At 55.4% G+C, this 49785-nt stretch carries 28 protein-coding genes, 1 tRNA gene and 1 pseudogene; 26 read left to right on the plus strand and 4 right to left on the minus strand.

Annotated features, from left to right (window positions below):
- Positions 1-2003, minus strand: a 2003-nt coding sequence (locus ROO76_02715; protein ID MDT8067058.1) for a heme lyase CcmF/NrfE family subunit, incomplete at its 3' end; no start/stop codon positions are given.
- Between the two features lie 284 nt (positions 2004-2287).
- On the opposite strand from ROO76_02715, the gene ROO76_02720 reads away from it, so the two are divergent.
- The 23 genes from ROO76_02720 to ROO76_02830 all read left to right on the plus strand — a co-directional run bounded on the left by ROO76_02720 (position 2288) and on the right by ROO76_02830 (position 44334).
- Entirely contained in the window at positions 2288-3220 is a 933-nt protein-coding gene (locus tag ROO76_02720; protein ID MDT8067059.1) for a hypothetical protein, read from the plus strand.
- 12 nt (positions 3221-3232) lie between these two features.
- Entirely contained in the window at positions 3233-5428 is a 2196-nt protein-coding gene (locus ROO76_02725; GenBank protein MDT8067060.1) for a hypothetical protein, read from the plus strand.
- A gap of 94 nt (positions 5429-5522) precedes the next feature.
- Positions 5523-9002: an error-prone DNA polymerase gene (locus ROO76_02730; protein ID MDT8067061.1), complete on the plus strand. Its 3480-nt coding sequence runs from the start codon at positions 5523-5525 to the stop codon at positions 9000-9002.
- A gap of 194 nt (positions 9003-9196) precedes the next feature.
- Positions 9197-9466, plus strand: coding sequence for a DUF2934 domain-containing protein (locus tag ROO76_02735; protein ID MDT8067062.1), 270 nt, complete (start codon positions 9197-9199; stop codon positions 9464-9466).
- The gene (locus ROO76_02740; GenBank protein ID MDT8067063.1) at positions 9450-9839 is read left to right on the plus strand and encodes a response regulator; all 390 of its coding nucleotides are present in this window, start codon (positions 9450-9452) and stop codon (positions 9837-9839) included. Before ROO76_02735 ends, ROO76_02740 begins: the two co-directional genes overlap by 17 nt.
- A gap of 126 nt (positions 9840-9965) precedes the next feature.
- Positions 9966-10040, plus strand: a tRNA-Glu gene (locus tag ROO76_02745).
- 478 nt (positions 10041-10518) lie between these two features.
- Complete coding sequence (locus tag ROO76_02750; GenBank protein MDT8067064.1) at positions 10519-12384, plus strand: hypothetical protein; 1866 nt, start codon at positions 10519-10521, stop codon at positions 12382-12384.
- Between the two features lie 271 nt (positions 12385-12655).
- On the plus strand, positions 12656-14614 hold the full coding sequence (locus ROO76_02755; GenBank protein MDT8067065.1) for a LamG domain-containing protein: 1959 nt from the start codon (positions 12656-12658) through the stop codon (positions 14612-14614).
- Between the two features lie 92 nt (positions 14615-14706).
- Entirely contained in the window at positions 14707-15378 is a 672-nt protein-coding gene (locus ROO76_02760; protein ID MDT8067066.1) for a hypothetical protein, read from the plus strand.
- Positions 15379-15469: 91 nt separating this feature from the next.
- Complete coding sequence (locus ROO76_02765) at positions 15470-17314, plus strand: sialidase family protein (protein MDT8067067.1); 1845 nt, start codon at positions 15470-15472, stop codon at positions 17312-17314.
- An 18-nt stretch (positions 17315-17332) separates the two neighbouring features.
- Complete coding sequence (locus ROO76_02770; protein ID MDT8067068.1) at positions 17333-19246, plus strand: sialidase family protein; 1914 nt, start codon at positions 17333-17335, stop codon at positions 19244-19246.
- A 45-nt stretch (positions 19247-19291) separates the two neighbouring features.
- Positions 19292-22567 carry a S8 family serine peptidase gene (locus ROO76_02775; protein ID MDT8067069.1) on the plus strand — a complete coding sequence of 1092 codons (3276 nt, stop codon included), beginning with the start codon at positions 19292-19294 and terminating at the stop codon, positions 22565-22567.
- 83 nt (positions 22568-22650) lie between these two features.
- Positions 22651-24921: a prolyl oligopeptidase family serine peptidase gene (locus tag ROO76_02780; GenBank protein ID MDT8067070.1), complete on the plus strand. Its 2271-nt coding sequence runs from the start codon at positions 22651-22653 to the stop codon at positions 24919-24921.
- 415 nt (positions 24922-25336) lie between these two features.
- Positions 25337-27709, plus strand: coding sequence for a prolyl oligopeptidase family serine peptidase (locus tag ROO76_02785; protein ID MDT8067071.1), 2373 nt, complete (start codon positions 25337-25339; stop codon positions 27707-27709).
- Positions 27706-30186 carry a prolyl oligopeptidase family serine peptidase gene (locus tag ROO76_02790; protein ID MDT8067072.1) on the plus strand — a complete coding sequence of 827 codons (2481 nt, stop codon included), beginning with the start codon at positions 27706-27708 and terminating at the stop codon, positions 30184-30186. The genes ROO76_02785 and ROO76_02790 overlap by 4 nt, the downstream gene beginning before the upstream one ends.
- A gap of 223 nt (positions 30187-30409) precedes the next feature.
- Complete coding sequence (locus ROO76_02795) at positions 30410-31093, plus strand: sigma-70 family RNA polymerase sigma factor (GenBank protein ID MDT8067073.1); 684 nt, start codon at positions 30410-30412, stop codon at positions 31091-31093.
- On the plus strand, positions 31093-32334 hold the full coding sequence (locus ROO76_02800) for a hypothetical protein (protein ID MDT8067074.1): 1242 nt from the start codon (positions 31093-31095) through the stop codon (positions 32332-32334). The genes ROO76_02795 and ROO76_02800 overlap by 1 nt, the downstream gene beginning before the upstream one ends.
- Before the next feature lie 237 nt (positions 32335-32571).
- Positions 32572-35871, plus strand: coding sequence for a TonB-dependent receptor (locus ROO76_02805; GenBank protein MDT8067075.1), 3300 nt, complete (start codon positions 32572-32574; stop codon positions 35869-35871).
- A 147-nt stretch (positions 35872-36018) separates the two neighbouring features.
- Positions 36019-37977, plus strand: a complete 1959-nt coding sequence (locus ROO76_02810; protein MDT8067076.1) for a hypothetical protein — start codon at positions 36019-36021, stop codon at positions 37975-37977.
- 561 nt (positions 37978-38538) lie between these two features.
- Positions 38539-39354, plus strand: coding sequence for a formate dehydrogenase accessory protein FdhE (locus ROO76_02815; GenBank protein MDT8067077.1), 816 nt, complete (start codon positions 38539-38541; stop codon positions 39352-39354).
- Positions 39355-39495: 141 nt separating this feature from the next.
- Positions 39496-42666 (plus strand): formate dehydrogenase-N subunit alpha, encoded by a 3171-nt coding sequence (fdnG, locus tag ROO76_02820; GenBank protein MDT8067078.1) that lies wholly within the window; start codon positions 39496-39498, stop codon positions 42664-42666.
- 12 nt (positions 42667-42678) lie between these two features.
- On the plus strand, positions 42679-43593 hold the full coding sequence (gene fdxH, locus ROO76_02825; GenBank protein MDT8067079.1) for a formate dehydrogenase subunit beta: 915 nt from the start codon (positions 42679-42681) through the stop codon (positions 43591-43593).
- The gene (locus ROO76_02830) at positions 43594-44334 is read left to right on the plus strand and encodes a formate dehydrogenase subunit gamma (protein ID MDT8067080.1); all 741 of its coding nucleotides are present in this window, start codon (positions 43594-43596) and stop codon (positions 44332-44334) included.
- Between the two features lie 78 nt (positions 44335-44412).
- Here the strand turns inward: ROO76_02830 and ROO76_02835 are convergent, their stop codons facing one another.
- From ROO76_02835 to ROO76_02845, 3 genes and pseudogenes are all read right to left on the minus strand, one after another.
- Positions 44413-44712, minus strand: a complete 300-nt coding sequence (locus ROO76_02835; protein MDT8067081.1) for a hypothetical protein — start codon at positions 44710-44712, stop codon at positions 44413-44415.
- 38 nt (positions 44713-44750) lie between these two features.
- Positions 44751-46541, minus strand: coding sequence for a tetratricopeptide repeat protein (locus ROO76_02840; protein MDT8067082.1), 1791 nt, complete (start codon positions 46539-46541; stop codon positions 44751-44753).
- Positions 46542-46802: 261 nt separating this feature from the next.
- Positions 46803-47123 (minus strand): annotated as a pseudogene (locus tag ROO76_02845) (winged helix-turn-helix domain-containing protein).
- A 358-nt stretch (positions 47124-47481) separates the two neighbouring features.
- On the opposite strand from ROO76_02845, the gene ROO76_02850 reads away from it, so the two are divergent.
- The 3 genes from ROO76_02850 to ROO76_02860 all read left to right on the plus strand — a co-directional run.
- Positions 47482-47838 (plus strand): hypothetical protein, encoded by a 357-nt coding sequence (locus ROO76_02850; GenBank protein ID MDT8067083.1) that lies wholly within the window; start codon positions 47482-47484, stop codon positions 47836-47838.
- Between the two features lie 64 nt (positions 47839-47902).
- Positions 47903-48865 (plus strand): amidohydrolase family protein, encoded by a 963-nt coding sequence (locus ROO76_02855; GenBank protein MDT8067084.1) that lies wholly within the window; start codon positions 47903-47905, stop codon positions 48863-48865.
- The coding region (locus tag ROO76_02860; GenBank protein MDT8067085.1) for a CocE/NonD family hydrolase at positions 48862-49785 on the plus strand (924 nt) is incomplete at its 3' end. The genes ROO76_02855 and ROO76_02860, both read left to right, overlap by 4 nt.

Consider the following 49785-nt stretch of genomic DNA (forward strand, 5'->3'; position numbering starts at 1 on the left):
GCTTCGGCGGCAGCTGTGGCGCGCTCCTTCGCGGTGATCGGGGCCTTGGTCGCCTGCATATTCGGGAACAGCGCGATGATGGTTCCGATGAGCAGGATGTGCGCGCCCAGCCAAACCCAGTACACCAGCGGATTCAGGTGCGCCTTGATGATTGGCCGCCCAGTGTCGGGATTCGTACCCGCGAAGACCAGGTAGAGATCTTCTTTCGGAGTCGAGTGGTTTGCGACGATGGTCGACATCTGCTGGCTGGCCTTGTAGAAACGCTGCTCGGGATACATGGTCTCGAGCTTCTTGTTTCCCTCGTAGACGTCGATCATCGCGATGTCGGACGAATAGTTGGGATTGTCTTCCTGCGTGTAGGACTTGTTGACCAGCGTGTAAGGGCCGATCTGCATCCGGTCGTTGTAGCCGAGTTCCTTTTCGTTGGTCTGATTGAAGGCAAGCCCGGCGAAACCGATGATGGCAAAGACGACGCCCACGTGCACGATATATCCGCCGTAGCGGCGCGTGTTGCGGCGCGTGAGTTGCACCATGCCGGCGAAAACGTTCGAGTTGTTGTGACGGGCAATGACCCGTCCGCCACGCCAGAACTCGGACATGACCGTCGCGACGACCAGGGCAGAGAGAGAAATGGCCATCAGCGAGTAGAGATACGACACGTCCTGCCATGGCTTGAGGCCGCCAATCATCAACGCGACTGCCACGGCGATCGCGACGAGAGTGGGAATAAGGAAGTTACGCTTCAAGCTTTCGAGGGAGGTTTTGCGCCACGCCAGCAGCGGGCCGACAGCAGTCAGCAGCAAAAGGAACATCGCAATCGGTACGTTGACCTTATTGAAGAATGGCGGACCGACCGTGATCTTGGTGCCCTCCACCCATTCGGAGAGGACCGGGAACAGAGTTCCCCAGAGCACAGCGAATGCGGAAACGAGGAGCAGGACGTTGTTGAAAAGGAAACTGGATTCGCGCGAGACCAGCGATTCGAGGCGATGTTCGCTCTTCAGGTGATCGCGATTGCGGATGAAGAAGAACACGCACGTCGCGAAAATGATCGCGAGGAATGTTACGAACCACGGTCCGATACCCGACTGTGCAAATGCGTGTACCGATTGGACAACTCCGGAGCGCGTCAGGAATGTTCCGAAGATGCAGAGCAGGAACGTGCTGAAGATGAGCCACATGTTCCACATCTTCATCATGCCGCGTTTTTCCTGCATCATGACCGAGTGCAGGAAGGCGGTGCCGGTGAGCCAGGGAAGCAGGGAGGCGTTTTCTACCGGATCCCATCCCCAGTAGCCGCCCCAGCCGAGAACGGAGTAGGCCCAGTGCGCCCCAAGAAAGATGCCACAGGTCAGGAACAGCCACGCGACCATCGTCCACCGACGAGTAATGTGGATCCATTTTTCGCCGGGGTATTTCGTGATCAAGGCGGCGAGGCCGAAGGCGAAGGGCACGGTCATTCCAACGTAGCCGAGATATAGCATGGGCGGGTGAATGACCATTTCCGGATACTGCAGCAGAGGGTTTAGGCCGTTGCCGTCCGGCGGGATTGTGCCGCTGACGAGCGCGAACGGATGCGCGGCAAAGTTCACCAGCGAGAGGAAAAAGATCTGGACGCCGGTGACGATGACCGAGGCGTGAGCGACCAGCCAGGGATCTATCTTATGGCGAACGCGCAAAACCATGCCGTAGATCGAGAGCAGCCAAGTCCAGAAGAGCAGGGAGCCTTCCTGTCCGGACCAGAGCGCGGCGAACTTGTAGGCGATAGGCAGATTGCGATTGCTGTGGTGGAGGATGTACGCCAGTCCGAAATCATTGCGGAAGGCAGCAATGACCAATGCCAGCGCGGCTGCTGTGGTGGTGACAAAAATGGCGATTCCGGCGCGGCGGGCGGTTTCGCCCAGACGCTCGTCTTTGCGAACAATGGCGACGATTCCGGCAACGAAGGCGTAGACGCTAAGCGCCAGGGCTAGAAGAAGAGTAAAGCTGCCAATTTGGGGCATGGGTTAAAAAGGGGAGTGCCACCCTCGGGACATTATTCTTTCAGAAATGAACCGGAGCTACAACCACACCCAAGATGTAGATGCCGAGATTCTGCTTTTGGTGGAAAACTTTACGCAGATTATTGCGAATTAAGGTTTTCGTGCACATCTTGACAACCGACGGGCGGGGGCGCAGAATCCTATCCTTAGGCGAATAAAAAGCGAATATCAGACCGGCCCCAAGTACCTCCTCCTCGGCTGCTTCTGATCGCGCTCCTCGCCCCACTTCCTTCTCGAGGTGCCCCGTGTCGTCCATACCTTTATATATACCCGTCTCTTCGAGCGCCGAATCTTTAGCGGAGCGGCTTAAGGCGATTCGCACCAGCCTTGGGGGACTTGGCGGACGCATGCTACCGGCTTCGGAACTTCCGGAGCGGGTTGCGCAATCGACGGTCTCGACAGGGATCGCTTCCGTCGATGCATTGGCGGGAGGACTGCCGTGCGGGGCGCTGACGGAAATCTTCGGACCGCCGTCTTCGGGAAGAACCTCTTTGCTGTTTTCCGCGCTGGCCGGGCTCACGCAACAGGGACATGCGTGCGCGCTGGTGGACGTCAGCGATAGCTTCGATCCGCTCTCGGCAGAAAAAGCCGGGATCGAATTGCGACAACTGCTATGGGTGCGATGCAACGGTGTTTTCGCGCGAAAAGAACCGACGCACGTTACGCGATATGTCGAAAACGATTTTGGAGTGCATGAGGCGGTGGAGATTCGGACGGATGCGGCAGAGTCTCCGGCACGTGCGGCGAGGAAACTGGCGTTCCGGCGCTTGGAGCAGGGGCTGCGTACGGCAGATCTCTTGCTACAGAGCGGTGGGTTCAGCATGGTTGCCCTCGATGCGGCAGATGTCAAGGCGGAGATTGCGCGAAAGGTGCCAATGACGACGTGGTATCGCTTTCGACGCGGCGTGGAAAATACGCCGACCGCATTCGTATTGCTCACGCGTGGCGCCGTCGCGACCGGCTGCGCGTCGCTGAGCCTGCGCCTTGAACGAACATCGACGCGAAAAAAAATGGTGCAGAACGCGGTAGAGCGGGCATCGCATGCGGCGGTGCTCGATGGAATGAATGTGGCGGTAGAAATGGTTCGAGGCGGGTCGGGGGAGAGCAGCCGCAAAAAAACTGTGCAGAGGGCGGAGTTTATCAGTACCCAGGATTCAGCAGCCAGCATTCAGTCATAGAGCGCGGGAACTATGTTCGCTTGCATTTTCATTCCGGATTTCACGGTTGAGGCGGTGCTTCGCGCCGAACCGATGCTGCGCGGGCGGCCGGTTGCGGTGCTTGAAGGCAAGCCTCCGCTGAGCTACGTGGTGGGTGCGACGGAAGCGGCACGGCGGCTTGGTGTCGAGATCGGGATGACGAAGCTGCTGGCAGAAACGTTGAAGTCAACCGAAGAACCGAAGATCGGGAGAACCGAAGGACAACTGAAGAACCGAAGATCGGGAGAGCCGAAGAATAAAACCGCAGAAAATAATAACGAAGGGCAGAACTTCACCCCGAATTGTTTTCCGCATGATAACGAACGCGAAGAGCGGACGCGGCGGCCGCATGCGCAGGGGACGTACGAGGCGACGTATGGGCGGATGAATACGCGCTTTGGGCTGTATCGAACGAAGATCGACGCGGACGAGTTGAATGAGAATTGTGAAGAGGTCGAGAGTCGCGAAGAAGAAGTAGTAACGAAGAACGAAGGACGAAGGACGAAGGACGGAGAGCTTATTCTGCGCAACCGTTCCGCTGCCGCAGAAAGCTCCGCGCATGCTGCGCTTCTCGACGCGGCACATGCGGTTTCGCCGCGCGTGGAGGATTCGGCTGTGGATACGGTGGTTCTTGATATCAGCGGACTCGATCGGCTGTTCGGGACCTCGCAGCAGGTGGCGCAGGAACTGGTGCGGCGAGTAACAGATGTCGGCTTGGTTGCGAACGTTGCGGTTGCAGAAAATCCCGATGCCGCGGAGCATGCAGCACGTGGTTATCCCGGAGTAACGATTATTCCTGCGGGACAGGAAGCGCAACGGCTCGGGACCCTGCCGCTGCAGGTTCTTTTTTCGGCGGAACGAAGCTCTTTGACGCGCTCGGCTCGACGGTGCGAGGAACAGCGCAAGGCGAGCGAGCGTTTTGCGGCGATGCAGGCGACGCTCGATCGCTGGGGAATACGCAAGTTTCGCGCGCTCGCGGCATTGCCTGCAGTTTCTCTTTCCGAGCGGCTTGGGACCGATGGCGTACGACTTCAAAAGCTGGCGTCCGGTGTGGCGGCGAGAGAACTTGTGCTCAGCGAACCGGTCCAGAGGTTCGAAGAGACGATCGAGTTGGAATATCCGGTAGATGTTTTGGAACCACTCGCATTTCTTTTGGCGCGGATGCTGGACGGTTTATGTGCGCGGCTTGCAGCACGGGCGCTTGCGACAAATGAGTTGCAATTGCGTATGAAGCTCGAATACCGAACGGCGGATGAAGTTGCGAAATCGGAAGCGGAGTTGGCAGGGGAGCCTGTCGTCGAGCGGAAACTCGCGCTGCCTGTACCGATGAACGATGCGCGACTGTTTTTGAAACTGCTGCAACTGGAACTCTCGGCTTCGCCGCCGGGAGCGCCGGTCACGCAGTTGTGGCTTATTGCGGAGCCAGCGAGGCCTCGCACTGGACAGGCCGGATTGTTTCAGCCACTCGCGCCGGAGGCGGAGAAACTGGAACTTACGCTGGCACGGCTGCACAAACTCCTCGGCGTAAGAGAGCAGATACGGGCAGGGTGCGCCGAGATCGTGGATACACATCAGGCGGATCAGTTTGTGGTGAAGAGATTTCAGCCGGAGAAACAGTGTTCTCCGTTCTTCGTTCCTCGTTCTTCGTTGAATAGTTCCCGGTTCCCAGTTTCCAATTCCGAGTTCTCAGCAAAACGATTCGCTGGGGAAGCGGAGGCGTCCGCATGTTTTTCATTGCGACGATTTCGTCCGCCCCTTGCCGCTGAGGTTGAAGTGCGCGACGGCGAACCGGTTCGCGTGAGTTGCGTGGAACTGGGTGCGCGGGATCCGTTGCACGAGAACGTAGTTTGGGCGGCGGGGCCGTGGAGAAGTTCGGGGAACTGGTGGGAAAAAGCAACCGAAAAACCGAAGATCGGGAAAACCGAGGAACAACCGAAGAACCGAAGATCGAGTGAACCGAGTAACAACAACGACGAACGACGAACGACGAACGACGAACCAACTGGGAACCGGGAACTGGGAACTGAGACCCGTAGTGTCGTGAAATGGGATTCGGAAGAGTGGGATATTGCGCTGGCGCTGACTCGGCGCGGTGCTTCGCGGCGTGAACGAGCGACAGAGATCGGGCTGTATCGCTTGGTGCGCGATCGTACAGCGGAGCGCTGGAGCGTGGACGGGGTCTATGACTGAGTGCACGAGTGAAGAAGAACAAAAGGTGCTTCGACTCCGCCGCGCAACAAACGCGCGGCGCCGCTCAGGATGACACGGCAATTCGTAACGGACCATGTATACGGAACTTCATGCGCGTTCGGCATTCAGCTTTCTGGAAGGCGCTTGCTTGCCGGAAGAACTTGCGGCAGTTGCGGCCGAGTATGGAATGGGAGCTGTCGCAATTGTGGATCGCGATGGTGTGTATGGTGCTCCGCGATTTCATGCGGAGGCACAGAAAAGAAAGATCAAGGCGCATATAGGGGCGGAGATAACGCTCAGAGGTAATTCACCAGATAAAACCAATTCACCACAGAGACACAGAGACACAGAGAAGAAGAGTTCAAAAAGCAAAGATATAGAGAACTCTGTGCCTCGTTGTCTCGGTGGCGAATCGCGTCTTCCGGTAATCGTGGCATCGCGGGACGGGTACCAGAACCTTTGCCGGCTGGTTACGCAGATGAAGTTGCGCGTGCCGAAGAATGATCCGTGCTTCACATGGGAAGAGGAGGTCGCGAAATACGCGAAGGGGCTCATCTGCCTCACGGGGGATGACGATGGGCTATTGGCGCGTGCTCTGGAAGATGGCGGAGTCGCCGAAGGGCGCCGCACGGTCGAGCATCTGACGGAGATCTTTGGTCGCGAAAATGTTTATGTCGAATTGCAACGGCATTATGTGCGCGAAGAAGAGGCGCGCAACCAGGCCACGGTCGAGATCGCACGCTCGCTGAAACTCCCCCTTGTGGCCACGAATGGCGTGCGTTATGCATACCCCAGGCAGCGCGAGGTGCTCGATTTCTTCACTGCTATTCACAATCACCGCACCCTTGCGAATGCCGGGAGACTGCTTTCACGAAATTCGGAGCGCTACATGAAATCGCCGGCAGAGATGGCGCGACTGTTCGCCGACCTGCCGGAGGCGATTGCGAACACGCAGGAGGTTTCATCTCGCCTGGAGTTCACGCTAAGAGATCTTGGCTACGAGTTTCCGAGGTACCCGGTGCCGGATGGCGAGACGATGGCCTCGTTTCTGCGCAAGCGCACGGCGGAGGGAGAACGCGAACGCTACGGCAGGCGCGACCGTGAGTTTCGGGAACGCGCGCACCGGCAGATCGAACGCGAACTCGCGCTGATCGAGAGGCTCAGGCTAGAAGGCTACTTCCTGATCGTGTGGGACATTGTGCGCTACTGCCGCGAGCAGGGGTTCCTGGTGCAGGGGCGAGGTTCGGCGGCGAACAGCGCTGTCTGCTACTCGCTCGGAATTACGGCAGTTGATCCGGTGGGGATGGATCTGCTCTTCGAGCGTTTTCTTTCGGAAGAGCGAGGCGAGTGGCCCGACATCGATCTCGATCTTCCCAGCGGCGACGAACGCGAGAGCGTGATTCAGCATGTCTATGAGCAATATGGAAGGCTTGGGGCCGCGATGACAGCCAATGTCATTACGTATCGCGGGCGGTCGGCGGCGCGCGAGGTTGGCAAGGCGCTGGAGTTCGACGAAGACACGCTGCAGCGCGTTTCGAGGCTGGTGGGTACGTGGGAGTACAAGGCGCCGGAGGATACATTGCAGGCACAGTTCCGGCAGGCGGGTTGCGATCTCGAGCATCCGCGCATGCGCAAGTATTTGGAACTGTGCATGGCAATCCAGGATATGCCGCGACACCTGGGACAGCATTCGGGGGGAATGGTGATTTGCCAGGGGCAACTCGATTCCGTCGTGCCGCTGGAGCCGGCGTCTATGCCGGGACGCGTGGTGGTGCAGTGGGACAAGGAAGATTGCGCGGACATGGGCATCGTGAAGGTCGACCTGCTCGGGCTTGGCATGATGGCAGTGCTGAAAGATTGCCTCGGGCTGATTCGCGATCACTATGGAGAAAATGTTGAACTTGCGCATATCCCGGCTGACGATCGCAAGACCTATGCGGCCATTCAGAAGGCGGATACCGTTGGCATGTTCCAGATTGAGAGCCGAGCGCAGATGGCTTCACTGCCGAGACTGCGGCCGGAGCGTTTTTACGATGTCGTGATCCAGGTCGCGTTGATCCGCCCGGGGCCAATCGTCGGTGAGATGGTGAATCCATACATCAAGCGCCGGCAGGGGCGTGCGCCGGTCGAGTATCCGCATCCCTCGCTGGAGCCGATTTTGGAACGAACGCTGGGCGTGCCGTTGTTCCAGGAGCAACTGCTGCGAATGGCGATGGTTGCGGCTAATTTTACGGGTGGAGAGGCGGAGGAGTTGCGGCGCGCGCTGGGGAAGACACGCTCGTACATGGATCGGCGGATGCAAGAGATCGAGGTGAAACTGCGCGCGGGAATGACCGCGAATGGTCTGGCGAAAAAAGCGCAGGACGAGATCATTCAGTCGATTGTTTCGTTTGCGCTGTATGGCTTTCCGGAATCGCACGCCGCGAGTTTCGCGCTGATTGCATATGCCAGTGCTTATTTGAAGACGCATTATCTTGCCGCGTTCACCGCTGCCATCCTCAACAATCAGCCTATGGGTTTCTACCACTCGTCTACGCTCATCAAGGATGCACAGCGACACGGGTTGCGAGTGCTTCCGGTGGACGTGGTGAAGTCGGAGTGGCAGTGTACGCTGGAGAAGTTCCCAGTTCCCGGTTCTCAGTTCTCGGTTGGTTCCTCGTTCTTCGTTCCTCGTTCTGCGGAAATCGAAAAGCGTGAATCGTGGATTGTGGATCGTGGATCGGAAGTCAACGACCGGGCGATGCCACACTACAACGAAGAACGAGGGACGAATAACGAAGGACTCTGTCTCCGTCTTGGTTTTCGTTATGTTCGCGGCATGCGGGAAGAGGCGGCGCGGGCAGTGGTGCGCGAGCGAGAGCGTGCTCCGTTCGCGTCGATTGCTGACCTTGCGCAGCGTGTGCCCGAGCTTCGCAAGAATGAACTGGTCACGTTGGCGGATATAGGTGCACTCAATTCTCTAGGCAAAATCACGCAAGAGGGATTGCCAGGAGTCATGACTGCGCCCCAAACGAAGATTCCGGTTGGGAAGCGGGGAAGGAGAGTTCCGCAATTCCATCGGCGGGACGCGTTATGGCAGGCCGAGGCTGCCGCACAAGCGGTCGGCCCGTTGCTCGAAAATGTTCCGAAGCCGGATCATGCGTCGCCGCTGGCGGCAATGACGCCTACGGAACGCATGGTGGCCGATTTTCGCGGAACGGGAGTAACCGTTGGGGCGCACCCCATGACATACCATCGCACGCGACTGAGAAAGCTAGGGGCACTCACCGCAGTTGAGTTGACAGAGGTCCCGAACGGGCGTCGCGTGCGGGTTGGCGGGACTGTCATTGTGCGTCAGCGGCCGGGAACGGCGCGTGGATTCGTATTTCTGAGCCTCGAAGACGAGAGCGGGATTGCGAACGTAATTATTACCCCGGACTTGTTTCAGAAGAACCGTTTGCTCCTGGTGAGCGAGCGGTTTCTGCTGGTTGAAGGTTTGTTGCAGAATGTGGATCGAGTGGTATCGGTGAAGGCGGACAAGGTATTGCCGCTGCGGGGCACAGAAGTCGCGCTGGAATCCCACGATTTCCACTAGCGTGAAAAGATTTGCACTACCCAAAAAGTGAATGCTTCGCAAGTTCCTGCAACGAAAGCGCCATCTGCTACCCCGGATTTTGACCTTACTCCGCTCAATTCACAGGCGATTGGAGTTACTATTGAAGAGGGAGCCGGCACGGCGGATTTCATTTGGCTCCCGGCATTCTTAAGAAATCGAGGAGTTTTAGGGCAATGGCGAAAGAGAAGAAAGCGACCGGCGAAGTACCCAGGAAGCGCACATCGCGCAAGACTCCGGTTGCAGTTGCGCAGGAAACGGCGCAGCAGGTTCCGGAGAATGGAAACGTCCAGGCGATGCAGGCGTCCGGCAGCCAGCGCAACGGTTCTGACGAACTGATTCGCCAGCGGGCATATGAGCTTTGGGAACAGCGTGGGCGTCAGCATGGGCGAGACGCCGACGACTGGTACCGGGCGGAGTCGGAACTCCGTGGCAAGTCAGCCTAAGCTGGAACTCATCGCTGTGAGTCAGGTCCTCCTGATTGACGACAACCCGCTACAACTGCGCGTTCGCGAGACAATACTGCGTGGCGCAGGGTTCCAGGTATCGATAGCGACTACCGCGGAGAGCGCGTTATCGCTGTTGCGGGTTGCGACAAATAAATTCGGCGTCATCGTTACAGACCACGTACTTCCGGGTGCCAGTGGCGCCGAATTCGTACGCGAACTGCGCAGAGTAGACGCCACTACGCCTGTTGTGGTCGTTAGCGGCATGCCGGATGTCGCCGAGGAATACGACGGACTCAATGCGGTTGTACGCCAAAAACCCTTACCGCCGCAGGAACTGATTCAACTGGTTCGCGAGCGAATGCCCGACTAGCGCTCCTGCAGAGTTGGCGCGGCATCAAGGGTTTGTTATAGTTTTAGAGTACCCGCACGACTCTCCTGCGCGGGCTGCCGGGTAGCCCGGCGCTGCGCGAGTTGCCGGGCCGGTCGGCACGAGAGTGGCGCTATCGTCTAGGGGTTAGGACGGAAGATTCTCAATCTTCAAACCCGGGTTCGATTCCCGGTAGCGCTACCAAGACTTTCCGAAGTTGTTGATTCCAAAAAGATACTTGGTTCTCTCTGGTCCATGTGCCTATTCGTGTGCCTATTTTTGAGCTCATAAATAATGTCAGCAATGCTCAAAAAGCTAGCTGCGAGACGGTATTACATGGGGGAGTAATCCCAGCTGCTGGCGCAGAGCGAAGGTGTCGCGGTAGTGACGGCCTGCCGGGGAAAGTCATTGGCGGAAAGGGAACTCCCCGGAAGTTTTCAACCTGCAGCAACGGTCGAATCGTCAGATGGTCAGCGTATCTGTTGGTACAAAAATGAGATCGGAGGGGCACTCCTACTCAGGAACAACTCAACATTTGGGTGCACAGATGGATGGAAACACCTTCTACTCTCACACGATCGATTCGAAATCACCCCTTGCTTCAATAGGTTTGTGGATCTGTTTACTTGTTCTCCCCGGGTGGTCTCAGAACAATGCGATTCAAATTGGTTCGGCCGTCCAGGTGAGCAAAGCGCAGGAGAAGTACCTGATGCGGGAGGTGCTCGTTTCGGCGGACCCACAAAATCCAAACCATCTTCTCGGATGCGGGATTGCCTACGACGAGTCGCGAAATCGCGAGTGGACGGTAGTCTACGTTTCCAAAGATGGAGGCAATAGCTGGAAGCCCACGTTGTCGACGGACAACTTTGAAATGTCGGGAGACCCGGCCTGCGCGTTGGGAAGGGGCGGGCTCGCAACCCATATGGCTATGGCATTTGAGAAGTTTCCACCGGAGAACAACAAGTACGTTCTTCGAGTTTATCGTTCGACCGATGGCGGCGAGACTTGGCCCTCGTACACCGATTTGCCGATGAAATTTCAGGGTATCGATCGAGAGTCTGTGACGATCGATACGAGCGAGAGTAAGTACAAGAATCAGATTTATGTTTCCGGAACGACTCACGTGCGCGATTTTGACGGCGGAACGAAGGGTGGCTTGGCAGTATGGACCTCCGCCGATGGTGGCAAGAGCTTCCTCGGCCCAGCTAAGCGTGCAGACTCCGGCGAACACTACGTCCTTGATACAGGGAACAGTGCGGTGTTGTCGGACGGCACGCTCGTGACCGTTTTTGGGGACCTGAAGAAATCAGACGGACTATCGGTAGCCGAAAGCAAGCCGGGAGAGCCAAACGCAACTTTGCTCGCGGTTCGGACAACCGACGGTGGGGAGTCTTTATCGCAAGCCGTCAAAGTGGACGACTTCTATATGATCAATATCTGGAATCGGCGCGGGGAGCCACCCGCTCATTCCGGACCCATGCTCGCCGTCGACAGTACTAAAGGCCCATTCAAAGACCGCCTTTACGCCATTTGGTCCGACAATCGGGACGGGCGAGGGGCTATCCGCCTGTCATATTCAACCAGCAAGGGGAAGACGTGGTCGAAGTCCGTGGTGATCGATGACGTACCAGGCCCAGTTGTCGAGAACAGTGGGCCTGATAATTTTCAACCGACGGTTGCGGTCAACAAGGATGGAGTTGTGTTGGTCTGCTGGTATGACCGGCGCGACAATCCCGACGGCCTGAGTTGGTACGTTCGAGCAAGAGCTTCACTCGACGGTGGTGAAACATGGTTACCGAGCGTGCGTGTATCTACGGAGCCAAATGTGTTTTCCGCGTCAACGAAGATGTTCGTGTGGGCCAATGCAGAACAGCCAAAAGCCGTGTCAACGTGGAAAGACGACGACAGCAGTTCTTCCGATGCTTCCATTCCAAAGCCGGTTGAAGGCAATCCTGCGCGGATGACTGTAGCCTTTAGTCCACGCCAGTTCTTCGCCGGTGACTATGCCGGGTTGACGGCAGATGCGGCTGGTACTTTCCACGCTTTCTGGATTGATAACCGAACCGGGTTGCCGCAGATATGGACAGCTCCAATCCGGGTGTTCGGAAAAGCCGTGATGAACGGGGACCCCTCTCTTTCCGCCTTCAAAGATGTTTCCAGCGATGTGCGGATAAAAATTGTTGGAAACAGCTATGACCGTGTCTCAAACACACTCACGATTGCTGTTCAGCTTGAGAACAATTCGAAGGAAGTGATTCGGGGACCGATAAAGCTGCGGCTCGTCAGTTTAAGCTCACCCCTGGGGAACCCGTCTGTGGCGAACGCCGACAACGATATTTCCAATCCGGGTGCGGTCTGGGACTTTACACCGACATTGAAGAACAATGAGCTTCAAGAAAAGGAAGACTCGGCTACCAAAGACCTCATCTTCAAGGTGGATCATCCCCTCCCGCTCTTGGATAACGGGCTGGTCCGACCGGATCTAATTGTTGGAGACATCCGCGTATTGGCCTCGGGATCACAAGTGAATAAGGGAGAGAGACCGTAGGAGCAAAATAGGGGACAAATCCCTCCCCGGCTCGCGCCCGCAACCGTTGGAGCTCCCCCCTGGGGGAATTCACGGTTGCGGTACATTTTCACTTCGGGGGCAACTCTTCATCTTCGCCTTGGTGAAGGTGCTGCGAGCATGCGGCTCAATTCCAGAAATCCTCGAAACAGCATAGGACAGACGTCCAAAAACTCATCTGGTACAGCGCAGCAGAACGGCGGGCAAACCTTCTTGTGGCGCTTCTTCTGACAGGCAAACAAAAGAAAGGTGAATGATGAGACATTTCCACTCCCTGTGGTTGGCCTGCATTTTTGTAAGCATAGCGGGTTTGACGTTTACGCGGAATTCGCAGGCTGCTGAGCAGCACCTCATTGCCAAGTACCACCTCGATGAGGGGAGCGGGGCCTCCATCGCTGATTCGTCCGGGAACAAGCACGACGGCTTCATTGTGGGCAATGTGAGCTGGACACAAGGAATACACGGTAAAGCCATCGTGCTGGATGGCTTGGATCGTCTTCAAGTGCCCGCCTCCGTGGCCTTCAATATCGGAAATCAGGTCTCCGTCTCTGCCTGGATACGAGGCCACGCGAGCAAATTCCGCATGGTCGGGCTTCCCTCAACCTACTCTTCGTTGCGGGGGCCCTATTTTCAGGTATGCGGAGACACCATCTATTTCACCGCGAATTCCGATCATGCCTCCGCTGACAATCCAACTCTTTCGCAGGATCCGGTTCTGAAGAAACTTCCAGCGTTTCCCTGGAACGACTGGCACCTCTGGACCGGAACCACAGATATCAACTTGACGCACTACCATGACACACGCAGGACCTTCTCGCCCCATACCGCAGTAGAGCCCAAACTCCAGGTAGCGGGTAAACGGATCTACTACGAGTACTTCGGCGAGGACGAAAACCACGCGTGGCAAATTTATACCGCGCAATCCAATCTTGATGGTTCCGGCTGGAAGTCCACCCAGCGCACTTTCGAACCGGATGGTTACAGGACCGAGCAGGAAGGCAATCTGCAAGTCGCAGGCAAGCGCGTGTACAACGCTTGGCCGGAGAAAGATGGAAAGGGTGATTGGCAGTTATGGACTTCAATCTCAAATCTGGATGGTTCCCATTTTAAGCCCACTAAACGGACAGTAAATGGAGGATGGATTCCCAACCTGCAGGTGGTTGGAAATCAAGTGTTTTATATGTATCCCACCATTCGCGAATTGGCCAGGAAGAAGTTCGCGGGCACTTCCGATGAAGATCAATATTTTGCTGTTTCCGATCGAGATGGTAATCACTGGCGGGTCATTCACGCCATCAACCACATTGCATATATGCCTAGTGGTTGGGGTTCGTTCCAGGTGCACGACGGAAAAATCTACTTCGAATACAGCCAGGACATCGGCGAACGTGGGGGCTATCTGTTCACAGGCTCGATGGACCTGGACGGCGGTAATTTCCACTCCATCCAAAGAACCAGTGGCGATGACCTGGCAGGCCCCACCTTTAACAGCATTCAGATACTGGGCAACAAAGTCTATTACACCTATAACCTGAGGCACACCTCGAACACCATCTCGGAGCTGGCCAAAGAGGCCATGGGGATGACGAACCTTGGCCGCGAAGGACTGCAAATCTGGACGGCCGAGTCCAATCTTGATGGATCCGGTTGGAAAGCTACCCAACGAACCGATGGTTCCAAGGACATTGTTGCGGGATACCGCGGAATCGAACTGGTTGGCGGAAAACTCTATTTGGCGGCGATGGAGTTCCCACATTTTCGCGAAGACCCGGTGCGCATGTATCCCATGATGGCGACCGCCGGAGCGAACATCGTGAGCAAAGGCAGCGCTTTCGGAATTGGCCTAACGGAAAACAATGAGGCGCGGGCCTTTGTAAACGGCGGTCTTGATTACCTGGCTACTGCACAAGCACCCACCAGTACGGGAGGGGCAACCGCCGATTTCGCGGTTGACGGCGCCTGGCATTTCCTGACCATGACGTACGATGCCTCCATTTTGAAGTTGTACGTTGACGGTCGGCTTAGAACCTCAGCGCCCTATAAAGAGAAAGTCATCACGAACCCATTCCCCCTGATCATTGGAGATGGGTTCCAAGGCGAAATTGACGAGGTTTCTGTTTACGACCGTGCTTTGAGCGCCAGCCAAGTGCGAGACCGATACGAGAAATTCCGTCAGGGTTCAACGGCAGGAAATGCCCCAGTCAGCCACTGATTTCGGCGGCCTGGATCGTAGTGCAACTGATGAGTACGAGGCTGACTGGCTGGCAGCAATCTTCGTTATTTCAAGTCTGCGAGGGAACTGAGATGTCCCGAATCGTGGCAGTGTGTCTGCTGGCTTCCGTTGTTGCGATCGCAATCAACGCCAATGCGCAACCGCAGCATCGTTTCAGCGTCGATGACCTCCTTAGGTTGGAGAGCGTAGGCGCTGCAAAGGTGGATCCTACTGGGCATTGGCTGGTATACGAGCGAGCGCCGCGTTATGACCAGCTTCCCGATTACAGTGTCGGTCGAATCGGTACCTGGAACTCTACCGGGGGATGGCTGATGATCGTCGACCTGACCGCGGCAGAACCTTCTCCCAAGCTCCTGTTTAAACCCGATCCGAAGAAGATGTATTGGATCGACAGCTTCTCGCCTGACGGACAGTCGCTCGCGTTCTATGCGGCGGAAACAAAGAGGCTAAGTACCTTCGTTTCTGGGGCGAAGGGCACTCGCCGTCGAGTCCGGCCAATATCCGATACATGTGGCAGCAAATCTTCCAGTGGTATGCGAAATATCTTAACGAAGGACCACAAGCAACAAGCGCAACCAGAGCGAAAGCGCCAGTTGCAAGGTCGCGCGCAGCAAACTAACGATGAAATAGAGAAATGCGGGTTATTGGGGACAGGGAAGGCCTTGACGACAAAGGCTGACGATTCATGTCCGAGAATTTCTTCCCTTGCGGTACAGATCCCTACTCCAAGGGGCAATCTCTAAAGACAACTCTTGGCTGGCAAATTCGCATGGGTGATCCTCGCACGGTTGCTGCCGCCTGCCGTCGAGCGATTCGCCGCAATGGGGATCTCACATGACCATCCTGGAACGACGGTTTCTCTTTCTCGTGTTGTTTATGGCGCTGTGTCATGCAGGTTTTGGTCAGGACATCACGGTTGGCCCTTCAGTAACTGTTTCAGCAGATGCCCCCACCGATCCACACGGTGAGTCTTTCTACGCGATCAATCCCAAGAATTCCAACGATCAGATTGCAGCTTCGTGTCGCATCAGTGACGACGGCGCCGGGGTGAGCGGGTACGTAACACACGATGGCGGGAAGACCTGGGGCCGGATTCCGTTGCCCAAGGACCTTTCACACGGTTGGGATGTAATCACGTACTTCGATGGCTCTGGCAATGCCTATTTCGCTGCAAACGACCGAAACGGCCTTTGGATAATCCGATCGTCGGATGCCGGCCGAACGTGGTCTGACGAGACACTGCTCCAGGGGATAAAAGGTTTCGATCGACAACAGATGGCGTTCGATCGTGGCGGAAGATACGCCGGGAGGATCTACGCGGGAGCAACCGGAACATCCGTTGGCCTCGACGGAAAAGACAGAGGTGTTCAGGCAATCGCATTCTCTAACGATGGAGGAAAGACATACAGCCAGCCGCGACTGATCACCGGTTCCGATAAGGAACAGATGTTCGCGATGTCGAACATCCTGGTCGGTCCGGATGGAACGGTCATTGTGCCCTTCTGGACTTTCGAGGAACTTCCTTCGGACATGCCGACGTTATTTGATGGAAACGCACCGGACCGGGAAATCCGCAATCGTCGATACTTGCGCGTCGCGATCTCGGGTGATGGCGGGAACACATACTCCGTCACCAATCCGGTTTTCCAGACGAGTTGGGTATTTCGAACAAACGCCGGTTTCAAACTCGACAAAATCCAGGGTAATGGCTTCGCCGCGGTGGACCTCTCACAAGGACCGTTTCGCGGGCGCGTGTACGTGGTGTGGGTAGAGACTGCCGGGGATCGTCACGACATTCGGGTAATCCACTCGTCCGACGACGGCCGGACCTGGTCGAAACCGGTTTCGGTTCCGGATGATCACGGGCCTGTCGACGACGCGAATCCGACGATTGCCGTCAACGACCGCGGCATCGTCGGGGTTACATGGAATGACCGTCGTGCTCACAAGGACGCTTGTTATGAGTTGTATTTTTCCGCTTCCCTCGATGGCGGCGAAACGTTTTTGCCGAATGTGACGACGGGAAGGAAGCCGACCTGTCCACTGGCTCCCGGTAATTGGAAGCCCAGCGCCGGGATCAGTGCCTATCCGAAAACGGATGCTGGCGTGTCGGTCGAAGGACAAGGACTCAATGTCCTGATGATATCGACGCGATTTCCGGGTGGCGGCGATACACAAGGCCTCGATGCAGATTCCAACGGTGTCTTTCATGCTGGTTGGATCGATGGATCTTCCGGCGTAATGCAAATTGCGGAGACATCATTTTCTGTCGCCGGCGATGTTCACCAACCTGTAGCGCAGAAGAGGGATGTCAGCATCCAGGTGAAACTCGTTGCAAAGAACTGCGGATTTGACTGGAAGTCCGACAATTTCACCTGTCGCATGCACCTCGAGAACAAATCGCCTTTGCCTGTTACTGGACCTTTCTCGGTGGAACTGCAGACTGTTCGGGTCAATTTGAAGGACTTCCAGGCTGACAATGCCGACAACCACCAGGGGGCGGTAGGGGCAGCGTGGGACTTCGGGTCCGAACAGTTGAAACCCGGGGAGGCTTCGCAAGAGCGCGAATTTGTTTGGCATTTCAGCGGCATTCCGACCGAGCCGGAATACCCCTTCATGATGTTCAAAGTAGTCAGCGACACGACTGACAACAATGAACGAGCTGCGAACGCGAAATAAGCGGGAAGTACGGGAGGCATGGTGAAGAAACTTCGCTTCGGCCAATGTTCAGTGCTGGTACTGATTCTCAGCTTCTTGGGCGGCAATTTGTGCTTTGCGGGCGACACTAACTCGCGAACAGCACCGGTGATTACTGTCGGTCCAAACATGCTGGTCAGCCGGGACGGAGACTTCCCACATATGGAACTTTCCGTTGCCTCGAACCCGCTTTCGGCGAAGAACCTGGTTGGTGGCGCGATCACGACCGAGCGCGATGAAGGCGGATTTGCGTGCAAGGCTTACGCATCAGCCGACGGCGGAAGCACGTGGGTGGCGTCCGCGTTTCCGGAGGAAATCGAGTGGGGCGGCGGCGATCCACAGGTCGGATTCGGCTTGCACGGGACTGCTTATTTCAGTGCCCTGGCATTTGTGAAGGACGACAACGGCAACATGCGGGGCGGCCTCTTTTTCTATCGCTCGGAAGACGGCGGAAAGACATGGGGAAAAGCTGCCAATCTCGGATATTCCTACGATCACGAAGTTCTCGCGGTGGATCACACGGTGGGACGCTACGCCGGGCGTGTCTACCTGTCGGTGCTGTATGGGTACCCCGTATATAGGCTGGGAGTCTTTCGTTCGGATGACGATGGCCGTACCTTCACCGGTCGGGTTCAGGCAGCGAGTGGAAAAGGAATTGTCGGCATTAATACCGTCGGAAACATCCTGCTGCTGAGCGATGGCACGCTCGTCCTTCCCTATGATGATTTCCAATTCGATCCCGCGAAGAGGAAAACATCGCATTCCGGCAACATTTGGCTGGTGACATCGTCGGATGGGGCCGTGACATTTTCAGAGCCTCTTAAAGTAGGCACACAGGAGTTTCAGCCGGACAGGAACGCTCCGAGTTTGCAGACTTTCGCTGCAGCTGCAGTGGATCGGTCCGAAAAATACAAAGACCGGATCTATGTAGCTTGGACCGATTATCGCGAAGGCGCTTATCGCGTCGTGTTCACGTATTCGGCCGATCGAGGAAAGACCTGGTCCATGCCCAAAGTGGTTGTAAATGACGGACCAACGTGGTCGAGCCAATATCAACCGGAGATAGCAGTTAGCAAGCAGGGAGTTGTAGGTCTCACGTGGTTTGATACCCGGAATTCCACGTCCCACGACGACAAACAATATGACCAGTATTTCGCGGCATCTCTGGATGGCGGCGAGTCTTTTTCGGCCCCGGTTCGCGTATCGGACAAAACGTCGTTGCGTCTCGGCAAAGGTAACCTGACCATGCAGCCGATGTTCTCGGAGTCGGCGCTGTACAAGGGCGGCCCCGAAACAAGAGTTTCCTTTATTTCAGGAGTGTCGCGCTGGCCTGCCGGCGGCGACTACATGGGGTTGGACGTCGACAACAACGGCGTTTTCCATCCCTTCTGGGCGGACGCCAGGACAGGCACGTATCAGATTCAGACGGCGACTGTCAGGGTCATGACACCGGAAGAGAGCCAAAAAGGCGGGCTGACAAACACTTCCTTGGCAGAATCTGGCAACGCGGGCGAGCGGACAGCACAAGCAACTCCGACGTCTCTCTATGGAAAAGTCGAACTCGTGTTCGATGCTACGTCGTTTGATCCGGCCACAGGAGTGTTAAACGTTCCTACAAGACTTCGCAACGTTTCGTCGCGGCCAATTCATGCGCCGATTTCGCTCGAAGTTGAGAAGTTTGGCAGCGGACTTAATGACAGCCTGAAAGAATTCGCGCCAACAATTTTGAATTCAGATAACGGCAAGCCAGGAGACGGCGCGGTGTTCGACTACTCAAATGTCCTGGGAACAGAGAAGGTTCTCCAACCAGGAGCCCTGTCTGGTCAAGTGGTGTGGCACCTCAAGGTGAAGGATCCACTGCGGATTCCGGATCTCCATATTTCATTTTCAGGTGTGATCCCGGACACGAAGTGAGCGGATTGCGCGGTTATTAACTGCCAAGCATTGTAAGGGGGTGAGATGCAACGTCTGCGATATGGTCTTTGTCTGTCCGTTTTGATGCTGATACCGGCGATCATAAGTCCTGCTCTGGGACAAGCACACCCAAGCGCTGCTCCTCAGCGAAAGCTCTTTAAGAACCACCATATCCTGATGGCGCTGGCGGCGGCTCGCGGCGACAAAGACCTGGTCGTGCTGATTGCCTCCCGTCCGGGGGAGAATGCCCGTGTTGCTGACGAGGTCACACGCCTGGGTGGAGAGATACATTTCCGCGAAGATGCAGTCGACTACCTTCGGGCAAGGGTTCCGCTGGCTTCAATGGAGAAACTGGCAGCATTCCAGGACGTACAGAGCCTCGATATCGACCTGGATGTCGATAAATGGAATCCCAGTTTTGATGATTGGTTCACTCCCGAAAAAGAGCAGCCCTCAAATAACCCGCCCGATCCTGACACGCCGCTGAGTCATCCCTACCTTCCTGAGAAGGACATGGATATTCTGCGGCTTTCGGAAGACAACCCGACCTACGACGGTCGTGGAACCGGGGTAGCAATTCTCGACGCGACGCCGGATTTCCTGGCCCCCGAACTGCAGACCGCAACTTCGATTGACGGCAAACCGATTCGCAAGATCGCCGAAGCTCTCGCGGCGAGCGATCCCCGGGATGACGACGATCCCATGTGGGTGAAGATGGACACCATCGTAAATGTCGAACATGGAAAGTTCTCTTATAAAGGGGAGACTTATTCCGCGCCGGAAGATGGGCAATACCGTTTGGGCTTTTTCAACGAGCGCGCGCTTCACCAGCCTGCCTACATATATAAGGATGTAAATTTTGACGGGAATCCGCCCGGAAGCAGCGGCCTGTTCGGTGTTCTCTGGAACGAACAGAAGAACCTCGTCTGGGTGGACACAAATCAGGATCACAGCTTTTCTGACGAGAAGGCCATGACGGACTATTCCCGCCATAAGGACCTGGGCATCTTTGGATCCAATATTCCCGCGGGTCATCATCGCCGGAGTGTTGCGTTCGCCATCCAGACGGATCCCCAGAAGAAGTACGTTCGGCTCACGCTGGGAGTATGGCAACACGTCACCGAAGTATCGGGCGCCTCGTTAGGCAAAGGCTTTTACGGAGGCAGCTATGACGGAGTTGCTCCGGGAGCGCAGTTAATCTCGGTCTATAACTCTGCCAGTGAGGTTTATCGATTCGTTGAGAGCGCAATTATTGCAGCCAAGCTGCCGAATGTGGATGTCATTTGCCTGGAGCCAACGATTGTTGAAGAGACGATCAATCCTCTGCACGATGGCCGCGCTGTGGCAGCAATCATCTTCGATCGCATCGTCGAAAAATACAAGAAGCCTATCCTTTCGCCCGCCAATAACGAGCCCGGACTGAATACAGTGCTCGACGAGGTATCAGGAAAGTACGCTATTGCGGTTGGAGCGTATCAGGCTGGTGATGCCTACCGCATCAACGACGGAGCGACAGTTAAGCACCACGACAATCTCCACATTGTCGGATCCTACGGGCCGGCGGGAGATGGCGGTCTTAAGCCAGAAATACTGAGTCCTTCGGAACTCGTAAGCACAGATGTAGGTTACAAGCCACCGCTAAAGAGAAAGGGCGTTTTCGAACTCCCAGCCGGTTATTCAATCGCAGGCGGGACTTCGACAGCCGGTCCCACGGCGAGCGCAGCCGTAGCATTGCTGATCAGCGCCGCGAAGCAGGCCGGAGTTAAGTACGATGCGGCGAGAATTCGAACCGCGCTGCTCTCCAGTGCACGCTTCATACCATCCATTCCAGCATATAAGCAGGGTAATGGACTGATACAAGTGGATGCCGCCTGGAACATGCTGAAGCTGATGGACAAGCAGTATGATCCGGTCTCAATTGAAAGCCGTGCACCGGTAAAGACGGTTATTTCCGCCGATCTTGCTACTCCGAACCAAGGTCGCGGAATCTACGAACGGGAAGGCTGGTCCTCGGGAGAAAAAGGAACAAGGACGATCACGTTCGTACGCACCTCCGGCCCGACTGAATCGATGAAGTTCGATTTGAGTTGGGTTGGAGACGACGGCAGCTTCACATCGGCCGACTCAATTGAACTGCCATTGAATACCCCCGTACAGTTGCCTGTCTCAATTTCAATCCAGGGCATTGGTGTGCACAGCGCAATCCTGGATCTCAAGCGTCCCGGCGAGTCGTGGATCTCCTACCAGGTTTTGAACACGATCGTTGCCCCGCAGGACTTCACCCCGGCTAATCATTATCAGGTTGTCGATGACGAGCCTGTTAAACGGCCGGGAAGCACGAGTTACTTCCTGCGCGTACCGCCAAACAGTACCGCGCTGCACATCGATATCGATACTCCATTGGAGGCAAAGGCGACGTTAAGAGCATCGGTCATTGCTCCTGACCACAGTACCAGTGTTCCCCTTTTCGGAATTCTCGGTAACACGGAACATGGCCACCTTGGAACGACCATCAGGAATCCCGCCGCGGGGGTTTGGGAACTCGTATTGTATGGGAATAATTTCGTCTTCTACACCGAACAAATCGATTCCAATCCCCTGTCGGCCGTTCCGACGAAGGTGACTGCGTCACTCGTCAAGGTGGCGGCAAGTCCGTTCTCATGCCAGTTCAGCGGGACAGGAGTCAAGGGTTGTTCAACAGAGGTCACTTTCACCAATCGGTTCGCCGAATTTCACGGTGGAGCTATGACCTCGGCACTTGGAAGTGCGCGACGACTGCGCGACAAGCTGAGCGCAGGCGAGAGGAAAATGTACGAAATCGATGTTCCACCAGGAGCACAGGAGGTGAGCGTTGCGATCAGCCATCTATCAGATTCCAGTGCGGACCTCGATCTGTACCTATTCCAGGATGTGAAGGGACTGGCTGTCCTTCGTGACAGCAGCTCGGGGCAACTCGGTTCCAAGAGCGTGGCGGTGTTTGCACCTGCACCCGGACGCTGGAAGGTCGTCGTCGACGCTTATGACATCCCATCCGGTTCGACAACCTTTGATTATGTCGATGCGTTCACTCATGCCGCGTTGGGAACCATCACTGTAGACGATGTCGCCGCAAACCACGCGCCCGACACCGAATGGCAAGTTCATCCGACGGTGAAGCTCGGAGCTGTGCCAACGGGCGGTCGCGTGCTTGTCGGCTACATTCCCGTCCAAGTGGAGGAGCCGCAGGATTCGAATGCGGCAACGTTCACAGCGTTTGAGAAGGATATAAGGAAGAAAGCAGCAGGCGTTGCAGTTGGAAAAGCGACTCTCGGTCTGAGGTAGCTGTTCGGCTCTTGAACGTCGGCGGGCGAATGACCAACGCGCGTTCGTCGCGCTGATGTGACGAATGCTGTTTCGAGGTAGCGATGAAGAGACCGTTAATTCTTTGTGTCGGATTTCTATTTTGTTGCGTCGCGTTGTCCGTCGCAGGACAAACGCAAAACGCTGCGGATGGCATTCCTCAGATCAACATCAGCGGCATTGAACAAGCAGCGCAGGGGAAGCACCCGATCACCCTGGATGAGATTGTTTCTTTCCGCGAGGTGAAGGAACCGCATCGTTCCCCAGATGGTTCCAGGGTTGCGTTCCTTGTAAAGCAGGCTTTTCGAAGCTGCGACTGCTATCGCACCGCTTTGTATGTCGTGAATACAAATCCGGGAAATGCACCGGACAAGTTGCTGGAAGAGTCGTCGCTGTCATCGATACGCTGGAGTCCGGGCGGAAAATACATATCCTACTTATCGTCGAAGAGCGGCTCCCAACAGTTGTGGCGGATTGATCCGGATACAAAGGTTGCAGAACAAGTCTTCAACCACACGCCAGGCGCGGATCAAACCATAAGCAGGATCGGCTACCACCCAAGCGACACCACTTCGGTTGGAGTGTTCACCTACGAGTGGTCTCCCGACGGCCAAGAAGTTGCATTCACAACCTCGCCGCCTATCGATAATGCCGAGTTGGAGCAACGGAAGAAAAATGGAATTCTCTTCGGCGAGAACATGGATCTCACCACGTTAATGTTCGGACAGTGGATTCACGTTCCGGGCCAAGTGTGGGTATACAACCTCAAGACTAAGTCGGAAAGACTGCTTTGGGAAAACCGTACTCAACTGTTTGGGGGAGAGATTTCGTCGGTTGCATGGTCGCCCGATTCACATCGAATTGCAGTTGCATATGCTGCTCCGCCAAAGCTGAAGGAATCGAGGGTCTACTTCAATCAGGATGTCGGCATTGTGGACGTTGAGACCGGAAAGTTTACGGTTGTTGCAAACGGTGAAGCTGTCGAGACGCTGCCACAGTGGTCTCCCGATGGGAAATTTCTCGCCTATTGTTCAGTGCAGGGTTACACGAACTCTCCCCTCGTCGTCTATGAACTGGCAACTGGAACGAAACGGGAGTTCGCACCCGATTCGAATGCTCGCCAGTATTGGTGGGCAGACGACGGCAGCGCCTTGATCTACCAGTCAAGCCTGCTCGGCAAAAGACGTTCGCGTAACGGCCTATACCGGGTTCCGCTGGATGGACATGAACGCACCCGCATCACATCCGAAGAAATCCGTGTCGATGATTGTGATGGAGTCAGCAAGGGCGTAGCAGCGTGTGTGTGGCAGTCGTCTAACATTCCGCCGAGCCCCGCCCTAGTGGATATCGCCTCGGGAAAGCCTCGTGGACTTGCAGATATAAACCCAGAGATGCGGAACATTACCGTCGGTTACGTGAGCGAACTGCGTTGGACTAACAAGTATGGCGCGGAGACCACCGGATACCTAATCAAGCCATTTCAGTACACCCCAGGAAAGCGCTATCCCTTGCTCATCATTCTCTACGGATTTGAGGGCGAGTTCGTTACGCAGGCCGAATGGCTGTCGAGTTATCCGGCGCAGGCGTTTGCGCGAGACGGATTCGCCGTTCTGATGACGAATTATCCGCCGTACGACGATTGGAATGGCAAGGACTTCGCGAAGGGTACTGTCGCTGAGGGCTACAGTCCTCTCGCAAGCATCGAAGCCGGGGTCAACATGCTCGTGAAAGATGGACTTGCCGATAGTCACAGGGTTGGAATTATGGGTATTAGTTATGGCGGGTTTCTCACTGAATTCGCCATTACGCAGTCCCACATGTTCAAGGTTTCGTCGCTGGTGGATGGCGGCGGATACGGTAATGCCGCCTATGCGCTAGAGGGGCACAACGGTCATGAGAACGACGAGAAGATCCTTGGCGGACCGCCCTACGGGAGCACTCTGAAGAACTGGCTTTCGTTTTCTCCACCGTTGAATGCAGACCGCATCAACGGCCCTGTGCTGATGGGCTTCAACGACCACGAGGCCATTTACGGCCTGGAGATGCGATCAGCACTGGCTCATGCGGGCGTCCCGTTCGAGTTCTGGGTTTATCCGGGCGACGGTCACATTTTCACTGAACCGGAGCACCGTTACGTCTCGATGGAACGGAACGTTGACTGGTTCAATTTCTGGTTACAACACAAGGAAGATCCTTCACCTGGGAAGCATTCCCAGTACGAGCGTTGGCATGAGCTGAGAAAACAGGAAGCCGCACATTTAGAGAAGATGCATGAATCCGAGCGTGCAGCGTCGGCTTTGAATTCTCACCAGCCCGCAGCATCCGCCAGCAGATGATCCTTTGAGGGAAACGATGATTCGATCAAGCCGTACTCGTGCTTTGGCTATTGTTTCGCTTCTCACAATGGTCTTCTCCATTCTTGGCGTCGCATTGAATACTCCGTTGTCGCCGAGCGAACAGCATGAGTCCGGCGACTCGAGCAAAGTTAAGTAGCTTGATCCTGAGGACAAAATGGAAGCTATTAGTGTTGGGACAGTTTGGCCGTTCTTCCTCGTGCATGGGCAGCAAGCCTACGTGATGATTCTCTTCGCGATCTTCGCAATCGCTGTCCTGTTTGGAGTAATGCTTGTTCTTTTGATTACAGAAACCGTGGCCTTCTGGGTGGGCGCTCAATCCAGATCCACGCCCCGCTCAAATTTCCGAATGCATCGTTGCCGTATCAGAAGGTGACCTTACCGGGAGATTATCCGAATGAATCTACGACGCCCATGCGTTTCTGTATATGCGGTTGCCTATTTTCTTTGTGTGTTGCTTCTGGTTCCCGCCGGGAGCGCCCAGGCGACCAAGCCCTTTGATGTCCGCGGTGCTCTCGGAGTCCTTTCTTTTTCCAATCGCATGCCGATCAGCCTTTCACCAGATGGCGAATGGGTCGCCTATACAGTGGAAGATGATCGGAAAGTGAGCGGTACCAAGGACGAGCGATACATGTTTTACACGCCAACTGGTGCATTCACGGAGGCGATCGGTTGCGACGTTTTGGTCACGAATACTCGGACTGGAGAGACTCGCAATCTCACGCAAGGAAAGGGAACCAGCTCCAGTGCTGTTTGGTCGCCGGACGGAAAGTTGCTCGCTTTCTATTCCGATCGTACGGGGACGGAGCGCTTGTGGATATGGAATAGAGCTACAGGAGAGATGAGACAGCTCTCGGACGCAATTCCGCGTCCTTTCTTCAACTTTCAGGTGCCGCGCTGGTCCCCCGACGGGCGCTCCCTTCTCGTAAAGATACTGCCGGCGGGAATGACCGTAGAACAGGCAGCCGACCTCATCCGCCCGTCGCCTACACCGAAAACTGAGACTAAGCACAATGGAGTAACAGTCACCGTATTTAAGTCAGAACCAGCTGCCGCAGTTCAGAGCACAACTGAACCAACCAGGAGAGTTACTGACGAACGATGGATGAATCGTTATGACGGCGACCTCGCGCTGATCGATGTCGCAACCGGCAAAATTAATCGAATCGCAACGGGAATACGCCCACTTGGATATTGGTTTTCGCCAAATGGAGAATCCATCGTGTACACCGACTGGAAGGGAATGGAGGAAAATTCCCAACAACCGGTCTATGACATCGACATCTTCTCGATGTCCAGTCGAACGTCGCGGATTTTGGTACCCAAAACCGAGGAAGATTACGGACAGTCCGTCAGTTGGTCGCCGGATGGCAGATCACTAGCATATCTGACTAGTAAAGGTGACTGCTTCATCGTCTCCCTGAACGGCGGCGACCCTACCAATGTGACCGCGGGAAAGCCCCATCCCAAGTTCAATGATGATCACCGGGCGCCTCTGTGGGATTCGAGCGGCCGAAGGATCTACCTCCTCAGCAGCGAACAATACGGACGGTCCGGCACAGATAAAATCTGGGCGGCTGATCTTGACCAGCACTCCCTCAAAGTTGTGGCAGAAATACCAGGCACGGTGATTCTGGAAGTGGCTGCCCCGCGCGGGGGCGGCCGCTTGTGGGAGCCGATGCCACATTCGATGCTCGTACTCGCGCGAAACGAAGCGACGAAAGATACCGGATTTTACAAAATCGATCTGCAGACCGGGGCTGTGTCGAAGATCTTCTCAGAACCACGATATTTTGGGCGGGATTCTATTTTCACAACAGATGTCAGCAGCGACGGCAAGACCATCGCATACGTCGCGCAGGACGCGCAACACCCTGAAGAGGTATGGGTCGCCGGGCCCGATCTTCAGAATCGCCATCAGCTCACGCATATCAATCCACAACTCGATGGATGTTCGTTTGGCAGTGCGCGAATCATCGATTACCGGAGCATTGACGGTCAGCAACTTCATGGTGCTCTGCTGCTCCCGGCGGCTTATCAACCGGGAAAGCGATACCCGTTAATCGTAGACGTCTATGGTGGGTCGCTACGCTCTGACACTTTGAATCGTTTTGGGCTATCGGGCTCCGGAGTGGAGAACCTGCAGATTCTAGCGACGCGTGGTTATGCAGTTCTCCTGCCGGATACACCGCTGCACAAGAAGACGCCGATGCAGGACCTCCTGAAAACGGTTATGCCTGCCGTGGATCGTGCTGTGGACCTCGGCATCGCCGACCCAGATCGCTTGGGCGCAATGGGTCACAGCTATGGTGGGTATTCCACGCTCTCCTTGATTGTGCAAACTACGCGATTCCGGGCCGCTGTCGACAGCGCGGGCCCAGCCGATCTCATCAGCGCTTACGGAGAAATGGATAAAGATGGGTCAGCATTTGGAATCGGCTGGTCCGAAACGGGCCAAGGAGGGATGGAAGGAACACCTTGGCAGGTTCGGGACCGCTACATTGAAAACTCACCGCTCTTCTATCTGGACCGCGTGGTCACACCGCTGCTGATAATTCAAGGCGAACTCGACCACACGGTTCCTCATGCTCAGGCCGAGGAGGTTTTCGTTGGACTTCGACGGTTAGGCAAAGAAGTCGAGTATGCAAGGTACGCAGGAGAAGAGCACTGGGAAGGAACATGGAGCGCGGCGAACGCAGAGGACTATTGGAACAGAGTGATTGAGTGGTTCGACGAGCATCTGGATCGAGGAAATGAGGGAACACGATGAGAGTAGATCGCCGAGTCTTTGTGAAATCCATTGCCACCGCAGCGGTTTCGAGCGGCACATTGCTGACATCAAGGAAAGGGTGGTGCAACGACGGTCAGCGTATGTTCAGCTGGGAGGACGCTTACAACCGCTGGCAAGTTAGTCGTTTGGCTATGGCGGGCGACGGTGTAGCGTTCGCGCTGGAAGTTACTCGACCGTTGAGCGCCGGCGGTCCATTCTTCGGGGGAAACTGGAATCTCGACCTGCGCGGAGATCTCTGGGTCTTAAATGGCGACTTAGAGACTCCAAGACAGATGGATGTCTTAGCGGGAGGGACGTGGTCCAGTAGCTTCTCCCCTGACGGCAAGCGGCTGTCCGCGCTGACCTTGATCGAGCCCGGCAAAGTCGGTCTTGTCGTGTGGGAATTCGACAGCGGAAAGCATCAAGTATTCTCTGAGTGCAATGTCGAGATCTTTCTTTCGACATTCAGAACTGCCGGTTCAGCGTATGCGGCACCGACCAGGTTCATCCAGATGCCGCACCGTTATATTTGGCTAGATAACGCATCAATTCTCTATGTTGATTGCGGAGATGTGCGGCAGCAGAACCTGCTTGCGATTTCAAGTGTCTCGCCCACGCTACAAGCATTTCGTAAGCGCACGGAACAAGGTCAACCTTCGGTGCGCGAATGGAGCGATCATTCACCGACGTGCGGGGCCGGAAGTCGGCTCGTGAGAATCGCGTGCGATACCGGTAAAGTCGAGACGCTTTATGAGGGAGACGTTCGGGGAGTTTCTCTCTCCGCTGACCGACGGTGGCTTGCTGTGCTCGTCGCCAGCGGCAATGTCCCTCCGGTTCCTGACAAGCCGATGACGTGGCCGCTGCAGGCTACAGTTTCAAATGAGAATCCCATGGTTGACTTGAAGCTTGCCCTCGTCGATCTGTCGCACCCTAGTGTTGTTCATGAAATCCGAGGTGTTGCTGGTGTCGGCGATGTTGCTCCGAGTCGATTGCCGCGTTGGAGCGATGATAACGAACGAATTGCCGTCCCGGTAAGGGCGACCTATTCAGATGAGCCGTCGACAGGTAATGACGCCGTCTGGGAGGTTACAGTGAGTACGGGCGAGGCTCGCAAATGGGGGGCTTCGTCCGCACTCGATGCTGAACTGCTCGCAGCTCTGTTGACTACCGATGGACTAAACACGAAGCGGGTGATAGATGCTCGACCACAGAAGGTCAGAGCCGAAAATTATGGCAGTGGCGGTCAGATCAACGGCGGCGCATGGCGCTGTGCTCGCGGGCAGGTGATGTTCTGGGATGCCCCGGTGCTCACTGTCATCAGTCCTGACAAGACAATTGTGATTTCGGACAACTTCTCTTCGGTGCAGCCAGCGGTTGTTAGCGACACTGTAGCCCGAACCATCGCTATGAGGAAGAACGGCGGCACCTCGATAATTACAACGGGCGAAGATCGTTATAGGATCGATGATCTCCCAACAAAACCAGGGTGGAGTCTGCTTGGCGTGCGTCCTCAGGACGCGGCGGTCGTCTACAGTGAGGACTCCGATGATGGCACGTTCCTCATAATCGCAAAACACGGGACCCAGCCGCGTACTTCTCCCCTCTCCTTCAACACGTATTTTCGCGATGTAGCAAAGCCAACGCGCAGAATGCTGGATTGCTCATTTCCCGACGGTACCGTGAGGAAAGGTACTTTCGTCCTTCCGGTCAGTCACAAGGCAGGCGAGCGACATCCGGTCGTCGTTTGGGCCTATCCCAATTCAATTCCGTCGCTCAATGACAGCTTCACAAGTCTGAATAGTTACATCAATGTTGTGTATCCGGTTCAATATCTGCTTAGCCGTGGGTTCGCCTTTTTCCAGGCACCGTTTCCTATTGGAAAGCCCAGCGACGTAAGCAACATTGACCCCATGCAGGCGGCAGCCAATGCGGTCCTTCCCTGGCTTGACGTTTTAGATCGACAGCCCGAAGTCCTCTCCGGCGAGTATGGATTCTTCGGACATTCCAATGCGGGTTATGTCGCGCTCTCCCTGGAAGCTTTGACGCGCCGGTTCAAGGCAATTGTGGCGTGGGATACATTCCCGGACCTCGGCTTAGCGCCGCACAGTTGGGCCGGTGACCTTGCCCTCGACTGTGGAGGCAATGTAATTCAAACCGACAGGATGTACTATGAAGACCCGAAACAACCCTATGCCCCGCAGCCGGCGCCGCCTTGGACGAGTCCAGTCAAATACATCCAGAACACTCCACTTTTCAACCTCAATCGGGCATCCACCCCTCTGCTGCTGGTTGAGGGTGAGTTCGATAGTGATCCTGAGGAGATGGAAGAGGTGTACTCGACGCTCTATGGTCGCGGCGTACCGGTCGAGCTCGCCTACTATTGGGGTGAAGACCATGTCTTTGCGAGCCCGGGGAATATGCACGACAGCTGGCTTCGAACTGAGCGATTCTTCAAGAAGTATCTCCGGGTGACTTGATTTTCTCGACTTATTAAGAGTCGCAGGGTGGGGACTGTAGGCCAAGCGGCGGCGGGAACGCCAGAGTGAAATCAGCGGCAATCGCGAGTATGCCCGCCAATACGTGTCTCTGTACCAGTGAAGAAAAATAAATAATAAGGCAAGAATCTGGATTGTACTCTCCGGGTCTAATGATAGTATTTCCCACACTTTCAGGTTCGGAGAAGCCTGAAGGGACCGCCTAATGTTCAACAAAAAATCCAACGAGAGCCTCGAGCCTTGCGGTTTGGGAATTTCCCAGCTACGGAACCTCTCGGACGAAACAATAATGGCACATCTGAAGCAGGGGCACGATGATGCGCTAGCAGTCCTGTTCGAGCGCTATCACCGTCTGGTCTTCAGCATAGCCGTCAAGATCTTGCACGACGAAGGGGAGGCCGAGGACGTTACGCAGAACGTCTTCCTGGAAGTTTTCCGAAATGCGGTACAGTTTGATCCGCAGAAGGGCAGTACTAAGGCATGGTTGCTGCAATATGCCTATCACCGTAGCTTCAACCGGTTGCGGTACCTGAAAGTTCGGGGCCTGCAACGCGATTTTGACGTTGCGACCGAACTCGAGCGCCAGGTCGAAGATGCATTTCTAGTTGCCACGAAGACCTTGGACACTGTGGACCGCGCCCGAATGGTGCGCCAGGCGTTCCGGGTTTTAACGGGTGCCCAGAGTAATACTCTGAAGTTGGCTTTTTTTGAAGGACTGTCCCTGAAAGAGATTAGTGAACGTACGGGAGAGCCTTTAGGGAATGTGCGTCATCATTACTATCGGGGCCTAGATCGGATGCGAAGCCATCTTGAAAGCCGGACAGCGGATGAAAGTGTAGCGGGACAAGTAGCCGGCGCAACTGACAGCGTTCGAACCGGGAGTCTTTGATGTGGAGCCATGATCGATTTGAGGAGCTTGCGGCGCTTGCCGCGGCGGGACAGATTACGGGTCGCGAACTCGAGGAGTTTCTGGACCATGTGGAGTACTGTGGTCAATGCAAAGACGCATTTGCGTATTTTGTTCAGCTCCATGAACAAGGGTTACCGCTTGTAAACGGCCAAAAATCATTCTTCACAAAGACAACGCCCGTACCGTATGGAATGACGGAGCGCTTCCTGTCCAGGGCTCGCGAAGAAGGAATTCGATTCTCCGAAGAACCCGATGCCCACCATTTTTATTCCACTTTCTCTCGGTTCTTCGCTTGGGGTAATTACCAAAAATTATTGGCGGGAGCCGCTCTGATTGGGCTTGTTGCCATTGGTATGCGCGAATATGAATCTCGCAAGCCCAAGGTCGTGGCGCAGATCGAGGCACCGGTTCAGATTGCGACTGTGCAGAAACCCGCGAATGAAACCGATCTCACAAATCAGATTCGAATCCTGACTGCCTCTAACCAGCGCATGCAGGATGAAGTCGCCCGACTGAAAAGAGAGCACGATCAGGACTCAGCAAACGTCGACGACCTCCAATCGAAGCTACGCAGCGCGCAATTGGCAAGCCAGAATTGGCAATCAGCCTTCAGTAAACATTTAGCCGACGAACAGGCTTCGCTCCGTCAGAAAGATGATCAACTGATCAGAGCGCAAGCGGAACTTCAGAACGCGCAGAACACCAGTGCGCGGAACGACGCGGACGTTATCGCTTTGCGCGCCAAGGTCCAGGATCTCACCGAGCAAGTGCGAGTAGAACACGAGGCGGCCGAACGTGAACGCGAACTTATTTCGGCAGACAGCGACATTCGCGATCTGATGGGAGCCCGCAATTTGCATATCGTCGACGTGATTGACGCTGACCCCAGTGGCAAACAGACGAGAGCATTCGGGCGAGTGTTCTACACTGAAGGCAAGTCGTTAATCTTTTATGCATATGATTTGAGCGAGGCCAAACTCAAAGATGCCAGCTATTCGTTTCAGGTGTGGGGGCAAAGAGAATCTGGCTCGGTGAAGAAGCTGGGAGTGTTGTTCCAGGATGACCAACACCAGCGGCGATGGGTGCTGAAGGTCAACGACCCGGTTGTCCTCCATAACATCAGCAGTGTATTTGTCACAATCGGCCCACACGGGACGCAAGAACCCGAAGGTAAGGAACTGCTCTACGCGTTCCTGGATATGAAGCCCAACCACCCGTAAAGACGGTTGCAAGGTCTGCTCAGATTGCAGTCCGGGCAGAAAATAAAGTTCCAATTCATTGGTGATTGGAGAATCGCCAGGAGTGTATATTTTCGGCTCATCACGTACGACTCGTCGACTTGAAGTTCCTCTGGCGTCGAGATTCCTGGGTCAACTTCTTCTTATCCAGAAAAATACCACTGTATTGGTACAGATGTTCTACGAACCGGGCACTCTCTCAAAAAGGAGTGAGCGATTATGACCCTTCACCGTTGTCTCACCTCAATCGTCGTCTTGCTGGCGATTCTATGTCTTGCGGTTGGCGCGCAGGCACAGACGGAACGAGCAACTCTCTCCGGTCGCGTTGTCGATCCGGCTGGAGCTGCGATTCCCGGCGTCCGGGTTACTGTTATGAGCCTGGGAACCAGTGCCATCATTGAGGCAAAGACGAACAGTGAAGGTTTATTTATTGTTCCGAATCTTCGTCCGGGGCACTACCGCATCAAGGTGGAGAAAGAAGGTTTCAAGTCGCTTCTCCGACCCGACATCGAATTGCACGTACAGGACGTGATTGCGCTCAACTTCTCAATGAATATCGGCTCAAGAATTGAGACGGTCACCGTGAACGGCCAAGCTCCGCTGGTGAACAGCGAATCTGCAGCGGTCAGCACAGTTGTGGATAGGAAGTTCATCGATAGCCTTCCCTTAAACGGTCGCAGCTTCCAGTCCCTGCTACTGCTTACTCCCGGCGTGGTAATGCAGACCGTACAGAGTGGCAACCTCGGTCAATTCAGCGTGAACGGGCAGCGTGCTGATTCGAACTACGTTACGGTCGATGGCGTAAGTGCCAACTTCGGGATGAGCACCTCCTACATGATGTCTGAGTCATTGGGTGGAGCAATTCCGGCGACCAACGTCTTGGGTGGGTATAACAGCCTCGCTTCGGCAGACGCGCTGCAGGAGTTCCGCGTGCAAACCTCGACCTATGCCCCCGAGTACGGCCGGCAGCCCGGCGGCCAGGTCTCCATCGTCACACGCTCTGGTACGAATGAGTTTCATGGCACTCTCTTCGATTATTTGAGGAACGACATCTTCGACGCACGCGATTACTTCAATACTCCGCCTGAAGCAAAACCAGCGCTGCGTCAGAACGATTTTGGCGGCGTGTTCGGTGGGCCGATCGTCAAGGACAAGGCATTCTTCTTCGTTTCGTACGAGGGACTGCGCCTGAGGAAGCCCAGCAACAGTACCTATTCGGTACCGAGTTTGGCGCTCCGAGCTTCGGCTCCGACAGATGTTCAGCCTATCTTGAACATGTTCCCGTTGCCGGCGCCTGGAGCACCCGTCAACCCTGACGGGTCGTCCAACGGAAGCGCATCCTGGTCGGATCCCGGGACCGTGAATGCGTTTAGCGGTCGGGTCGATGTAAATTTGCGGAACAACCTGACATTGTTTGGGCGTTATAACTATTCACCTTCTGAAATCGACGCTCGAGGTGGCGGCCCGAACGGCACATCGGCGCTGAGCGAAATCGATTCGAACCAGATGAAGATCCAAACTCTAACAGTAGGCTTGACATGGCTGATGAGCACAACGGCGGCCAATGACATTCGCGTCAATTACAGCCGCGACAAGGCGGATGGAATCAACTATCTCGATAACTTTGGTGGAGCTGTTGTACCGGATAGCTCGTATTTCTTTCCGTCGGGCAATGGGTACAGCCTGAAGAACGGCCAGTTTGCGCTCTGTGTCATCGCTGGTTGCGATTATGCCAATCGCCAGTTCTTCCAGGTTGGAAGAGGGAACAACAGCCTCAACCAGGAGTACAACATTGTTGACACACAGACGCTCACGAAAGGTACGCATAACCTTAAGTTCGGAGTCGATCTTCGCCGCAACTCGATGTTCTTCTGGCCATTCTCGTATCTGAGCGAACCCCTTCCCCTTGATTTCAACTCTTTGGCCGCTGGCCAAGTACTCGAGTATCAGATTCTCCAATCCCTTCCGAGCTCCGTGCGCGATTTCAATATAGGAGCGTTCGCCCAGGACACTTGGAAGGCGACACAGCGTCTGACTTTAACTTATGGCGTGCGCTGGGATGTCGAGACTCCAATGATGCGCAATGGCGGACTTCCCCAGGTTACAGCTACCGGTTTGAATCAACCCGACCCCTCGCAAGTCACGTTCGAGCTAACAAAGGACCACCCGTATCCAACACAGTGGGCAAATTTCGGACCACGCATTGGGGTCGCCTACCAGTTGCTCGGTAGTCAGGGACACGAGATGGTGCTCCGCGGCGGCTACGGTATCTTCTATAACCTGATCGCCCAATCATCCGGCGAGTTGATCTACGGCTGGACCGGATATCCAATCTCTGCGAGCAAATTCGGATTCGGCACAACGTGGCCGTTTCCCTCGGATGTGGCCGCCCCACCACCTATCGCGTGGGATCCGACTAAGGGCGGGGAGATCTATAACCCGAACATGAAGCAACCGTACACTCATGAGTTCAACCTGGCTATCGATCAAGCACTCGGGAACAACAATTCTCTGAGTTTGACGTACGTCGGAGCTTTGGGTAGAAACCTGGCACTTCAGATAACAGCGTACGGACTCGGATCGAACCCAGGCAGCTACACCACAATCAGCGGTGTGAACTCGGGGCATTCCAGCTACAACGCCTTCCAGGCACAGTTCAAGCACCAGTCGAAGTCCTTGGAGGTTCTGGCGTCCTACAACTGGTCCCACTCGCTTGATAACGGTTCGCAGAACTCCTTCGGGTATGGCTCCGACAACGGTATTTACGGGCAAAACAATGCCGATATCAACTATGGTCCTTCAGTCTTTGATATGAGGCAGTCAGCTTCTGCGGCGATCACCTACAACATCCCAACCCTAAGCGCAAACCGCTTCACGGAAGCACTCCTCGGCAATTGGTCGGTCGAGAACGTGTTCATGGCCCGCACAGCGCTTCCTTCCGATATTGGGGGTTCGATCTATGGATCGTTATTCGGAACGCAAGCTACTTTCTTTGAGCGTCCCGACCGAGTGCCCGGCGTTCCCATGTATCTGTACGGTTCACAATATCCGGGTGGCAAGGCCGTCAATCTTGCTGCCTTCGCGGTTCCGCCGGCTGATCCCGTTCTTTCCGCGGGTGGCAGATACTTCCCGGCCCGGCAGGGGAATTTCGAGCGCTATGGTTTACGCAATTTCGGCGCCTGGCAATCGGACCTAGGAGTTCATCGGACATTCAAGGTAACCGAGCGGACGAACTTGCAGTTCCGTTTTGAGGCTTTCAACTTATTCAACCATCCGAACATGGGATTCTTCGGAGGGGGAAACAGCGGAACCCAGCAAGTCGCGCTCAATGTTATCCCGAATGGATCGGGTGGCTGGATGTTCACCCCCGGTTACGGACAGACGACTTCCGGTCCAAGTGCAGTCGTCGTGAACAAGACTTTGGCGGGTGCACTGCAGGGGGCCTACGGCGGCGTCAATCCGCTGTACTCCATCGGCGGCAATCGCTCGATGCAGATCGCACTCAAACTAACGTTCTGACCCCGCTCCGCGCGAGATGGCCGCCCCCCACGAAAAGGTGGCCATCTCGATGGCGGGATGGCTTCTGCTTCCTCCTTTAACAACGGCAACTCACGTTCGCGCTGACCCAAACTCGGGCCGGAAAACTGACTTGGAGGACATAGTGCAATGCTGAGCCGAAAGCGCTACTTCGTCGCTATAATCACGTTACTAATCGCTAGCTTGGCCTTAGCCCAATCACCACGAATCACAGTCGGCACGAACGTACAGGTGAGCGTTGCGAATGCAAAATTGGACCACGGTGAAGTGCTGGTCGCGGCCGACCCTGAAGATCCGAATAAACTCATTGGGTGTTCGATGATCTTTCCGGACCCTCTGACGCGCCGAATCTCCGATGGAATTACCTACGTATCGAGTGATGGAGGAGCGACTTGGGTCCAGACACTCTATATCGGTAGCGGTCCAATGGGATCGGGTGATCCAGCTTGCACATTTGGGCCGCACGGGAATGCCTACTCAGTGATTCTCCAACCCGCCGTGAAGCCGGAAATGGACGATGTGCTGGTCTACCGCTCTCCTGACGGTGGAAAGACCTGGGAGAACCCTTCGCACATTGACTGGATCGACAGAGAATACGTGACCGCCGACACAACCGGCGGAAAATATAGCGGGCGGCTTTATATCAATGGCACAGGATCTGCCGCACTCCTGGAGCATAATCTCGCTGACCCGGACTCGGGTGCGATGCAGATAGGAATTTCCGTTCAGAGATCGCTGAATGGTGGCGTCTCGTTCAGGCCGCCTTATAAGAGATTTTCCGCGTCACCTCGCTGGGTATTGGGAATGGGCAATGGTGTTGTTCTCTCGGACGGGACTTATGTCGCGGTGTTTGGCGAACAGAAAGATCGGACGAAACTCGGTAGGAAACCACCTTATCAGTCCGCCAATTCATTGTTGAAGATGATCTCTTCTTCTGACGGCGGAGAGACCTATAGCACGGCCCGAACGATCAGCGATTGGTATATGGACTACGCGGACGTCCTGGGACCATCGAGTGTTGTGCCTGTGATTGCAGTGGACAAGAGCCACGGTCCTTTCCGCGACAGGCTCTATGTCGTATGGCCTGATTTTCGCTCAGGACGAGGGAAAGTTCTGCTGAGCTATTCCTCTGACAAAGGCAAAACCTGGTCCAAGCCTCACGTTGTGAACGACGACCGAGCATGGCCGGCACCGGAGATTGGGCCCGATGATGATATGCCGGTAGTCGACGTGAACAAGAATGGCGTGGTTGGAGTGATGTGGTATGACCGCCGCGATAATCCACACAATTACGGATGGTGGGTTCGGTTTGCCGTATCAGACGACGGCGGAGAAACCTTTGGTCCAAGTGTTCGCGTATCGAGCGCTCCCGCAACCGTCGCCTTTCAGAACGACATTAAGCTGCGGGGAAGCAGCACCGGAGGCGGCAAACCGGAGAGTCGCCAAAAGGGCGGCAACCTTCAAGCAAGAATCGGGTTCGGCACTCTGTTCTCTTTCAATGGTGGGCACACGGCAGGGATGGCAGCCGACGCCGCCGGCAAATTCCATCCGTTTTGGATCGACAATCGCACTGGCATAGAACAGATTTGGACTGCGGCAGTTACCGTGGATGGTTCAGCAGTTGTGAATGGTGCCCCTCAACTTGCGCGACTTGCCGATGTAACCGACGATGTGACGCTCGATTTTAAGGATGCTAAGTACGATAGGCAGACTGGTGAACTCTCGGTCGATGCTTACTTGGGGAACACTTCAGACAAAGCCCTGAAACCCCCGCTGTACATTCGAGTACTTTCACTCGATTCGAAGATCGGCGCCCCAACCATCAAAAATGCTTCGAACAATCAGACTCGGGAAGGGGCCGTTTGGGATTTCAGTTCAGAATTGCCGAACAAGAACAGCGGATTGCCGCCAGGGAAGGTCTGCTCTCCGAAGCGCCTGGTGTTTCATCTTGCCGATGTTCACTGGGGCGACGATCCACCGTCTATCTCCAATCTCGATGACTTCCTGACATTTGAAGGCAAAGCCCTTGCCCCGGAGACAAACTCAGGTAAGAGCAGTTCGGATGCCGCGGTTGGGACTTCACGATAACCAGGAACGGGCTGCTGCAAATCCACTGCGCGGCACCTCACACCACACTTGATCTTCGCCCGGAGAATGAAATGAGCCGAGCAGATTACGACGAGTTGCTTCTTATATTGGTTACGCGGTTCTATTACCGAGCATGCCTCTGGTGAAGGAGGGTTTGACGCCTGCCCGCGCACTGCGGGTTTCTCGAAGGAAGGAGACCTAAAGTGGGTAAGCCTGCTGATGCCCGTCTTCAATCCATTTTTCTATGCCGTATAGCCGGCCGGATCGACATAAATCGAGCAGCTGTTTCGTTTTGGACAGAGTCAGGGTTTCCGGCCTGAATTTATGATAGTGTGTCCCGGGAAGCGGGAGCAGATGACCGCCTGGAGCTTAATCGTGGTGCTTCAACCGGCGTCGCTAGGCAGGCTTTCGCCTCATTTGTACAGAGTTGTACCAAGGTCGCTGAGCTACTCGCGATGGCTTACGATTGTCCGTTACCAGGAAATGATATGGTGGCGGAAGGTCTGATTGATGAAAAGGGTCGTTTGGAAAAGCATGTAGTTATGCGAAGATGAGCGCCTCTTGAACTCTGTCCCAAAGCTCGCATCAGAAGACAGCGGAAGACGATGGACAGACCGCATTCAGCGGGCGTGTGAGTTAGAACAATCCTATCCTGAGGCGGCAGTCCTCCTGCATTTCTATGGAAATGTCCTGACGTTTCAACGCGGCATCGCTCGCGCGAGCCGTTGCCAGGTGAATCCAAGGCTGCCACTGCGCGAGCAGATCGATTTCGATGGGGCGCTGGAAGCGCTGCCGGAGCTACTCACCTTGGCCCTTCAATGCGGGCCGGAATTGTTGGCTGCAAAAGCGGAGACGCTGCGACAGATGGACCGTGATGATCGGTATGAATTATTCAGGTCAGCCCTATTCCCGTCTGATTCGCTGAATGATGGAGGTGGAACTTTCTTCGCTAGAACTTGTCTTCAGCCGATCGCGGAAAATCTCCAAATGCAGTTGCCGGGAGAAGCAAACTACTTCAAGAGCAGTTGTCCGGCATGCGGCGGGTATCCACAATTGGCGATTCTGCGTTCTGAGGGCGATGGTGGGCGGCGATCGTTGCTGTGCTCATTTTGCCTGCATGAATGGGTGTTCCGAAGAATTGTCTGCCCTTGTTGCGGCGAAGAGGACAAGGAGAAACTGCCTTATTACTCCACCGAAACCTGCAAGCATGTTCGCGTTCAGGGTTGTGACACCTGCCACCGCTATCTCAAAGTGGTGGACATGACCGTCGACGGGCATGCGGTTCCTCTCGTCGATGAAGCGGCCTTGGCTGTCCTGGATGTTTGGGCCAACGATCACGGCTACGCCAAAATAACCAGAAATCTGATAGGCCTTTAGCACATTTCGACAGCAGTCGACCGATTCTGTTGACAACCGATTTGCAGCGGGTGTACTTTTTCGGCGTTTCGGGAATTGCGCGGCAAGATTTGCGCGTAATTGTTGTCTGATTTGGGGCTGCGTAACTGACCGGAGGTATTCATGGACCTCTCGCGACGCTCCTTTCTCAAGACAGGCGTGGCAGGCGCAGTTGGAATTTCCGTCCTTGGCTTCGATCTCCAGCCGCTTTATGCGCAATCAGCAGCTTTGAAAATAGCGCGTACAACCGAGACCCGCAGCACCTGTCCGTATTGCTCTGTCAGTTGTGGAGTCATCATCCACACAATCGGTGATCGCGCAAAGAATGTGACCTCCCAGGTGGTGCATGTGGAGGGCGATCCCGACCATCCAATCAATCGCGGCACGCTGTGTCCGAAAGGGTCTTCGCTACTGCAGGACATCGTGAACGACCGGCGGCTGTTGAAACCGCAGGTGCGTCGTCCAGGATCGGATCATTGGGAGGATATCTCCTGGGATCAGGCTATCGATGAAATCGCCACCTGGACGAAGAAGACTCGTGATGCAACTTTCATTGAGAAAGACGCAAGCGGAAAGACCGTGAACCGCCTGGAGACCCTGGCCTTCGCCGGTGGTTGCACGGACACGAATGAATTCAACTTCCTGGTTGTGAAGGCCATGCGTGCGATGGGGGTGACGTGCCTGGAAAACCAGGCACGTGTTTGACACGGACCCACGGTCTCAAGTTTGGGACCAACTTTCGGACGCGGTGCGATGACCAACGGCTGGATCGACATCAAGAACACCGACATGATGTTGATCATGGGCGGTAATCCAGCTGAAAACCATCCGTGTGGTTTCAAGTGGGTGGTGGAAGCGAAGCGCGAGCGCAACGCCAAGGTCATCGTCGTGGATCCACGCTTCACGCGTACAGCCTCCCAGGCTGATCAGTTTCTCCAGATTCGGGTCGGATCCGACATCGCCTTCCTCGGCGGGATGATCAACTACGCGATCGAGAATAATCGCTTCAATCGCGACTATCTCGTCAACTATACGAACGCGGCGTTCATCATTAAGGAAGGCTTCCAGCTTCCCGAGGACGGCCTCTACTCAGGCTACTACGCCAACGCCAGGACCTACGATAAATCTACTTGGAACTATGAAAGCGGCGGACGCGTTATGGGAGTCGGGGTCCCCGCCCAAGGTCTGGCCGCCACGAAGGGGATAGGCGGTGGACCATTACCGCCGCCGGCATTGCCTCCTGATGTCGCTTACGACCCATCGTTACAGCACTCACGCTGTGTCTTCCAGTTGTTAAAGAAGCAATACTCGCGCTACACACCAGAAATGGTCGAGCGCATTACTGGTATCCCGAAAGACCAGGCCATCAAGGCTTGGGATACCTATACCTCGATCCGCAAAGACGGCGACATGAAGAAAGTCGGAACCGTCATCTACGCGGTCGGCTGGACACAACATTCATCGGGGACACAGACAATTCGAACGGCCGCAATGATCCAACTGCTCCTGGGCAACGTTGGCCGAGCTGGTGGTGGAGTCAATGCATTGCGCGGGCACTCGAACATACAGGGCGCAACCGATATGGCCGGTATCTTCGATATCCTGCCCGGTTATCTGAAGATGCCAACACCCGCCGACACGGACTTGAAGGCCTACTTGGCACGCACAACTCCGAAGCCGTCCAAACCGAAGGAGTGGGATTCGTTCAATTACTGGTCCAATACCCCAGCTTTCATGGTCTCATTCTTGAAAGCGATGTACGGAGATGCTGCGTCCAAGCAGAACGACTTCTGCTTCAACTGGCTTCCCAAGATCGACCGCGGGTATTCATGGGCCCAGATCTGGGATGACATGTACAACGGCAAGGTGAAGGGCATGATGTCATTCGGCATGAATGGTGTCATGATTGGCCCGAACGCTAAGAAGAATATTGCGGCCCTGAAGAAGGCCGACTTCCTCGTTGTCTGCGAGATCTATCCCGACGAAACCAGCGAATTCTGGCGAGCCCCAGGGACCACGCCGGAGGAGATAAAGAAGATCAACACGACTGTGTACCGAGTGCCGGGCGCCGGGTTCGCCGAGAAAGACGGCACCTTCGTGAACTCGGCCCGCTGGCTGCAGTGGAAATACGCGGCCGTTTCGCCGCCGGGCGACTGCAAGCTGGACCAGGAAGTTCTGGCGAGAATCTTCCTGAAGGTCCGCGAGAAGTATCAAAAAGAAGGCGGGAGGTTCCCTGATCCTATCCTGAAGATGTCTTGGACCTACACCAACCCTAATAATCCTTCCCTGGCCGAAGTTGCGAAGGAGATCAACGGCAGGGCCCTGTCAGACGTTACCGACAAGAAGACGAATGCAACCATCAAGGCCGGCCAGCAACTGCCGGGCTTCGCCTTCTTGCGCGATGACGGTAGTACGATGTCCGGAAATTGGCTGTATTGCGGATCGTGGACGGAGGCGGGGCCGATGTCACAGCGTCGCGGAATGGAAGACCCCTCCGGTCTGGGAATTTACCCGAACTGGGCGTGGTCGTGGCCGATGAACCGCCGTGTGCTCTACAACCGCGCCTCCTGCGATCTGGATGGTAAGCCCTGGGATACTGATCGCAAACAAGTCTGGTGGAACGAATCACAAGAGAAATGGGTCGGAAATGACGTCCCGGACTTCAAGCCAGATTCGAAGCCCAAGGACCACATGGGCCCGTTCATCATGAATCCGGAAGGCGTCGGCCGAATATTCGTCCCCATTGGCGCAGTTGCCGATGGTCCCTTCCCGGAGCACTACGAACCAGTCGAAAGCCCGATTGCGAACCCATTGCACCCGAACCAGTCCAGGAATCCGGTGGCGAAGACATTCAAATCGGGCATGGACAAGTATGGAACCGTGAATGAGGGTTTCAACATCATCTGCACGACGTACCGCCTCACTGAGCACTATCACTACTGGACGAAGAACAATCCGATGAACGTCGAACTGGTTCCGGAGCCATTCATCGAGATACCAGCCGAGCTTGCTGACCAGTTGGGCATTCGTGGCGGCGAGAAGATGAAGGTGACCAGCGCTCGAGCCGAATACATCGCCAAGGCCATGGTGACCAGGCGCATCAAGCCGATGATGATCGATGGTAAGAAGACATACCAAATCGGAATCCCGATTCACTGGGGTTACCGCGGCATCGCAGAGGACGAGGGAAAGACGGCGAAGACACCGGCAAACTTGCTTTCACCCGCTGTAATCGATCCGAATGCATATACGCCAGAATTCAAGGGCTTCCTTGTGAAGCTCGAGAAAGCGTAAAGGAGGCCTGAGATGAGCGATCGTGAGACGCTGCAAGTTCAAAGGATCTCGGGCCACCCCGGCCCGGTTCCCGGTGCTGGAACACAACGTGGGGAGAGGGTCTGCAAACTGATCGACACGACAACCTGCATCGGATGTAAAGCTTGCGAGGTCGCGTGCGTCGAGTGGAACGACATGCCGTTCCAACCAACGATGTTCGACAACACCTACCAGACGATGCCGGATACCCACTGGAATTATTGGAACCTCATCAAGTTCAATGAGGTGAGCAATAGCGACGGTTCGTTCCAGTGGCTGATGCGCAAGCACCAGTGCATGCACTGTGCCGACCCCGGTTGCATGGCCGCGTGTCCCGCTGACGGGGCGATCGTCCAATACCAGAATGGCATCGTCGATTTTCGGCAGGACAACTGCATCGGTTGCCAGTTTTGCGTTTCCGGCTGTCCGTTCAACGTCCCGAAATTCAACACTTCCACGAAAAAGGTCTACAAATGCACGCTCTGCTCGGATCGTGTAGGTCAGGGCCTCGAACCAGCCTGCATCAAGGCATGCCCTACTGGATGCCTCCACTTCGGAACGAAAGAAGACATGCTCATGCTCGCTAACAGGCGCGTGAAGCAACTGCAGGAGCATTCGGACTTCAAAGATGCGGGCGTCTACGATCCCCAGACTATTGGCGGCACCTCCGTCGTCTACGTGCTCCACGACGCCAAGAACCCGGAAAAGTATGGCGGCCTCCCTTCGAATCCGAGTATTCCACCGAGCTTTACGATTTGGAAAGACTGGTTCAAGCCCCTTGGTCTGATCGCGTCGATGGCGGTTTTCGCTGGTGTCATTCTCCATTACGTAACGGAAGGCCCGCGTCGAGTCCAACCGCAACCTCCGGTGAAGGAAATCGATGGCGGTGACGCGAGGAAGGAGAACTAGGTGGCGACACGAGCGCAGAACCTCAATCGCAAGCCGGACCACTTAATCAACCGCATTGGCGTGACTGTTGTCTACCAGGGCGAGCTGCTGCGCCATCGCGCCTACACTCGCTTCCTGCATTGGGGTTATGGGATTTTCTTCTTCCTGGCGTTGTTGTCGGGATTTGGCATTTACATGCCGTGGATATTCCGATGGTTCACCCCGCTGTTTGGCGGAGGTGCCATGACCCGCCTGTTGCATCCCTGGTTTGGACTGGGCTTTGTCTTCTTTTTTGGCCTTCAGGCACTCAACTGGGCTTCGGCAATGAAGTGGGGCGCGGGCGACACTCACTGGATACGACAACTAAGTGCCTATATAACTCATCGCGACGCCGTCGAGCCACCTGACGTGGGTTTCTTCAACGCCGGACAAAAGGTTCAGTTCTGGGAGATTGTCGGCGGGTCCATAGCCTATCTGGTCACTGGGATAATCATGTGGTTCCCCGAGATCTTCGGCCGTATCTTAGTCGCGATCAGTTATGTGATTCATGACATCTCTGCCCTGATCATGCTTGCAGGCATATTTGTCCATATCTATCTAAGCACTTTCGGCGAGCCGGGCACGATTCAGGCGATGACCCGCGGCACGGTGAGTGAACCGTGGGCATGGACTCATCATCCAGCTTGGTACAAAGATGTAACCGGACGAGAACCGAAGGAAGCCCTCGAAGAAGCGCGCCGTCAAATTGAGAGCCAGCGTTGACTCTCGCCAATCGACAGTCCCTCTGAGACCGGGCGCCTGCCGAACCCTGATCCCAGTGAGCTGTTTGAAGCGATTGAACTATGGGCGGGTCTGGTTGATAGGGGCCAAAGCTTCATGGGATGCTTTGCGCGAAATCAGCCCAAAGCCTTTGGCTCTCGCTGATTTCTGCAGAGCACGCAGCTCCATTTGGGACTGGGTGCCACGTTTTGTTCTATTCGCAAATTCTGCTAAAGCAAGTTCGTCCGCAAACTCGACACCGACAAATTGATAGCGGTGTGCATCACTGGCTACATGGCGAAACAGCGGGCCTGCCGCTTCTGGATGGTCGGAGCCCAGGAGGACGCGTCCGGAAGCTAATTCGAACTCTAAGCGAAGCAATCGGTTTTGACTCTCCTTCCCGAGCCGTTGAGCTGCTTCTATTTCCCTTTGAGCTTCGCCTTCCTTGCCTTGAGCAAGTAACGCGTCGACGAGCACGGTTGTGGCATTAAGTTCGTCGTCAGCTTGTCGATCCTCATGAAATTGTTCTCTGCACGCGCGCACCGCTGCTTCGGCGTTCTGAGCCTGACCTTCCTCAATGGCGAGTTTAGCCAGCGAGACGCGACTTTCGGCTGCATTCTGTTTTCTCCCGCTTGAGTCCTGAGCGCGAGTGCTTCTTCGTATCGCTTCCGTGCCAACGTAAGATCACCCCGATCCAAAGCGAGATCCCCCATTCCGCTTAGCACATATGCGGTTGCATCCTTATCTTCGATTTTCCGCGCAATAACTTCCGCTTGCTGGTACGCTGCCTCCGCTTTGTCGAGTTCGCCATTTTGTCGCCAGATGTCTCCCAGGCTGTCAAGGTTAAGTACCACACCTTCCTTGTCATCGACAGCTTGATATTCCGGAATGGACTCCTCCAACAGTTTTTTCGCTTCCATCAGATCGCCTTGGGAAATCCGATTATCAGCGAAATCACTGAGGGCGGTTGCAACGCCGTCCCTATTGCCAACCTGGCGGAATTTCTTCACCGCTTGCTGAAACATTTGTGCAGATTCTGCGAGATTGCCCTGCGCAAAATAGAGGGCCGCCAGATCGGTGCGCATCATGGCTTCGCCATTGGGATCCTTGGCTGCAAGCGAGCCTTTAAGGGCACTTCGACAGATTTCGATCGCTTCGGTGGATGCACCTACAGCGGGCTCCTGCTGACAGAGAATGCCGTACGTCCGACTGACAATCACCGGCGATCCTTGTGCGGTCGCCTTTTCGATGGCCAGATTCGCTGCGGCACGGGCCTTTGTAAAGTCTCTATTGATCCATGCGGAAGCCTCTGTCATATCAATTCGCGCATCGTCGCCCAGGGGCGGTGGAAGGTGTCGCAAAGCTGCTAACGTCTGCAGCGAGTCCGCCGCACTGAGATGCATCTGAGCCGAGGCGAATAAGAGACCATAATCCAGATTGTCTGGGAAAAGCCGGAACAGAGAGCGATACGTCTCAACAGCTTCTGGCCATTCTTCGATGGTCCTCTGATATTGTCCTTCGACCAGAAGCTGCTGTTCTTGTGACAGATGATTCGAGAGTTCCAGCGCCCGTCGAGCCTCCACACGAGCTTTGGCATCATAGCCGATGTGCCACCACACATCGGATAGAGCGGCGTGGGCAAGCGGGAAATCCGGGTCCGCAGCGATTGCTTTATTAAGTAAATCGCGTGCCGCAAAGTAATCGTATGCCCATAATCTTGCTCGACCTTCGGCATAGAGGCGGGCTGCCTTTTCGTTGGATGGAAGAGCTGCCCTCGTGGCAATTTCGATTCCCTCGGACGGTGCAGCTTCACCGAGACTTCGCCGTAGTTTGCCACCCAAATCAGCAACCAGGTTGAAGAGGTCGTTTTCGTCACCCGATACGGATTCCTCCGCGATAGTTTGCCCGCGAGCGGTGTCTTGAACGCGAACGTCAAGACGAATCCTCCGCTTGGGGTCGGCCGGAATCATCGTGTAGGAACCGACCACGACCACATCGGCGCCCGGATTGATCCGCAACTTCTGCCAAGTGGATTTGCTAAGTGAATCTTCGATACTGAGCGGCAGATCACTTTGGACCCGCGCCACATCCTCTCCCGGGACCATGCGGAGTTCTCCGCCTGCGGCCAGTTCTGTATTCAGCATTTCGCAGAAGGCCGAGGAGAGCCAGTTGTCCTCTGGACGGCCGGGCAAATTGCGGAAGCCAAGCACCGCGACCGAACGACGTACATGTATTCGCGGAATTGTGGTTCCGGCCCGGGCGGCGGTGGGAAGCGAAGCTCCATGCCGCGGGCGGACAGCATATAACACCATGCCAACCAGGAACAATATTAGAGCGGCTATGAACACCGAGTGCGTTGCCCGGTATGGATTGGGTTGGGATGCCGACACAGCTGGTGTCAGCGGAGTTGAGGTCGGGGAACCTGCTACGTGCGAGGTCTCGGCTTTGACGGGCGCAATGAACCGGTAGCCGCGCCGAGGAATTGTTTCGATGAATCTGGGATTGCTCGCATCGTCCCCGAGAGCTTCCCGTACCTTGAGTACCGCAACTCCCAAACTCTTATCGAATTCGACAAAGGTGTTCTGCACCCAAAGTCGCTTGCGAATCTCCTCTCGCGAAACGATCTGGCCCGCTCGTTCCACGAGCAATAGCAAGAGCTGGAAAGGTTGTTCTTGCACGCGCACGCGCACCGAATCACGCATCAGTGTGCCATCGCCCGGGTCAAGCACGTACAGGCCAAAACTGTAGCTGATTTCCGGGCTGGAAAAATCGTGTGTAGCCGGTGTCTTCATACGCCAGGCGAGAATTTTGAGCGTCGAGTTTAGCACGAAAACGGGCTAAGACGAGTTAGTCGGGGCCTGTAAGCCCCCAGAAAACAGAGAATTAGCGGTTAACGCACAATTCGTCCACAGTTGGTTTGCCAAATCTTCCAGTCGCGGGCCAAATACCTTCCGTTGCACCCTATCGACCGTTTAATCCTGAGGGGCAGAAATGAGTGCTTGCCAATCTTGCGGTGCCGTTTTAGCCGAGGGCACTCGCTTCTGTCAGACCTGTGGGTCACCGACAGAGCCCAAGACAGGTATCTCCACGTCTGCACTCGAGAGGCCGGCTACGGTCGCCGTCATGCCTCGGGACACGAGATCAAAGACGATGGATACGAATGTGGTGGGAACACTCACCTACCTCGCCGGCCTCGTGACGGGCATTGTCTTTCTCGTTCTGGAACCGTATAAGTCAAACTCTTTCGTTCGCTTTCACGCTTTCCAGTCGATCTTCTTCAACGTCGCTTGGGTCGCTTTTTGGATTGTCTGGATGATTCTCTCGGCTGTGCTAACACCTCTGACGGCCGGAGTCTTTAGCTTAATTGCTCTACCGCTGATGTTGATTTTCACGCTCGCAGGCTTTGGACTGTGGGTCTTCCTGATGTATCAGGCCTACCAGCAAAAACTTTTCAGGCTGCCGATCGTGGGCAGGTTCGCCGCAGAGTACGCCGGCGTAAGGCTGTGATGTCAGGTTGCTCGCGGCGAACGCGCCCACTGCGATGCCAATTCTCGACGCACAGCAAAGGGGTATGAACTTGAGCACGGTCAGTGCACCACCACGTTCGCTTGCAAACGCCCGCATCAGCTCGGAGCGGTCGTTCTTCTTCTCGATCACGGTGCTGATCTGCGCTGCCGTGTTCTACGGATTCGGTTCGGAATATGTGCGATTTCGAGCAGATTATTTTCCGTTTCCCAGTTTGCTTGTCTATATCCACGCAGCGCTCTTCTTCTCCTGGATACTACTTCTGTTGACGCAAGCGACTCTCGTTTCCGCAGGACAAGTAGCTTGGCATCGCCGTCTGGGGGTCGCGGGATTTTTTCTTCTCTGCTGCATGCCGATTGTCGCCGCGTTGACCGCCACGGCGGCCGTGGCGCATAACCGCGTGCCACCCGGATTCGGTGGCCCGTGGGTTTTCTACTACGACGCCATGGCATCGGTTTTGCTCGCGTTCCCAGGGCTCGCGTACTTCGCGCTTCGTTATCGGAATTCACCACAAACACACAAGCGACTCATCCTTCTCGCGACTCTGATTATCGGCGAGGCCGGTATTTTTCGTTGGCCTCTGCGCTGGATTCATGAGACGCCCTATCACGTCACGATGGTCATCTACTGCTTTCTCCTCTTGATTATCGTCTACGACTTCTTTTCTCGAAGACAAATTCATCCTGCAACCTTGTGGGGAGGCTTGTTTCTGATTCTTTACGAGGAGACGCAGAGCTTAATTGGCCATTCTCGAGTTTGGCACGGCGTTGCCTCTTGGATACTGACCTCGGCCTATGCCGAATTCGCCGAAAAAGACAAAGGCAGCCTTGAGCCGGGAAAGCTCGCCGACCTCGCCGTGCTTTCGCAGGACATCTTCACCGTGCCAGTGGGGGAATTACCCAAGACTGTCTCTGTTCTGACCATGGTGGGTGGACGTGTGGTGTACGATTCCGGTGCTTTGAACTGGGCCGAGAAAGAGTCTTTGCCGAAAGTGGGAGAGAAGGAATGAGAAGAGTGCGATTTGGTCGAACACGGAGCCGGTTTCTTGCAGGCGCCGCCATGCTGCTCTGTTTGCTGGAAATCAGCCTGTTGGTCTCAGCGAGTCCGCAGTCCAGTGACCAGGTTGGTCCCGGCTATGACATTGAGATGAGCCGCATGATCCCGATGCGAGACGGCGTCGAGCTTGAGGCGTGGATATTCAAACCCTCGCATCTCAAGACCAAGGCGCCGGCGGTACTGGAATTCACGCAATACGACATTGACGGCGGCCGGCAGCGTGACTTTGAGGAGTTTGCGCGGCGCGGTTATGTGTTTGTGCAGGTTTATGTGCGCGGCCGTGGCCGTTCGGGTGGGTTCAAGAGCGACAATCTTGGCCTGCAGGTCGGGCGTGACGGGCACGACACGGTCGAGTGGATCGCGCAGCAGCCGTGGAGTGATGGTCGCGTTGTCATGTACGGCGGATCCTTTTTGGGCATGACGCAGTGGCGTACAGCTGCTCAAAACCCTCCTCATCTCACCGCAATCGCCCCTTATGTTCCGATTTATCCCGGATGGGACGTACCCAACACGAACGGGATTCCACAAGCCTGGTCGGCAGTGATCATGGGGTACGTGTCCGGCCGTGCGCTCAACACCGATTTTGTCGCCAACGCTGCGTACTGGCAAGGAAAAATGCTCGAGCAGTACGCCGCTTATCGCCCATTTGCTGAATTGGATGAAGCTATCGGCATCGCGCAGGACGACTGGTGGATGACAGACGAACAAGGCCACAAGCTCTCCTTCATGAAGACGTGGCTCAACCATGTGGGCGACGAGGCTTTCAATCTGGCGGCCGAACCAAAACCGCGGGACTATGCGCGGATGAACTTCCCCGTTCTTACAGCGACGGGCTATTTCGATGATGACCAGCCGGGGGCGCTTCGCTATTAC

It is taken from the genome of Terriglobia bacterium (assembly GCA_032252755.1).
Classification (GTDB): domain Bacteria; phylum Acidobacteriota; class Terriglobia; order Terriglobales; family Acidobacteriaceae; genus JAVUPY01.

Coding starts and splice junctions, on each gene's coding strand:
- ROO76_02725 (MDT8067060.1), top strand. CDS start 3,233: ATGTTCGCTTGCATTTTCATTCCGGATTTCACGGTTGAGGCGGTGCTT.
- ROO76_02730 (MDT8067061.1), top strand. CDS start 5,523: ATGTATACGGAACTTCATGCGCGTTCGGCATTCAGCTTTCTGGAAGGC.
- ROO76_02735 (MDT8067062.1), top strand. CDS start 9,197: ATGGCGAAAGAGAAGAAAGCGACCGGCGAAGTACCCAGGAAGCGCACA.
- ROO76_02755 (MDT8067065.1), top strand. CDS start 12,656: ATGATGAGACATTTCCACTCCCTGTGGTTGGCCTGCATTTTTGTAAGC.
- ROO76_02760 (MDT8067066.1), top strand. CDS start 14,707: ATGTCCCGAATCGTGGCAGTGTGTCTGCTGGCTTCCGTTGTTGCGATC.
- ROO76_02765 (MDT8067067.1), top strand. CDS start 15,470: ATGACCATCCTGGAACGACGGTTTCTCTTTCTCGTGTTGTTTATGGCG.
- ROO76_02770 (MDT8067068.1), top strand. CDS start 17,333: ATGGTGAAGAAACTTCGCTTCGGCCAATGTTCAGTGCTGGTACTGATT.
- ROO76_02775 (MDT8067069.1), top strand. CDS start 19,292: ATGCAACGTCTGCGATATGGTCTTTGTCTGTCCGTTTTGATGCTGATA.
- ROO76_02780 (MDT8067070.1), top strand. CDS start 22,651: ATGAAGAGACCGTTAATTCTTTGTGTCGGATTTCTATTTTGTTGCGTC.
- ROO76_02785 (MDT8067071.1), top strand. CDS start 25,337: ATGAATCTACGACGCCCATGCGTTTCTGTATATGCGGTTGCCTATTTT.
- ROO76_02790 (MDT8067072.1), top strand. CDS start 27,706: ATGAGAGTAGATCGCCGAGTCTTTGTGAAATCCATTGCCACCGCAGCG.
- ROO76_02795 (MDT8067073.1), top strand. CDS start 30,410: ATGTTCAACAAAAAATCCAACGAGAGCCTCGAGCCTTGCGGTTTGGGA.
- ROO76_02800 (MDT8067074.1), top strand. CDS start 31,093: ATGTGGAGCCATGATCGATTTGAGGAGCTTGCGGCGCTTGCCGCGGCG.
- ROO76_02805 (MDT8067075.1), top strand. CDS start 32,572: ATGACCCTTCACCGTTGTCTCACCTCAATCGTCGTCTTGCTGGCGATT.
- ROO76_02810 (MDT8067076.1), top strand. CDS start 36,019: ATGCTGAGCCGAAAGCGCTACTTCGTCGCTATAATCACGTTACTAATC.
- fdxH (MDT8067079.1), top strand. CDS start 42,679: ATGAGCGATCGTGAGACGCTGCAAGTTCAAAGGATCTCGGGCCACCCC.
- ROO76_02850 (MDT8067083.1), top strand. CDS start 47,482: ATGGATACGAATGTGGTGGGAACACTCACCTACCTCGCCGGCCTCGTG.
- ROO76_02855 (MDT8067084.1), top strand. CDS start 47,903: ATGAACTTGAGCACGGTCAGTGCACCACCACGTTCGCTTGCAAACGCC.